The sequence below is a fragment of the Paractinoplanes deccanensis genome, from assembly GCF_016862115.1.
Classification (GTDB): domain Bacteria; phylum Actinomycetota; class Actinomycetes; order Mycobacteriales; family Micromonosporaceae; genus Actinoplanes; species Actinoplanes deccanensis.
The window spans coordinates 1-55,331 of record NZ_BOMI01000095.1 but is presented as its reverse complement, the minus strand read 5'-3'; the positions used below and the strand labels follow the sequence as shown (position 1 = coordinate 55,331).

56 protein-coding genes and 1 tRNA gene (1 of these 57 running past the window's edge) are annotated in these 55,331 nt (G+C 70.5%); 12 read left to right on the top strand and 45 right to left on the bottom strand.

Annotation, left to right across the window (positions count from 1 at the left end; genetic code table 11):
* A protein-coding gene (locus Ade02nite_RS24705) for a 4a-hydroxytetrahydrobiopterin dehydratase (protein ID WP_203768474.1) crosses the window boundary here: on the bottom strand, positions 1-309 show its 5' end (the start). Its footprint begins 339 nt before the window's first position; only the first 309 of its 648 coding nucleotides appear in the window; its start codon is at positions 307-309; its stop codon lies off the left edge, out of view.
* Between the two features lie 18 nt (positions 310-327).
* Positions 328-792 (bottom strand): Lrp/AsnC family transcriptional regulator, encoded by a 465-nt coding sequence (locus tag Ade02nite_RS24700; protein WP_239169024.1) that lies wholly within the window; start codon positions 790-792, stop codon positions 328-330.
* 98 nt (positions 793-890) lie between these two features.
* On the opposite strand from Ade02nite_RS24700, the gene Ade02nite_RS24695 reads away from it, so the two are divergent.
* Entirely contained in the window at positions 891-1,349 is a 459-nt protein-coding gene (locus tag Ade02nite_RS24695; protein WP_203768472.1) for a DUF2000 domain-containing protein, read from the top strand.
* Here Ade02nite_RS24695 and Ade02nite_RS24690 read toward each other — a convergent pair.
* The 6 genes from Ade02nite_RS24690 to Ade02nite_RS24665 form a co-directional block, all read right to left on the bottom strand.
* Positions 1,338-2,279 (bottom strand): phosphotransferase family protein, encoded by a 942-nt coding sequence (locus Ade02nite_RS24690; protein ID WP_239169023.1) that lies wholly within the window; start codon positions 2,277-2,279, stop codon positions 1,338-1,340. The genes Ade02nite_RS24695 and Ade02nite_RS24690 overlap by 12 nt on opposite strands.
* Before the next feature lie 102 nt (positions 2,280-2,381).
* Positions 2,382-2,969, bottom strand: a complete 588-nt coding sequence (locus Ade02nite_RS24685) for a GTP-binding protein (protein ID WP_203768488.1) — start codon at positions 2,967-2,969, stop codon at positions 2,382-2,384.
* Position 2,970: 1 nt separating this feature from the next.
* Complete coding sequence (locus Ade02nite_RS24680) at positions 2,971-3,348, bottom strand: DUF742 domain-containing protein (protein ID WP_203768490.1); 378 nt, start codon at positions 3,346-3,348, stop codon at positions 2,971-2,973.
* Positions 3,349-3,439: 91 nt separating this feature from the next.
* The gene (locus Ade02nite_RS24675; RefSeq protein ID WP_014447580.1) at positions 3,440-3,844 is read right to left on the bottom strand and encodes a roadblock/LC7 domain-containing protein; all 405 of its coding nucleotides are present in this window, start codon (positions 3,842-3,844) and stop codon (positions 3,440-3,442) included.
* Positions 3,841-7,566 carry a sensor histidine kinase gene (locus Ade02nite_RS24670; protein WP_203768470.1) on the bottom strand — a complete coding sequence of 1,242 codons (3,726 nt, stop codon included), beginning with the start codon at positions 7,564-7,566 and terminating at the stop codon, positions 3,841-3,843. The genes Ade02nite_RS24675 and Ade02nite_RS24670 overlap by 4 nt, the downstream gene beginning before the upstream one ends.
* Before the next feature lie 413 nt (positions 7,567-7,979).
* Entirely contained in the window at positions 7,980-9,065 is a 1,086-nt protein-coding gene (locus Ade02nite_RS24665; RefSeq protein ID WP_203768468.1) for an adenosine deaminase, read from the bottom strand.
* Positions 9,066-9,091: 26 nt separating this feature from the next.
* Here Ade02nite_RS24665 and Ade02nite_RS24660 point away from each other — a divergent pair, with 26 nt between their 5' ends.
* The gene (locus tag Ade02nite_RS24660) at positions 9,092-9,910 is read left to right on the top strand and encodes a putative RNA methyltransferase (RefSeq protein ID WP_203768466.1); all 819 of its coding nucleotides are present in this window, start codon (positions 9,092-9,094) and stop codon (positions 9,908-9,910) included.
* Here Ade02nite_RS24660 and Ade02nite_RS24655 read toward each other — a convergent pair.
* From Ade02nite_RS24655 to Ade02nite_RS24605, 11 genes are all read right to left on the bottom strand, one after another.
* Entirely contained in the window at positions 9,865-10,545 is a 681-nt protein-coding gene (locus Ade02nite_RS24655) for a DUF4272 domain-containing protein (RefSeq protein WP_203768464.1), read from the bottom strand. The two genes, Ade02nite_RS24660 and Ade02nite_RS24655, sit on opposite strands and share 46 nt — an antisense overlap.
* A gap of 6 nt (positions 10,546-10,551) precedes the next feature.
* Positions 10,552-11,829 (bottom strand): thymidine phosphorylase, encoded by a 1,278-nt coding sequence (locus Ade02nite_RS24650; RefSeq protein WP_203768462.1) that lies wholly within the window; start codon positions 11,827-11,829, stop codon positions 10,552-10,554.
* Positions 11,822-12,547, bottom strand: a complete 726-nt coding sequence (locus Ade02nite_RS24645; protein ID WP_203768460.1) for a cytidine deaminase — start codon at positions 12,545-12,547, stop codon at positions 11,822-11,824. Before Ade02nite_RS24645 ends, Ade02nite_RS24650 begins: the two co-directional genes overlap by 8 nt.
* 290 nt (positions 12,548-12,837) lie before the next feature.
* Positions 12,838-12,987, bottom strand: a complete 150-nt coding sequence (locus tag Ade02nite_RS24640; protein ID WP_203768458.1) for a hypothetical protein — start codon at positions 12,985-12,987, stop codon at positions 12,838-12,840.
* A gap of 26 nt (positions 12,988-13,013) precedes the next feature.
* On the bottom strand, positions 13,014-13,172 hold the full coding sequence (locus Ade02nite_RS24635; RefSeq protein ID WP_203768456.1) for a hypothetical protein: 159 nt from the start codon (positions 13,170-13,172) through the stop codon (positions 13,014-13,016).
* 41 nt (positions 13,173-13,213) lie between these two features.
* Complete coding sequence (locus Ade02nite_RS24630) at positions 13,214-14,482, bottom strand: ABC transporter permease (protein WP_203768454.1); 1,269 nt, start codon at positions 14,480-14,482, stop codon at positions 13,214-13,216.
* 5 nt (positions 14,483-14,487) lie between these two features.
* On the bottom strand, positions 14,488-15,750 hold the full coding sequence (locus tag Ade02nite_RS24625) for an ABC transporter permease (protein WP_203768452.1): 1,263 nt from the start codon (positions 15,748-15,750) through the stop codon (positions 14,488-14,490).
* Positions 15,747-17,231, bottom strand: coding sequence for an ABC transporter ATP-binding protein (locus Ade02nite_RS24620; RefSeq protein WP_307871230.1), 1,485 nt, complete (start codon positions 17,229-17,231; stop codon positions 15,747-15,749). Before Ade02nite_RS24620 ends, Ade02nite_RS24625 begins: the two co-directional genes overlap by 4 nt.
* Before the next feature lie 147 nt (positions 17,232-17,378).
* On the bottom strand, positions 17,379-18,473 hold the full coding sequence (locus Ade02nite_RS24615; RefSeq protein ID WP_203768450.1) for a BMP family lipoprotein: 1,095 nt from the start codon (positions 18,471-18,473) through the stop codon (positions 17,379-17,381).
* A 195-nt stretch (positions 18,474-18,668) separates the two neighbouring features.
* The gene (locus Ade02nite_RS24610) at positions 18,669-18,929 is read right to left on the bottom strand and encodes an SCO4848 family membrane protein (protein ID WP_203768448.1); all 261 of its coding nucleotides are present in this window, start codon (positions 18,927-18,929) and stop codon (positions 18,669-18,671) included.
* Between the two features lie 28 nt (positions 18,930-18,957).
* The gene (locus tag Ade02nite_RS24605; protein ID WP_203768431.1) at positions 18,958-19,956 is read right to left on the bottom strand and encodes a hypothetical protein; all 999 of its coding nucleotides are present in this window, start codon (positions 19,954-19,956) and stop codon (positions 18,958-18,960) included.
* Between the two features lie 146 nt (positions 19,957-20,102).
* On the opposite strand from Ade02nite_RS24605, the gene Ade02nite_RS24600 reads away from it, so the two are divergent.
* Positions 20,103-20,687 carry a TetR/AcrR family transcriptional regulator gene (locus Ade02nite_RS24600; protein ID WP_203768429.1) on the top strand — a complete coding sequence of 195 codons (585 nt, stop codon included), beginning with the start codon at positions 20,103-20,105 and terminating at the stop codon, positions 20,685-20,687.
* A gap of 86 nt (positions 20,688-20,773) precedes the next feature.
* Here Ade02nite_RS24600 and Ade02nite_RS24595 read toward each other — a convergent pair whose 3' ends face one another.
* Genes Ade02nite_RS24595 through trpS form a run of 4 tightly spaced genes read right to left on the bottom strand, consistent with a single transcriptional unit; the run spans position 20,774 to position 23,655 of the window.
* Positions 20,774-21,157 carry a hypothetical protein gene (locus Ade02nite_RS24595; RefSeq protein WP_203768427.1) on the bottom strand — a complete coding sequence of 128 codons (384 nt, stop codon included), beginning with the start codon at positions 21,155-21,157 and terminating at the stop codon, positions 20,774-20,776.
* Between the two features lie 7 nt (positions 21,158-21,164).
* Positions 21,165-22,076, bottom strand: a complete 912-nt coding sequence (locus tag Ade02nite_RS24590) for a YihY/virulence factor BrkB family protein (protein WP_203768425.1) — start codon at positions 22,074-22,076, stop codon at positions 21,165-21,167.
* 21 nt (positions 22,077-22,097) lie between these two features.
* Positions 22,098-22,628 carry a 2'-5' RNA ligase family protein gene (locus Ade02nite_RS24585; RefSeq protein WP_203768418.1) on the bottom strand — a complete coding sequence of 177 codons (531 nt, stop codon included), beginning with the start codon at positions 22,626-22,628 and terminating at the stop codon, positions 22,098-22,100.
* A gap of 4 nt (positions 22,629-22,632) precedes the next feature.
* A complete protein-coding gene (gene trpS, locus Ade02nite_RS24580; RefSeq protein ID WP_203768416.1) occupies positions 22,633-23,655 on the bottom strand; it encodes a tryptophan--tRNA ligase in 1,023 nt (340 codons plus the stop codon).
* Between the two features lie 150 nt (positions 23,656-23,805).
* Here trpS and galE point away from each other — a divergent pair, with 150 nt between their 5' ends.
* The 5 genes from galE to Ade02nite_RS24555 all read left to right on the top strand — a co-directional run bounded on the left by galE (position 23,806) and on the right by Ade02nite_RS24555 (position 27,988).
* The gene (gene galE / locus Ade02nite_RS24575) at positions 23,806-24,783 is read left to right on the top strand and encodes a UDP-glucose 4-epimerase GalE (RefSeq protein ID WP_203768414.1); all 978 of its coding nucleotides are present in this window, start codon (positions 23,806-23,808) and stop codon (positions 24,781-24,783) included.
* Positions 24,780-25,928: a galactokinase gene (galK, locus tag Ade02nite_RS24570; RefSeq protein ID WP_203768412.1), complete on the top strand. Its 1,149-nt coding sequence runs from the start codon at positions 24,780-24,782 to the stop codon at positions 25,926-25,928. Before galE ends, galK begins: the two co-directional genes overlap by 4 nt.
* 120 nt (positions 25,929-26,048) lie before the next feature.
* On the top strand, positions 26,049-27,182 hold the full coding sequence (locus Ade02nite_RS24565; RefSeq protein ID WP_203768410.1) for an XRE family transcriptional regulator: 1,134 nt from the start codon (positions 26,049-26,051) through the stop codon (positions 27,180-27,182).
* Positions 27,179-27,724, top strand: a complete 546-nt coding sequence (locus Ade02nite_RS24560; RefSeq protein WP_203768408.1) for a hypothetical protein — start codon at positions 27,179-27,181, stop codon at positions 27,722-27,724. The genes Ade02nite_RS24565 and Ade02nite_RS24560 overlap by 4 nt, the downstream gene beginning before the upstream one ends.
* A gap of 60 nt (positions 27,725-27,784) precedes the next feature.
* Entirely contained in the window at positions 27,785-27,988 is a 204-nt protein-coding gene (locus tag Ade02nite_RS24555) for a hypothetical protein (protein ID WP_203768406.1), read from the top strand.
* Here the strand turns inward: Ade02nite_RS24555 and Ade02nite_RS24550 are convergent.
* The 7 genes from Ade02nite_RS24550 to Ade02nite_RS24520 form a co-directional block, all read right to left on the bottom strand.
* Positions 27,985-28,998, bottom strand: coding sequence for a glycoside hydrolase family 43 protein (locus tag Ade02nite_RS24550; RefSeq protein WP_203768404.1), 1,014 nt, complete (start codon positions 28,996-28,998; stop codon positions 27,985-27,987). The genes Ade02nite_RS24555 and Ade02nite_RS24550 overlap by 4 nt on opposite strands.
* A complete protein-coding gene (locus Ade02nite_RS24545; protein ID WP_203768396.1) occupies positions 28,992-30,668 on the bottom strand; it encodes a family 43 glycosylhydrolase in 1,677 nt (558 codons plus the stop codon). The genes Ade02nite_RS24550 and Ade02nite_RS24545 overlap by 7 nt, the downstream gene beginning before the upstream one ends.
* A gap of 2 nt (positions 30,669-30,670) precedes the next feature.
* Positions 30,671-31,495: a carbohydrate ABC transporter permease gene (locus Ade02nite_RS24540; protein ID WP_203768389.1), complete on the bottom strand. Its 825-nt coding sequence runs from the start codon at positions 31,493-31,495 to the stop codon at positions 30,671-30,673.
* Complete coding sequence (locus Ade02nite_RS24535) at positions 31,492-32,421, bottom strand: carbohydrate ABC transporter permease (protein ID WP_203768387.1); 930 nt, start codon at positions 32,419-32,421, stop codon at positions 31,492-31,494. The genes Ade02nite_RS24540 and Ade02nite_RS24535 overlap by 4 nt, the downstream gene beginning before the upstream one ends.
* Positions 32,411-33,745, bottom strand: coding sequence for an ABC transporter substrate-binding protein (locus Ade02nite_RS24530; protein WP_203768386.1), 1,335 nt, complete (start codon positions 33,743-33,745; stop codon positions 32,411-32,413). The genes Ade02nite_RS24535 and Ade02nite_RS24530 overlap by 11 nt, the downstream gene beginning before the upstream one ends.
* Positions 33,745-35,193, bottom strand: a complete 1,449-nt coding sequence (gene arfA, locus Ade02nite_RS24525) for an arabinosylfuranosidase ArfA (protein ID WP_203768383.1) — start codon at positions 35,191-35,193, stop codon at positions 33,745-33,747. The genes Ade02nite_RS24530 and arfA overlap by 1 nt, the downstream gene beginning before the upstream one ends.
* A gap of 205 nt (positions 35,194-35,398) precedes the next feature.
* Complete coding sequence (locus Ade02nite_RS24520; protein WP_203768381.1) at positions 35,399-36,406, bottom strand: LacI family DNA-binding transcriptional regulator; 1,008 nt, start codon at positions 36,404-36,406, stop codon at positions 35,399-35,401.
* 124 nt (positions 36,407-36,530) lie between these two features.
* On the opposite strand from Ade02nite_RS24520, the gene Ade02nite_RS24515 reads away from it, so the two are divergent.
* Positions 36,531-37,337: an ATP-binding protein gene (locus tag Ade02nite_RS24515; protein WP_239169022.1), complete on the top strand. Its 807-nt coding sequence runs from the start codon at positions 36,531-36,533 to the stop codon at positions 37,335-37,337.
* Here the strand turns inward: Ade02nite_RS24515 and cysN are convergent.
* The 10 genes from cysN to Ade02nite_RS24465 all read right to left on the bottom strand — a co-directional run bounded on the left by cysN (position 37,331) and on the right by Ade02nite_RS24465 (position 48,012).
* Entirely contained in the window at positions 37,331-38,629 is a 1,299-nt protein-coding gene (cysN, locus tag Ade02nite_RS24510) for a sulfate adenylyltransferase subunit CysN (protein ID WP_203768372.1), read from the bottom strand. The genes Ade02nite_RS24515 and cysN overlap by 7 nt on opposite strands.
* A complete protein-coding gene (cysD, locus tag Ade02nite_RS24505; RefSeq protein WP_203768370.1) occupies positions 38,629-39,540 on the bottom strand; it encodes a sulfate adenylyltransferase subunit CysD in 912 nt (303 codons plus the stop codon). The genes cysN and cysD overlap by 1 nt, the downstream gene beginning before the upstream one ends.
* Before the next feature lie 59 nt (positions 39,541-39,599).
* Entirely contained in the window at positions 39,600-40,490 is an 891-nt protein-coding gene (locus Ade02nite_RS24500) for a 3'(2'),5'-bisphosphate nucleotidase CysQ (RefSeq protein WP_203768363.1), read from the bottom strand.
* Between the two features lie 22 nt (positions 40,491-40,512).
* A complete protein-coding gene (locus Ade02nite_RS24495) occupies positions 40,513-42,435 on the bottom strand; it encodes a sugar transferase (protein ID WP_379038432.1) in 1,923 nt (640 codons plus the stop codon).
* A gap of 140 nt (positions 42,436-42,575) precedes the next feature.
* Positions 42,576-43,160 (bottom strand): aminoacyl-tRNA hydrolase, encoded by a 585-nt coding sequence (pth, locus tag Ade02nite_RS24490; RefSeq protein ID WP_203768361.1) that lies wholly within the window; start codon positions 43,158-43,160, stop codon positions 42,576-42,578.
* 88 nt (positions 43,161-43,248) lie between these two features.
* Positions 43,249-43,875, bottom strand: coding sequence for a 50S ribosomal protein L25/general stress protein Ctc (locus tag Ade02nite_RS24485; protein WP_203768359.1), 627 nt, complete (start codon positions 43,873-43,875; stop codon positions 43,249-43,251).
* Positions 43,876-44,209: 334 nt separating this feature from the next.
* The gene (locus Ade02nite_RS24480) at positions 44,210-45,190 is read right to left on the bottom strand and encodes a ribose-phosphate diphosphokinase (RefSeq protein ID WP_203768357.1); all 981 of its coding nucleotides are present in this window, start codon (positions 45,188-45,190) and stop codon (positions 44,210-44,212) included.
* 262 nt (positions 45,191-45,452) lie between these two features.
* A complete protein-coding gene (glmU, locus tag Ade02nite_RS24475) occupies positions 45,453-46,913 on the bottom strand; it encodes a bifunctional UDP-N-acetylglucosamine diphosphorylase/glucosamine-1-phosphate N-acetyltransferase GlmU (protein WP_203768355.1) in 1,461 nt (486 codons plus the stop codon).
* A gap of 71 nt (positions 46,914-46,984) precedes the next feature.
* A tRNA-Gln gene (locus tag Ade02nite_RS24470) sits at positions 46,985-47,055 on the bottom strand.
* Between the two features lie 39 nt (positions 47,056-47,094).
* Positions 47,095-48,012, bottom strand: a complete 918-nt coding sequence (locus Ade02nite_RS24465) for a helix-turn-helix domain-containing protein (RefSeq protein ID WP_239169021.1) — start codon at positions 48,010-48,012, stop codon at positions 47,095-47,097.
* Positions 48,013-48,173: 161 nt separating this feature from the next.
* Between Ade02nite_RS24465 and Ade02nite_RS24460 the strand changes: the two genes are divergently transcribed.
* Both Ade02nite_RS24460 and Ade02nite_RS24455 read left to right on the top strand, forming a co-directional pair.
* Positions 48,174-49,124, top strand: coding sequence for an acyl-CoA desaturase (locus tag Ade02nite_RS24460; RefSeq protein ID WP_203768353.1), 951 nt, complete (start codon positions 48,174-48,176; stop codon positions 49,122-49,124).
* Between the two features lie 99 nt (positions 49,125-49,223).
* Complete coding sequence (locus Ade02nite_RS24455) at positions 49,224-49,826, top strand: TetR/AcrR family transcriptional regulator (RefSeq protein ID WP_203768480.1); 603 nt, start codon at positions 49,224-49,226, stop codon at positions 49,824-49,826.
* A 40-nt stretch (positions 49,827-49,866) separates the two neighbouring features.
* On the opposite strand, the gene Ade02nite_RS24450 is transcribed toward Ade02nite_RS24455, so the two are convergent.
* The 5 genes from Ade02nite_RS24450 to rsmA all read right to left on the bottom strand — a co-directional run bounded on the left by Ade02nite_RS24450 (position 49,867) and on the right by rsmA (position 54,623).
* Positions 49,867-50,343: a DUF4383 domain-containing protein gene (locus Ade02nite_RS24450; RefSeq protein ID WP_379038429.1), complete on the bottom strand. Its 477-nt coding sequence runs from the start codon at positions 50,341-50,343 to the stop codon at positions 49,867-49,869.
* A 65-nt stretch (positions 50,344-50,408) separates the two neighbouring features.
* A complete protein-coding gene (locus Ade02nite_RS24445) occupies positions 50,409-52,214 on the bottom strand; it encodes an ABC-F family ATP-binding cassette domain-containing protein (RefSeq protein WP_203768351.1) in 1,806 nt (601 codons plus the stop codon).
* An 8-nt stretch (positions 52,215-52,222) separates the two neighbouring features.
* Complete coding sequence (locus Ade02nite_RS24440; RefSeq protein WP_203768334.1) at positions 52,223-53,170, bottom strand: 4-(cytidine 5'-diphospho)-2-C-methyl-D-erythritol kinase; 948 nt, start codon at positions 53,168-53,170, stop codon at positions 52,223-52,225.
* Complete coding sequence (locus tag Ade02nite_RS24435; protein WP_203768327.1) at positions 53,167-53,739, bottom strand: Uma2 family endonuclease; 573 nt, start codon at positions 53,737-53,739, stop codon at positions 53,167-53,169. Before Ade02nite_RS24435 ends, Ade02nite_RS24440 begins: the two co-directional genes overlap by 4 nt.
* Positions 53,736-54,623, bottom strand: coding sequence for a 16S rRNA (adenine(1518)-N(6)/adenine(1519)-N(6))-dimethyltransferase RsmA (rsmA, locus tag Ade02nite_RS24430; protein ID WP_203768325.1), 888 nt, complete (start codon positions 54,621-54,623; stop codon positions 53,736-53,738). Before rsmA ends, Ade02nite_RS24435 begins: the two co-directional genes overlap by 4 nt.
* A 46-nt stretch (positions 54,624-54,669) precedes the next feature.
* Between rsmA and Ade02nite_RS24425 the strand changes: the two genes are divergently transcribed.
* Positions 54,670-55,089 carry a hypothetical protein gene (locus Ade02nite_RS24425; RefSeq protein WP_203768318.1) on the top strand — a complete coding sequence of 140 codons (420 nt, stop codon included), beginning with the start codon at positions 54,670-54,672 and terminating at the stop codon, positions 55,087-55,089.
* Positions 55,090-55,331 lie beyond the last annotated feature (242 nt).

Genomic DNA, 55,331 nt, shown 5'->3' with positions numbered 1-55,331 from the left:
GGAGACGCTCGCGCTCTCCATGGTCACTCCGGCGCCGGAGACGATCGACGAGACGGCTCGGGCCAGCCGGATGTCGCGCTGGGTGACACCGCGGGCGTCGTGGCTGGTCAGCCGCATGTCCACCGCGGTGTACCGCAGGGTCACGTCGGGGTGGTGGTTCATGCGTTCGGCCACTTCGCCGACGGCGTTCACGATCTTGAGGCCGGTCGCGAAGTCGCCCGTGTGGATGCGCGTCTGGAGACCACCGGGAAGGTAGACCCAGCCGTCGAGCTTCTCCTCCGCGATCTGCTGTCCGTTCAGCACTGTCATGCCCTCATGCTGCCGCTCTCAGCCGATCGGCGCGATCCGGTTGTTGCGGATGTGCTCGTAGACGATGGAGGTCCGCACGTCGGCCACCTCGGGACGCTCGGTGAGGCGGTCGATGACGAAGGCGTACAGGCTGTCGTTGTCGGGCACCGCCACGTGCACGATGAAGTCCTCGGTGCCTGTGGTCACGTAGACCCCGAGGGTGTCGGGCAGGGCGCTGACCCATTCGCGGAACGCCTCGATGTTGCGCCTCGACGGGGGACGGATCCGGACGGCGATGAGGGCCTGCACGGGCCGGCCGATCGCAGGCAGGTCGACGTCGAGGATCGCCCCGCGGATGATGCCGCGGCGGCGCAGCGCCCGGGTGCGGTCGAGCGCCGTGGTCGCCGAGACGCCGACCGCGGCGGCCACCTCGCGGTTCGTCTTCCGTGCATCCGACTGCAGTTCCCGGAGGATCGCCGTATCAAGTTCGTCCAGGTCCGCCATTACGGGCCTCTTTCCGAGATTAGTACGGATCGATTGCCGTCATACCTTATACCTGCCTAGCATTTTGCGAGAACGATTGCTGGAAGAACGGACGTGACATGATCGGATTTACCGCCGAGGAGATCGACCAGAGCGCACCGACCCGCGCCGCCCGCCTCAAGTGGGTCGTGGTGGTCGACAGCGCCCTCCCGCCGGGGCGCGCCACCAACGCCGCCATCTGCACCGCCGCGGCCACCTCGCGGGCCGTCGGTGGGCTGCTGGGCGACGACGCGGTCGACGCCGACGGCGGCACCCACCCGGGCCTCCCGTGGCTCGGCTGCACCGTGCTGGCCGCGGACACGGAGACCCTCCGCACGATCCGCCGCAAGGCCTCCGCCCGCCCGGACTTCTTCGTCGCCGACATGCCGGCGGCCGCCCAGCACACCCGCGTCTACGACGACTACCTGGCCGCGGTGAAGGAGACGGCCGCCGAGAGCATCGACTACTACGCGGTCAGCGTCGTCGGCCCGCGCAACCCACTCGACAAGATCGTGGGAAGGCTGCCGCTACTCGGGTAGGTCGAGTGCCTTCGCGATGTTCCACTCGGCCAGCTGGAGCATCCAGTCGCGGTCCGGGAAGTCGGTCTCCGCGATCCGCAACGGCCCCTCGATCAGGGCGAGCACCTGCGCGTACCGGTAGAGCTCCAGCCGGTCGGGGTCGAGCTCCACCGGCCGCAGGGCCGGATAGGCATCGCGGAACCGCATCTGGAGCCAGGCGTGCTCCCACTCCACGTCGAAGTGGGTGAGCCCCTCAATGTCGATCATCACGGGCTCGCCGCCCGGTCCGACGAGGACGTGGTCGGGTCCCAGCTCGCCGTGCACCAGCCCGTACACGCGGCGGGGTGAGATGGCGGCGTGCAGCCGTCGCACATGATCCTCGATCCGCCCGGACGCCGCCGTCAGGCGACCGTCGCGCCCGGCCACCGAACCGAGGTGCCCGAGCGCTCGGTCGAGAATCACGTCCTCGGCACGCCGCCCGCCCGGCGAAGCGGGAGACGTCCCGACCGCGGCCGGAGCGACGAGCCTGCCCCACGTCGCGCTGGTCGCCGTGTGCATGCGCCGCAGGGACTCGCCGAGCTCCGCCAACGGCGCGGCCGCGGCAGCAGGGTCGCGCTCCATCAGCGCCTCGAGCTTCTCCCCGCCCGCGTCCTCGACGATCGCCAGCCCCGCCCGCCGATCGAGAGACAACAGATGGGGCACGCGGACCCGCGCCGCCGTGAGGGCCGCATGGTTGGCGGCGAACAGCTCCAACCCCGAGGCGTCGGTGAACGGGTCGTCCGGCACGGTCTCGGCCGGCGGCCAGTAGTTCTCGGCGTCCGCCCAGGAGTAGAGGATCGCCGTGCCGCCGTCGCCGAACCGCAGTCGGTAGACGCCCTTCTTGGTGCCGCCGGTGAGCCGCTCCAGCCCCACCGGCGGCCGGCCGAGCGCTGCGGCGACCACATCGGACACCTCACCGAGCGTGAGGAACGTTCGCGCGTTCACAAGTCATCACCGATTTCGGGCACGCAGAAGCCCCGCTCCGACCCATCGGAGCGGGGCTTCAACCGATCGTCAGGCGGGCGCTACCGCGCGCGAGCGACGCATCGTCAGCACATACTCCACGAGGGAGATGAGGACGTTCTTCGTCGACTCGCGGTTGCGGGCGTCGCAGCTCACGACCGGGACGTCACTCGAGATCGCTAGCGCGTCTCGCACGTCCTGGGCATTGTGATACTGCATGCCGTCGAAGCAGTTGATCGCCACCAGGTACGGAAGGCGGCGGTGCTCGAAGAAGTCGATGGCGGCGAAGCAGTCGGCGAGCCGACGCGTGTCCACCATGACCACCGCACCGATCGCGCCCCGCACCAGCTCGTCCCACATGAACCAGAACCGCGTCTGGCCAGGCGTGCCGAACAGGTAGAGGATCAGGTCACGGTCGATGCTGATCCGGCCGAAGTCCATGGCGACGGTGGTCGTCATCTTGCCCGGCACCTGCCGGTTGTCGTCGACACCCACGCCGGCCGAGGTCATGATGGCCTCGGTGGTCAGCGGGGTGATTTCCGAGACCGACCCGACCAGCGTCGTCTTACCGACGCCGAATCCACCGGCGATGACAATCTTCGCCGATGTGACCCGTCCAGCAGAGGGACGGGGCGACATGTCAGAGCCTGCGAAGTCCACTCAGCACCCTTTCCAGCAGTTCCGTGCCTACCGCGTCGGTCTCGTCTTCCAGCGAGGTGGGCTCGTACACCGCGACAAGGCCGTCATGGGCCATGTCAGCGACGATCACACGCGCCACACCGAGCGGCAGTTGCATGCGTGCGGCGATCTCGGCGAGCGACTGAACACGGCCGCCGTCGCACATCGCCGCGATGTACTGATGCTCGCTTCCACCCTGCCCGCCGCGGATCCCGGATCGACCGCGAACGGTTGTCTCGACCAGCGCTTCCAGCGCTATCTCAAGCTTCGGCCGGGTCCGACCGCGGGTTACGGCGTACGGCCTGACCAGCGCGCCGGTCGGCTCATCGCGTTCGGGCATCGTCACCGCTCACCCCTTCCTCGAACCCTTAGAAGTGTCTCTTGTCGTCAAAGCTTTGAACAGCGGCCGGTGACGCCGGCCCGCTGCCCGTTCAGCCGAGCACCCCGGCCGCGGAACGCGGAGCCGGAGTGAGCGCCTCGCCGACGCGGTCGACGAGGAGGGCCATCTCGTAGCCGACCTGGCCCACGTCGCAGCTGCGCGCCGCGAGCACCGCGAACGAGGAGCCGTCGGAGATCGACATCAGGAAGAGGAACCCGTTGTCCATCTCGACGACCGTCTGCAGCACCGCGCCACCCTCGAAGCACCGTGCGGCGCCCTGAGTGAGGCTCACGAGGCCGGAGGCGATGGCCGCCAGCTGATCGGCGCGGTCACGCGGAAGGTCCCGCGAGGCTGCCAGGAGCAGACCGTCAGCGGAGACCGCGATCGCATGTGCGACTCCGGGAACGCGGTCGGCGAAGTTGGCCAGCAGCCAACCGAGATCCTGCGTAGATGTCATGCCTCATGCTCCTTGCCAGCCTGCGAGGACTGCTGCCCTCCCGGAGTCTCCTCCGGGTTGGTCGAATCTTTGGTGCGACCGCGCTGCACACCCCGGTGGTACGCGGACAGCAGACCGCGAACGCCCTCGGGGGTACGGCGCTGCCCAGGGTTGCCGCCCCGGTCGACACCGCCGGGGACGAGCTGCGCCATCGGCGTGCGCTTGGGGAGGCCCGCCGTGGTCGTGGTCTCGACCCGCGCCTCCGCCGCCGCCTGCGCGGCCTGCCAGCCCTCGTCGGCAGCGGTGCGCCACGGGTTGGTGGCGACGCTGCCGTTGGGGCCGCCGGCCGAGCCGGCGCCGTTGGAGGCACCGACACCAACAGTAGCGGGGTCGCGGTCGCGCGACTCGGGCGAGACCGCCTGCTGCGGCACGCCGACCGATCGCGCCGGCTCTCCGGTGGGGATGCGCTGCGAGGTCACCGGCTCGTCGATGCCGTTGCTGGACGGCTTGGCGGGCTCGGCGGGACGCGCGGTGGTGAACCAGGCCGACTCGAGCTCCCGGAAGATCGGCAGCTCCATCGTCTCGTCGGCGAACTGGCCCTGTCCGTTGTCGCGCTGCCGGGCCGCGGCCTGCGCCGCGGCGATCTGCGCGGCCGCGGTGGCCTGGGCCTCGGCGGCCTGCGCCGCCGCGAGCTCGTGCGCCGCCTTGGCGGCCGCGGCGGCCCGCTGCGACTCCTGCTGGTCGGCGCCGCCCGAGACCGGGGTCGCCGAGATCGGCGCGGCCGGCGGAGCCGACGACGGGATCGGCGCGGTCTGCGGGTTGACCGGGGGCTCGACCTGCGGCTCGCTGCGCTGCTCCGGACGGTACCGGGGAAGCTCGGCGGTCATGTCGAGGGCCGCGGCGAGGCTCTCCGGCACGTGCGGCGTGTGGCTCTGGTCACGCTCGGGCGCGACCGGGGGCCACGCCGGCGGGGCGGCCGAGACGGGCTCGTTGGCCGGTCCACCGGAGACCGGCGGGGTGGAGACCGGGGGCTCCATGCCGGGCGGCGAGGAGATCGGCTGACCACCGTAGGGCGGCGCGGACGGCACCGGGGGCGCCGACACCGGCGGCACGGGCGGGGCGGAGACCGGCGGGACGAACGGGTTGCGGCCCTGGGTCTCGGGGTTGGCCGGGAGCTGGCGCGGGATGGTGGCGCCGAAGCCGTTGGCGTCGCCGCCGCCCGGCTGGAAGCCCTCGCCGTTGCGGCGCTGCGGGAGCCCGTCGGGACCGGCGAAGCCCTGCGGCCCGTCGAAGCCCTGCGGCCCGTCGAAGCCACGCGGCCCGTCGAAGCCCTGCGGGGCACCGAAGCCCTGAGGACCGCCGAAGCCCTGCGGCTGGGCCGGCGACGTGGGCTGCCCGGCCGGGCCGGACGGCAGCGGCGGGATCGGCTCGTTGCTGCGCGGGCCGTAGAAGCCGTTGCTGCCGTTGGCACCGTTGGCACCGCCGCCGTTGAGGCCGTTGAGCGAGCCGTTGGACGCGCCGCCGCCGAAGCCGTTGGAGGACGCACCGGTCAGGTCGGACCAGGCGGGCACGGAGCGCCCGTTGGTGCCGAGCATGCCGCCGTTGTTCATCGGCGGGTTGGGGTCGAAGGGGCGGCCGGCCGGGTAGCCACCGCCGTGCCCGCTCTCGAGCGCGAGCGGCTCGGGCATGCCCGGGCGGCCCTGCTGGTCGTAGCCGGCGCCGACGGCCTGCATGCGGCCGGCGGTGGCGGGCTGCGCGCCGCCGGTCAGGACCGCGATCGGCAGGCCCACCTCGGCGACGGTGCCGCGCTCGGTGTCGGCCGGGCGGAGCTCGACCTTGACGCCGTGGCGGTTGGCCAGCCGGGCGACCACGACCAGGCCCATCATGCGGGAGACGGCCACGTCCACCGTGGGCGGGTTGGCGAGCCGCTCGTTGAGGTCGCGGAGCTGCTCGCGGCTGATGCCGATGCCGCGGTCCTCGACCGTGAGCAGCGCGCCCTCGCCGAGCCGCCGGGCCTCGACGATGACCGTCGAGTTGGGCGGGGAGAACGCCGTCGCGTTGTCGAAGAGCTCGGCGACCAGGTGGACCATGTCGTTGACGGCGTGCGCCGCCACCTCGATGTCCCGGTCGATCATGCCGAACTCGATGCGCGTGTAGTGCTCCACCTCGGACTGCGCGGCGCGGAGCACGTCGATGAGGGCGGCGGGCTCGCGCTGCACGCGGGTCGAGTCGGCGCCGGCGAGAACCAGGAGGTTTTCGTCGTTGCGCCGCATCCGGGTGGCGAGGTGGTCGAGCTGGAAGAGCTCGGCCAGCCGGTCCGGGTCCTCCTCGCCGCGCTCCAGCCGGTCGAGGTGACCGATGAGCCGGTCGACCAGGATCTGGGAACGGCGGGCGAGGTTGACGAACATCGTCGCGACGGAGGCACGCAGGGCGGCCTGCTCGGCCGCGGTGCGCACCGCCTCGAGGTGAACCGCGTTGAACGCCTCGGTCACCTGGCCGAACTCGTCACGGCTGCGCACCGGCAGCGGCTCGGCGATCTGGTCGGCGACCTGTGCCGGGGTGAGCGACGTGGAGAGCTGCGGGTCGCGCAGCCGGCTCACCGCGTGGGGCAGGCCGAACTGGGCGACCGAGAGAGCACCCTGCCGCAGCTCGCGCAGCGAGCGGGCCATCGACCGGGCGACCAGCCACGCGAACAGGATGGCGAGCAGCAGCATGCCGAGCAGGATGCTGGTCTCGATGAACACCCGCCGGTTCACGTCGTTGCGCAGGTCGGTGGCGTCCGTGACGATCTGGGCGTCCATCGTCTGCTCGATCGCGCGGAACTCCTTGCCGTAGTTCACCATCGCGGTGTCCCACTGGGCGGAGTCGAACGGGATCTGCTTGGTGTTGGCGCCCTGGAGGCTGGTCAGCTGGATGCTGTAGTTGGTCGCCGCCCGGCCCGCGTCGGTGTTGCTGATGCGGTCGAACATGTCGACCTCGGCCTGGGTGCCGACCGAGTGCAGCGTGGTGCCGGCGAGCTGGAAGCCCGTGTCGGGGATGAGGTACTCACGGCGCAGGCTGTTGGTCAGGTCGCCCTGGCCGACGATCTTCTGGCCGATGTCGCGCTGCTGGGCGATGTACTCCTTGGCGTTCGCCACGGCGGCGACGGCGCGCATGTGGTCGCCGAGCGTCGTGTCGTCGGAGAGCTGCGCCGCGACGTCCCGCACGGAGAGCAGGTCGTCGATCAGCTTGTCGTACGTCTCCTCGACGTCGGCCGTGCGCAGCTTGCTGTTCGCGACCTGGCTGCGCTTGGACGGCAGGTCCTCGAGGTTGCGGTCGAGCCGCAGCAGCAGCGTGCCGACCTTGTCGGGCACGTCGTCGAGGGCCGCCTTCTGCTGCGAGTACGGCACCTTGGCCTGGTCGACCTGCGCGTTCTCGGCGGTGTACGCCTTGAGGGCGTTGGCCTTGACCTGCTGGCCCATGCCGGCGGTGTTGAGGATGATGCCGTAAGCGCGTTCGTTCTGCAGGTGGTCGACGAGACCACCGGCCGCTTGCGACAGCACCGATAGATTGCGAGCGCGCTCCGCGTTGCTTGCTTCCTCGATGTGGTCGACCAAGCCACTGACGCCGACGATGATCGTCGCCAGGGTGGGGACCAACATGATCAAGCCAAGCTTCGACCAGATCGGCAGATCTCGTAGCCGATCGGCCGGCCGACGGAGACGCGACATGACGCCGGTCGCCGTCTCGGGGCGCTTGCTCACGTCACCGTCCTCCTGATTCGGGCCCGGCATTCGGCTCGCCGGGCGCCGCACACGGCCGACTGCCGCGTCGGGCCCCCGAGATTCCATCACGACGAGTGTCAAAGAGAAAGAGCCATCGAACACGGACCGGTTGTGTGACGCAATGTCTGCGCGCGGAAACCGGACTGTCTCACTGGCTGTATAGGGGTGCGTTTCTCAGTGTCACTCGTGCCGATCGACGCAGCGCGGGGGTGACGCTCGCCGATCGCGCCCGATCGTAGTGGATCGCGGCAGGAGGAACGATGTCGCGGTCCGACCCGATCGGCAAGGTGAGATGCCCGAATTCGCAGTGTTTGTAGGGACCATTCTGACCGAACGGATGAGGGACACCGCCGAACCGGCAGGGTTGCCTGCCGAAGGGCGACTTGTCGGACTCAGCCGATCAACTTGGCGTATCCCGGCTTGATCACGTCATTGATGATCGCCAGCCGCTCGTCGTACGGGATGAAGGCCGACTTCATCGCGTTGATCGTCAGCCACTGGAGCTCCGCCCAGCCCCACCCGAAGGCCTCCGAGAGCAGCGCCATCTCGCGCGACATCGACGTGCCGCTCATCAGCCGGTTGTCGGTGTTGACAGTCACCCGGAACCGCAGATCGTGCAGCAGGCCGATCGGGTGCTCGGCGATCGACGGGGCCGCGCCGGTCTGCACGTTGGACGACGGGCACAGCTCCAGCGGAATCCGCTTGTCGCGAACATAGGCCGCGAGCCGGCCGAGCACCGTCTCGCCGCTCTCCGGCGTACCCGTGATGTCATCGACCAATCGCACACCGTGACCGAGACGGTCCGCGCCGCACCACTGGATCGCCTGCCAGATCGACGGAAGGCCGAAGGCCTCGCCGGCGTGAATGGTGAAATGGAAGTTCTCGCGCTGGAGGTATTCGAAGGCATCCAAATGACGGGTGGGGGGAAAACCGGCCTCCGCGCCGGCGATGTCGAAGCCCACCACGCCGCTGTCCCGGTAGCGCACCGCCAGCTCGGCGATCTCCTGCGAGCGGGCCGCGTGGCGCATCGCGGTCAGCAGCACGCCGACCCGGATCGGGGTGCCCTGCGCCGCCGCCTCGGCCATGCCCGCGGTGAAGCCCGCGTGCACCGCGTCGACCACCTGGTCGAGGGTGAGGCCGCGCTCGAGGTGCTGCTCGGGGGCGTAGCGCACCTCGGCGTAGACGACACCGTCGGCGGCCAGGTCGAGCGCGCACTCCCGCGCGACCCGGAAGAGCCCCTCCTCGGTCTGCATCACCGCGACGGTGTGGGCGAACGTCTCCAGGTAGCGTTCCAGCGAGCCCGAGTCGGCGGCCGCGACGAACCACTCACCCAGCGCGGCGGGGTCGGTAGCGGGCAGCTCGTGGCCCACCGCGTCGGCCAGCTCGACGATGGTCGCGGGGCGCAGCCCGCCGTCGAGGTGGTCGTGGAGCAGCGCCTTCGGCGCCGGGACGATGTCGGAGTATGCGATGGCGGCCATCAGACGAGCCTAGAGGCAGGAGACGGATGATCGACGGAGCATTGCCGTACCTGCGGTGCCCGGTGTGCCGCCAGGGGCTGGAGCGCGACGAGAGGCGGCTGCGCTGCCCCCTCGGGCACAGCTTCGACATGGCCAGGCAGGGGTACGCGGACCTGACCGCCGGCCGCATGCCGCACGTCGGCGACACCGCCGAGATGGTGGCGGACCGCGAGACGTTCCTCGCCGCCGGGCACTACGACTTCATCGCGGACGCGCTCGAGGTGCCCGGCGGGCTCGTGGTCGACGCGGGCACGGGCACGGGTTTCTACCTGGCGAGGGCGCTGGAGCGGAGCCCGGGCGCCGTCGGGCTCGGCCTGGACGTGTCCAAGCCGGCGCTGCGCCGGGCCGCGCGCGCCCACCCCCGCGCCGCCGCCGTGCTGGCCGACCTGTGGCGCCCGCTGCCGATCGCCGACGGCGCCGCGGCCGCGATCCTCAACGTCTTCGCGCCGCGCAACGGGGCCGAGTACCGCCGCATCCTGCGCCCGGGCGGGGTGCTGATCGTCGTCACCCCGGCCGCCGACCACCTGGCCGAGCTGATGCGCGGGCTGATCCAGGTCGACCCGGCCAAGGCGGAACGGGTGGACGAGGCGCTCGGCGAGCACTTCGCCGTGAAGTCGAGAGCCGAGCAGCGGCGCATCCTGCGGTTGGGGGCGGCCGACGCCCGTACCCTCATCGGCATGACTCCCGCGGCCCGTCACGTGCCGCCGGAGCGGCTGCCCACCGAGGAGGTCACCGTCACCGCGGCCGTCGAGATCACCACCTACACCGAGAGGTCGACCTCTTCCCACTCGGCCGGCTTGTCGTGATAGGGGCCGTGGAAGATCACGGCCCATTCCAGCGCCCAGCGCCGCTGGCCGATCGCGTTGCCGTCGATCTCGCCCGGCAGCGGCAGGCCCGACTGCTCGGCCTCCTGAAAGGCCCAGTCGAGGCAGTAGTAGAGGTCGAGCAGCACCGCCGCCTCCACCGGGTCGCGCGGTGACATCAGCGAGCGGGAACGCCAGCTGTTGAAGGTCTCGCCGCCCGGCAGGTCGGGCATCTCGGCCATCAGCCGGGCCTCCGGCGGCGCGGTGGGGTCGAGATGCCGGGCCAGGCCGAGCAGCCAGGCGAGGGCGAACACGGCGTCGTGGTGGAGCACGAACGACCGGTGGTCGCCCTTCGCCCCGATCACGAACTGCCACTCCGGCGGTGTGACGAAGTCGACCAGGTGCGACCCGAGCAGCCAGCTCATCGCGGCCTCGGTCGGCATGCCGAAGCAGCGGGCGACCACCACGTGCAGCACCGCCGTGCGCGCCTCGATCTCGGCGGTCGGGCGCAGCTCGATGGTGTCGCCCGGCTCCCAGACGAGCGGGAAGCCGGGCGGCGGCAGCGGCAGGCCGAGACGCTCCAGTTCGTCGAGGCTGGCCTCGCGAACGGCGCGCGGATCGGGTACGGCCTTCGTCATGGTGCGTCAGGCTATGCGGTCGAGCACCAGCTTTGTAGGGGTGGGGCGCTCCGCGCCGATCGTCACGGCCGCGGCCGCCTCGGCACGGGCCGCCGGGATGCGCGCAGGGTCGTCGGCCCGCAACTCCATGAGCACATCGCCGGCCCGTACGGCATCGCCGGGCTTGACCTTGAGCACGATGCCCGCGCCGAAGCTGACCGGGTCCTCCTTGCGGGCCCGGCCGGCGCCGAGACGCCACGCCGCGATGCCCACCCCGAAGGCGTCCACACCGGTCACCACGCCGTCGGTGGTGGCGCGCAGCACCTCGGTCTCGCGCGCGACCGGCAGCGGGGCGTCCGGGTCGCCGCCCTGAGCGCGGATCATCGCCCGCCACGTGTCCATGGCCGCGCCCGACTCGAGCACCTTGGCCGGGTCGGCGTCGACGCCCGCGGCCGCCAGCATCTCGCGGGCCAGGGCCAGGGTCAGCTCCACCACGTCCGCGGGGCCGCCGCCGGCGAGCACCTCCACCGACTCGGTCACCTCGACCGCGTTGCCGACGGCCAGGCCGAGCGGGGTGCTCATGTCGGTGAGCAGCGCGACCGTGGTGACCCCGCTGTCCTTGCCGAGCCGCACCATGGTGCTCGCGAGCTCGCGGGCGGTCGTCAGGTCCTTCATGAAGGCGCCCGAGCCGACCTTGACGTCGAGCACCAGCGCGCCGGTCCCCTCGGCGATCTTCTTGCTCATGATCGAGCTGGCGATCAGCGGGATGGCCTCGACCGTGCCGGTGACGTCGCGCAGCGCGTACAGCTTGCGGTCGGCCGGGGCCAGGCCCTCGCCGGCCGCGCAGATGACGGCGCCGATGTCCTGGAGCTGCCGCTTGAACTCGTCGTTACCGAGCTGGGCCCGCCAGCCGGGGATCGACTCCAGCTTGTCGAGGGTGCCGCCGGTGTGGCCCAGGCCGCGCCCGGACAGCTGCGGCACGGCCACGCCGCACGCGGCGACCAGCGGCGTGAGCGGCAGCGTGATCTTGTCGCCGACGCCGCCGGTGGAGTGCTTGTCGGCGGTCGGCCGGGTGATCGAGGAGAGGTCGAGCCGCTCCCCGCTGGCGATCATCGCGGCGGTCCAGCGGGCGATCTCGGCGGGCGTCATGCCGCGCAGCAGGATCGCCATGGCGAGCGCCGACATCTGCTCGTCGGCCACCACACCCTTGGTGTACGCGTCGACGACCCAGTCGATCTGCGCGTCGCTGAGCACGTGCCCGTCGCGCTTGGCGCGGATGACGTCGACGGCGGCGAACTCACTCATCGATGGAACCCTCCGTCCACTTCGAGGGGATGCCCTCCGGAGGCTCGCCCTCACCGGCCCAGGCCAGCCCGCCCGCGGCGTCCACCACCACGATGCGCGGCGTGCGCACCTGCCCCCAGCCCACCGCCTCGGCGGTCGTGGCGAAGTTCGGGCCCTCCTCGAGAACGCCCTTGTCGGCGTCGCCCTCGGCCGAGCTGCCGCCCGAGCGCTCCCAGTAGGCGGTCCAGACCGTCGCGCCGCCGGACAGGTCCGGGTGCACGAAGACGGTGCCCCGGCCGCGCCACTTCGCCAGCTCGGCGGGCACCTCGGGCCCGGTGGTGGCGCCGTTGACCCGTTCCAGGTCCTCCAGCCCGAACGCGTGCGGCAGCAGCTCGGTCATCCGGATCGGGCCGGTGTGCCACTCGACCAGCAGTTCCGCGCCGCCGTGCTCCCAGAGCAGCTGACGGCAGCGCCCGCACGGCATCAGCGGGTTGCCGGTGGCATCCACGCACGAGAACGCCACGAGCCGTCCCCCGCCGGTCGCATGCAGCTGGCTGACCAGACCGCACTCGGCGCAGAGCCCCACGCCGTACGAAGCGTTCTCCACGTTGCAGCCGACGACCACCCGGCCGTCGTCCACGAGCGCCGCCGCCCCGACCGGAAAGTCGGAGTACGGCGCGTAGGCGTGCCGCATGGCCTCGGTAGCGGCGGCACGCAGCCCAACCCAGTCGATCTCCATGCCGCCGATTCTGCCTGACGCCCCCGTCCGGACCACCCGTCCCAGCCCGGATCGGCTATTCGGTCACCTTCGGATGCCGCGTCCCGGCGTACGTCAGACAGACCTTTCGGGCCGCGACATCGACGAGATACCAGACCCGGCCGCCCGCAGGACTCGCCACATCTCGAGGGCGTTCGCCGGCACTTGGGCGCGCAGGTCGATCCATCCTTCGGCCGCCTCGCTGGTCCCGAAGACAAGGTCGTACTCGTCCGGTCCTGGCGGCGGCGCTACTCGTTCGCCTCTCTTCGGCGTCATGCGCTCGGCGGTTCCGGCACCGGCCCGAAATCGTCGGCACCGCGCGTCAGCGCGGAAAGTATCGTCGGGTCCGCGTACACCTCGGCGGTGTGCCGCCATTCGGTGAGTAGTTGGGTGACCGGCGCCGGCGTGTCGAGATCTTCCACGGCCCGCAGGGTATCGACGAACTCCGTCAGAAGGTGTGCCTGTCACCCGCCGGGAGGAACCGCGTCCAGGGAAACACCTCGGGCAGCAGGTCGAGCACGGCGTGCGCGGAAGCAGCGATGAGCGGCTGAAGAGTCGCCTTCGGTTTGTTGATGAGCTCGGAGAAGGAGGTCTCGGAGACCGGCATACCTTCAAAGTAGTTTGAAGGTATGCCGGCCGTTCACCGCTTCAGCTCTTCACATAGGGAACGCCGTCCGCGGCCGGGGCACGGACGCGGCCGACCAGGCCGGCCACCGCGATGATGGTGGCGATGTACGGCAGCATGTTGAGGAACTGGTTGGGCACCGGGCTGCCGACCGCGCTCAGGTAGTTCGCCAGCTTCTGGGCGAAGCCGAAGAACAGGGCCGCGCCGAGGGCGCCGAACGGGGTCCAGCGGCCGAAGATCAGGGCGGCCAGCGCGATGAAGCCCGCGCCCGCCGTCATGTTCTTGTTGAAGGCGCTGGTGGAGACCAGCGTGAAGTACGCGCCGCCGATGCCCGCGACCACGCCGCCCAGCAGGACGTTCATGTAGCGCAGGCCGCGCACCCGGATGCCCACCGTGTCCGCCGCGGTGGGGTGCTCGCCGACCGCCCGGGTGCGCAGGCCCCAGCGGGTGCGGCGCAGCGCGAAGTGGATGACGAAGACCAGGATCAGCGCGAGCCACACCAGCAGGTTGGTGTCGAACAGCACCGGGCCCACCACGGGAATGTCGGCCAGGCCGGGGATGCGCCACTCGGGCAGGCGCGGCGGCGAGTTGTACTTCAGCGCGTCGGGCTGCATCAGCCGCTCGTAGAGGAAGCCGGTGACGCCGAGCGCGAACAGGTTGAGCACGATGCCCACCACGACCTGGTCGACCAGGAAGCGGATGGCGAGCCAGGCCAGCATCGCCGCGATGATGACACCACCGACGACGGCGCTGACCAGGCCGGCCCAGACGCTGGTGGCCAGGGTGCCGACCAGGGCCGCGCCGAACGCGCCCATCAGGAACTGGCCCTCGATCGCCACGTTCACCACGCCGGAGCGCTCGCAGAGCACGCCGGCGAGCGCGCCGAGGATCAGCGGCAGCGCCAGCTCGAGCGAGCCGCTGGCCGTGTCGACCAGGGGCAGGAACTTGCCGGCGACCTGCCAGCAGAGGAACGACAGGACGAAGGTCACGATGCCCAGGCCGAGCAGCCACGTCTGCCAGCGCTTGGCCACGCCAGCCAGCAGCGCGCCGCCGGCCGCGATCGTCACGATGCCGAAGAGGATCGCGCCGAACTGGCCGTTGATCGACAGGGCGGCGCCCTCGGCGTCCTCGCTGAGGGTGAACCGGGCGGTCTTCGACTCGGCGAGCGAGCCGAAGACGACGGCCGCGATCAGGCCGATGATCACCAGGGCGGCGCCGAGGCGGCGCTGCCTGTTCCAGAAGCTCTTGGGGGCGGTGATCTCGGTCAGGTCTTCCACTGTCGCGGTCGACATGTGGCTCACCAGCCCTTCGCCATCGTGGCGCCGAGCCGTGCGGAACGGGCGGCGCGGAGCTGGAAGATCGCCTTCACCAGGGCGGGCGCGGCGATGAAGATGACGATGAGCGCCTGGAGCACGGTGACGAGCTCGAGCGAGACCCCCGCGTCGACCTGCATCAGGTTGCCGCCGGCGCGCAGCGCGCCGTAGAGGATCGCGGCGAGCAGCGTGCCCCACGGCTTGTTGCGGCCGAGCAGCGCGACCAGCAGGCCGTCGAAGCCGATGTTGCCGGCCACCTGGGCGGTCAGCTTGTCGGCGGTGCCGAGCACCTGCACCGCGCCGCCGAGGCCGGCCAGACCTCCGGCGATGACCATCAGGAGGGTGTACGTCTTGGCGACGCTCATGCCGGCCGTCTTGGCCGCCGGCGGGTTCACGCCGACCGCGCGCAGCTCGAAGCCGAACGGGGACTTGTTGAGCAGCCAGGCGACGACCGCCGTGGCGACGACGGCGAGCACGATGCCGAGGTGCACGCGCAGCGGCGACGGCAGGGCCGGCAGCTGGGCGGAGGACTCGATGGTCTTGCTGATCGCGTCGGTGCGCTCGGGGTCGCGTACCCCGTTCTGGAGGATCAGCCAGCTCAGGAAGAGCGTGGCGATGTAGTTGAGCATGATCGTGGTGATCACCTCGTGGGCGCCGGTGCGGGCCTTGAGCAGGCCGGGCAGGAAGCCCCACAGCGCGCCGCCGAGGAAGCCGGCGATGAGCGCCACCAGCAGGTGCAGGCCGACCGGCAGGCCGACCGCGAAGCCGACCACGCCGCCGGTGATGCAGCCGATGACCGCCTGGCCCTGACCGCCGATGTTGAACAGGCCGCCGCGGAAGGCGATCGCCACGGACAGGCCGGTGAAGACCAGCGGCGCCGCGTACGTGAGCGTCTCGGAGATCGGCCCGAACGCGGCCTGCCAGGTGCCCGTCCCGTCGAACCACGCCTGCACGGCCGCGGGATCGAAGATCGCACCCTTGAACAGGTCGCCGTACGCCTGGCTGATCAGGTCCCAGCTCGCGTTCAGCGCGTCGCTGGGCCGGGAGGTGAAGTAGGAGAAGTAGGAGAGCACCTGCGAGTCGGAGACCACGATCAGCACGGCGCCGATCACCAGCGCCAGGAAGATCGACAGGATGGTGACCGTGACGGTGTTCGCCGACCAGAGGTTCTGCAGGAAGAGCGAGAAGAACGACTCCCGCTTCTCTTCCTCCTCCTTCTTGGCAGGAGGTGCCGTTTCGGTCGTCACTGGTCGTCCTCTGCTTCCTGGGTGCCCGTGATGCCGGCCATCAGCAGGCCGATCTCCTCGCGCGGGGTGTCCGGCGAGACGACGGCGAGGACGCGGCCGCGGTACATCACCGCGATCCGGTCGGCCAGGCCGACCACCTCGTCGAGCTCGCTCGAGACCACGAGCACGGCGGTGCCGTTGTCCCGCTCGTGAATGATCTGTTTGTGGATGAACTCGATGGAGCCGACGTCCACGCCCCGGGTCGGCTGGGAGGCGATGAAGAGCCGCAGCGGCCGGGACATCTCCCGCGCCACGACGACCTTCTGCTGGTTGCCGCCCGAGAGGGTGCCGACCGCGGACTGCGGTGACGAGACCCGGATGTCGAACTGCTCGACGCGCTCGGCGGCGTTGACCGCGATCGCCTTGGGGTTGAGCCGGAACGCGCTGCCGTACGGCTCCCGGTCGTACATGTCGAGCACCAGATTTTCGGCGACGGAGAAGTCCTTGACCACGCCGTCGAGGCTGCGGTCCTCGGGGACGTAGCCGACGCCGGAGCGCAGCACCTGCTTGGTGCTCCTGCCGATCAGCGAGTCGTCCTCGAGCTCGATCGTGCCGGCCCGCACCGGGCGCAGGCCCATGATCGCCTCGACCAGCTCGGTCTGCCCGTTGCCCTGCACGCCCGCGATGCCGAGCACCTCGCCGGCCCGCACGGTCAGGTCGACGGCGTCGACGGCCCGCACGCCGCGGTCGTCCTCGACGATCAGGCCCGAGATCTTGAGGACCTCGCGGCCGGGCTCGGCCGGGCCCTTGGCCACCTCGAGGCTGACGTCGCGGCCGACCATCAGGGCGGCCAGCTCGTCCTCGGAGGTGTCAGGGGTGGCGGTCCCCACCGTGCGGCCGCGCCGGATGACGGTGATCCGGTCGGCGATCGCCTTGACCTCACGCAGCTTGTGGGTGATGAAGACGATCGACTTGCCGCTCTCGGCGAGCGAGCGCATGACCGCCAGCAACTCGTCGGTCTCCTGCGGGGTGAGCACCGCGGTGGGCTCGTCGAGGATGAGCAGGTCGACGTCGCGGGTCAGCGCCTTGACGATCTCGACGCGCTGCTGGGCGCCGACCGGCAGGTTCTCGATCAGGGCGTCGGGGTCGACCGGCAGGCCGTACTTCTTGGAGGTCTCGAGCACGTCGCGGCGGTTGCGCCGCCGGTCGAGGAAGCCGAGCGGGCCGCCGCGCACCTCCTCGGCGCCGAGCGCGATGTTCTCGGCCACGGTGAAGACCGGCACCAGCATGAAGTGCTGGTGGACCATGCCGATGCCGGCGGCGATGGCGTCGCGGGGGCTGCGGAACACCTTCTTCTCGCCGTCGACGAGGATCTCGCCCTCGTCCGGCTGGAGCAGGCCGTACAGCTGGTTCATCAGCGTCGACTTGCCGGCGCCGTTCTCGCCCAGCAGGGCGTGCACCTCACCCGGCTCGACGGTGATGTCGATGTGGTCGTTGGCCACCAGGTCGCCGAAGCGCTTGGTGATGCCGCGCAGTTCGAGTCTCAGCGGAATCTCCTGACGCTCGGCTGGATCTACACAGGTGAAACCGCCGCGCGGTCGCGAGAAGAACTCACGACCGGCGGCGGCGAAATGTTACCTAGCGCAACGTCACTTCGGCGCGTTGGTCGACTCGACCTTGACCTTGCCCGAGACGATGTCCGCCTTCAGCGTGTCGACCTCGGTCTTGAGGGTGGCGTCGATCTTGCTGTCGAAGTTGTTGTACGGGGCCAGCGAGACGCCGTTGTTCTCCAGCGTGCCCAGGTAGCCCGGGGTGGCCGCGAGCGGCTGACCGGTGGCGCCGGCGACGACCGCCTTCTCGACCGCGTCGGTGATGTTCTTGACCACGGTGGTCAGGAAGACGTCGCAGTACTGCGCGGCGCTCTTGCAGCCGTCCTGGTCGACCCAGACGATCGAGACCTTGCCGCCGGAGCCCTGCGCGACCTCGGCCGCGCCGAGGCCGGTGCCGCCGGCGACCGGCAGGATCACGTCGGCGCCCTGGGCGACGAGCGTGTTGGCCAGCGCCTTGCCCTTGGCCGGGCTGGCGAAGTCGTCGGTGAAGCTGCCCGCCTGCTTGGCCTTGTCCCAGCCCAGCACCTGGACGTTCGCGTTCTTCTGCTTGTTGTAGTAGGCGACGCCGTCGACGAAGCCGTCCATGAAGATGGCGACGGTCGGCAGCTTCATGCCGCCGAAGGTGGCGACCTTCTTGCTCTTCGAGTAGCCCGCGGCGAGGTAGCCGGCGAGGAACGCGGCCTCGTCGGTGGCGAACTGCATCGGGTAGACGTTGCTCTGGCCGGCAACGACACCGTCGACGATGCCGAACTGGGCGCTCGCGTTCTCCGAAGCGATCTTCTTGGTCGCGTCGATCATCAGACCGCCGACGGCGAGCGTGAAGTTGCACTTCTGCGTGACGAAGGTGCGCAGGTTGGGCTCGTAGTCGGCCTCGGCGGAGGACGCCACGTACTTCGGGTCGACGTTGCTGGCCTGGGTCTTGGCAGCCTGGAGGCCGGCCCACGCCGAGGCGTTGAACGACTTGTCGTCGATGCCGCCGGTGTCGGTGACCATGCAGGCCTTGTATGCGGCGGCAGCGCTCGATCCGCTGCCGGCGGGGGAGTCGTCAGGGGCGTCACCACAGGCCGCGGCAGCGAGCGTCAGCCCACCTGCCGCGAGAATCGCAACGATCCGGTTCCCACGTACTGGGCGCAAGACGCCCTCCTTCCAACGCACACCGGCACCTGCCGGTGAGTCTTCACCGCGGGAGCGTAGCCGCAGGCCAGAACGGCGGAGGCAGTTTGGTCCGGACTGTTGGCGCACCGTTATCTGCCCGCAATCGCAGGGCACACTGGTAGTCGCTTGTATCCGATACTGCGGCAAATTCCCGGGCCGCACGGTAACAAGCCCTTAATCTTTCGGCGCACCCGCTGCGACAGAAGACATCTTGCGGGAAGTCCGCCATGCCCGAATTCCGAGCACGCCGACCGCGGTGCCGATCGCCAGCGACGTGACGATCAACACCGCGTGCACGATCAGGAACGAGGTGGGCCGCCCGTCCGCGAACGAGCGGTCGTCCTGCCAGATCGCGAGCCCGAACCGGGGCCAGATCACCCAGGTCCACACCCCGACCGCCGTCAGGAAGACCGCCCACCCTCGCGAGATCACCATCCGCCCACTATCGCAGCGGCGCGGTCGCTCACCCCGCGGGGACCGGCGCCGGTGAGGCCGCCGTCTCCCCCACGGCCGCGACCTTGGCCGAGGCGAGCCCCTTCCGGCCGATCAGGACCAACAACAGACCCCCGATGCCGTACGCCGTGAGCACGGCGACCGGGAGGCCCGCACCCCCGCCGTCGAAGTACGCGGCCGACCGGAGCAGCGACCCGCCCGCGCCGATCGGCAGCCACTGCCCCACCGCACCCCACGGCTGCGGCAACAACTCGGGCGCGGCCGCGACCCCGGAGATCGCGTTGCCGACCAGGAAGAAGATCAGCGCTCCGAGCCCGACCCCCGCCTCGCCGAGCAGGGCGGCCAGCCCGGCGACCGCCGCCGCCATGCCGAACGCGAACAGACCCAGCGCCCCCGCGACGGCGAGGTAGTCCCCCGGAACGATGCCCAGCCAGAGCTGCTGCACGGCGGCCGCACCGAGCCCCGCGAACACTCCGTAGGCCACCAGCGCGGTGACCCGGGCAGCACGGCGATCGAGCAGCAGGAAGACGAGGAAACCCGCGGCCAGGCTGGTGATGGCCAGCGGCAGGAAGGCGGCCGCGAACCCGGCCCCACGCGGGTCATCGGCATCGAGCGGCACAACATCCTTGACCACGACACCGCCCGCGCCGGCCGGCTGGGTGGGCAGGGCTGTCGCGGCCTGGCTGAGCAGGGTGGCGACGGTGGGCGAGCCGCCCGAGGCGATGTGCACCTCGGGGCCGGCCGCGGTGACGAGGATCGCGCCGTACACATCGCGGTCCTTGATGGCCGCGTCGGCCGCGGCCGCGTCCGGGACTGTCGTGATGTCGAAGGCGCCCGGGCGCGCCGCCTGGAGCTGGGCGGCCAGCGCGGGCGGGCCGGCCACGGCGATCGGCAGGTCGCGCGGCTCCAGGTTGGCCGCGGGCGCCGAGAAGAGCGGGATGAGCAGGGCCTGGACGGCGACCACCGCGACCGCGATGAGCACGCCGAGGGTGATGGCGTTGCGTCGCATCTCGAACTCCAACAGTGAGGGCGAGTAAAACGAACGCTCGTTCTCGTCAACAGCAATAAAACGAATGCTCGTTCTATTTACGAGTACAGCGTGCGCCCCGCCACTGGCCCGCGTCAAGAACGAGCGTTCGTTTTATGCTGTGGGACGTGCCACGCGTATCGGAAGAGCACCTCAACGCCCGCCGCGAGCAGATCCTCGACGCGGCCCGGGCCTGCTTCGTCGCCAAGGGCCTGCACAGCACGTCGATGCAGGACCTGATCAAAGAGGCCGGGCTCTCGGTCGGCGCGGTCTACCGCTACTTCAAGTCCAAGGACGAGATCATCGCCGCGATCGCCGAGACCGTGACCGGCGGCATCATGCAGCACATCGAGACCGTGGCCGCCCAGCGGCTGCCGCTCGCCGAGTCGATGGACGCCGTGCTGGTGGCCATCGAGATCCAGATGGGCCCCGGCGGCCACCTGCCGATCGCGCTCCAGGTGTGGGCGGAGGCGGCGATCGACCCGGCCATCGCCGCGATCGCCAAGGACCGCTACGTCAAGCTGCGCGGGGCGCTCCAGCTCCTGGTCGAGAACGCGGTGGACAGCGGCGAGCTGCCCGAGGACACCGACGTGGCGGCGGTGACGAGCGCCTATTACTCCCTCGTCCCGGGCTTCGCCCTCCAGCGCATGCTGACCGGCACCCCGGACAAGGACAGCTACATGCGCGGCCTCCGCCTGCTGATCAACCGCTAGGCTCCGAAACCCGCGAGGCGGCCGCGGAAGGAGGGCGGCGGCCGAGCCGCGGTAGGCCGGCGCGGACGGCGGGCGCGGAAGGCCGATCAGACCGTCAGGCGGGCCGCTATGCGGGACCAGCCCTCGCGCACCTCGGCCTCGGTCGGTGGGCGGCCGGGACGCACGCGCCGGGTCTCGTACTCGGCATCCTCCTCGTCGCCGGCCGGGGTGTCGGCGGCGGCCCGGGCCAGGGCGATCTCGTCGCGGATGGCCTCGGCGTCGGGGCGGGGCAGCAGCGGCTCCACCACCGCCATCAGGTCCTCGTCGGCCACGACCGCCTGGGCGAGGGCGAGCGCGTGCGCGCGCTCGTAGGGCCCGCACACGACGGGTTCCCACTCCTCCTCGTCGCCGAGTGCGCCGATGGTGATGACCCAGGGAAGGTCGGCCACCGGCGAGCCGGCGGGCAGGTCCAGCGTCACGAGAGTGCCCACGGGCACATCATTCCGGGCGGCTGTGCCGAATCCAGGTATTTTGCCCCACGGGGGCATTTTTATCGTCAGCTGACAGGTCGACGACGCGACCGTGCGGGCTGGTGGCCGCCCAGGCCGCGCCGAAGAGCAGCAGCTGGTTGAAAACGTACAGGTAGACCAGCACGCCGACGGCCGAGCCGACGAGGCCGTACGCCGGGTTGCGCTGCACCAGGCCGACGAAGGACTTGCCCACCGTGTTGAGCAATGTCACACCGATCCCGACTTGCAACACCGGCGGGGCTATCCGCCGCACGGTCATCCGCAGCCTCGGCACGGCGGCCAGCAGCGCCGCCGCGAGGAGCATGTTGACCGCCACGGTCAGCACCCAGCTCACCGCGTTCTGGACGAAGCCGTCGGCCATCCAGGCGAGCAGCTTCTCGAGGCCGTAGACGGCGAGCTGGCTGAGCGCCAGCAGCGCCAGCACGCCGAGCAGCACCAGCAGATCGAGCGCCTGGCGTACGCCGATGTAGCCGGGTTGCTCGTTCAGGCGCCAGATCAGCCGCTGCGACGAGCGGATCGCCTCGACCCAGGCGATGCCCGTGAAGGTCAGGCCGACGATGCCCACGATGCCGACCGTCTTGCCGCTGGCGAGGATGGCCGGCACGTCGAGGAACGGCAGGTTCTGCCGGAGGAAGTCCTGGACGACCTCGAACAGCTCCTTGTTGTTCTCCAGCAGGATCCCGAAGATCGAGTAGCCGATCAGCAGGAGCGCGAAGACCGCGAAGAAGCCGTAGTACGCGATGGCCGCGGCCAGCCGTCCGCCCTGCGCCTCCCAGAAGCGCAGCAGGGCCCGGCTGAGGTGATCGAAGTACCTCGAGCGCCGGCGCAGCCGCAGGATCTGCATCTCCGCGGTGTCGTACGCCCGATCGATCGGATTCACGGGCAGACCGTAACCGAAAACCTAAGCGCCGAGTGGATAGTCACGGCGACGCCGCCACGGCCCCTCGCCTCCGTGCGAGAACAGGGTGAACGAGGGCACCGGGAACTTGCACGAGAAACCGGCGAGGTCCTCGAACGCCGCGTCCAGCGCCTCCGGCGGCACGTCCTGCGCCACCGTCACATGCGGGTGGTACGGGAACCGCGCGTCGCGGTGCACGTCGTCGCAGGCGGCGATCGCCTCGGCCAGCAACTCGCACTCGCTGATGCCCACCGCCAGCGTCACGAAGACCACCTCGGTGATCGGCCGGAACGTGCCCGTGCCGCGCAGGTGGATGGTGAACGGCGGCTGAGCGGCGGCCACCTTCTCCAGGTGGCGCTCGATCGACGGCAGCGCCTCGGTCGCCACTTCGGTCGGCCCCAGCAGCGTCACGTGCGCGGGGGTGTACGCCGCCTGAGGGTCGCCCGCTTCGGCGCGGCGCCGGGTGAGGTGCTCCCCCCAGGGCTGGGGGATGTCGATCGCTACGCCGATCCGAGTGGAGAGGGGGTCCGGCACCGCGTCAGGCTCCGCGCGCCGGGGCGAGGAAACCGACGTTCTGGTACGCCTCGGCGAGCGTGACGGACGCGACGGCGCGCGCCTTCTCGGCGCCGATGGCGAGCACCTTGTCGAGGTGGCCCGGGTCGTCGAGGTAGGCGCGGGTGCGCTCCTGGATCGGCTTGACGAAGTCGACCACGATCTCGGCCAGGTCCTTCTTGAGGTCGCCGTAGCCGCGCCCCTCGTACTGCTCCAGCAGCTCGTCTATGGTCCGCGCGGTCAGCGCGGCGTAGATCGTGAGCAGGTTGCTGACGCCGGGCTTGTTCTCCTCGTCGAAGAGGATCTCGCGGCCGGTGTCGGTCACCGCCGACTTGATCTTCTTGGCCGAGCGGGCCGGGTCTTCGAGCAGCTCGATGATGCCGTTCGGCGAGGAGGCCGACTTCGACATCTTGGCCGTCGGGTCCTGGAGGTCGGTGATCTTGGCAGTGTCCTTGACGATGTAGGCCGAGGGCACGGTGAACGTCTTGCCGTAGCGGGTGTTGAAGCGCTGCGCCAGATCGCGGGTGAGCTCGAGGTGCTGCCGCTGGTCCTCGCCGACCGGCACCTGGTCGGCCTGGTAGAGCACGATGTCGGCGGCCTGGAGGATCGGATAGGTGAACAGGCCCACCGTGGTGCTGTCGGCGGCCTTGGCCGACTTGTCCTTGAACTGCACCATGCGGCCGGCCTCGCCGAAGCCGGTGATGCAGCTCAGCACCCAGCCGAGCTGGGCGTGCTCGGGCACGTGCGACTGGACGAAGAGCGTGCAGCGCTCGGGGTCGAGGCCGACGGCGAGGAGCTGGGCGACCGAGAGGCGGGTCCGGTTGCGCAGCGCGACCGGGTCGTGCCCCATCGTGATCGCGTGCAGGTCGACCACGCAGTAGAACGCGTCGTGCGTCTCCTGCATCGCCACCCAGTTGCGCACGGCGCCGAGGTAGTTGCCGAGATGGAACGAGTCGGCGGTCGGCTGAATGCCGGAAAGCACGCGGGGACGGCGGGCGACATCGGACATGGCCCCATTGTGTCAGCCCCCAAGGTCGAGACGCGAACGCCCCGCAGGCCCCTCGGCGACGCTCCGGCCGATGTTCGAACCTGTTGACTTTTGAGCGAAGATGGTGGAACGTACGCTTGACGAAAAGCTCCAGCTAAGGGGAACCGCACCGTGAAACTGCTCGTCACCGGGGGCGCCGGCTACGTCGGCAGCGTCACCAGCCGCCTGTTGCTCGACGCCGGCCACGAGGTCGTGGTCCTGGACAGTCTGGTCCGGGGCTTCCGCGAGGCCGTCGCGCCGGACGCCACCTTTGTCCAGGCGGACATCGAGGACGCCGCGCGGGTGCTGACCCCCGAGGCCGGCTTCGACGCGGTGCTCCACTTCGCCGGGCTGATCCAGGCCGGCGAGTCGATGACCAAGCCGGAGCTGTACTGGCACGACAACGTGGTGAAGTCGCTGGCGCTGCTCGGCGCCATCCGCGCCGCCCGGGTGCCGCGGGTCATCTTCTCCTCCACCGCCGCCGTCTACGGCAACCCGGTCGAGCTGCCGATCACCGAGGACGCGGCCAAGGCGCCCACCAACACGTACGGCGCCACCAAGCTCGCGTTCGACTACGCGCTGACGTCCGAGACCTTCGCGCACAACCTCGCCGCCGTGTCGCTGCGCTACTTCAATGTCGCGGGAGCTTACATCCACGACGGTCACGAGATCGGCGAGCGGCACGACCCCGAGACCCACCTGATCCCCATCGCGCTCCAGGTGGCCGCCGGCAAGCGCGAGAAGCTCCAGCTCTTCGGCGACGACTACCCCACCGCCGACGGCACGTGCGTGCGCGACTACATCCACGTCGAGGACCTCGCCCGCGCCCACCTGCTCGCGCTCGACGCGGCCACCCCCGGCGAGCACCGCATCTACAACCTGGGCAACGGCAACGGCTTCTCCAACCGCGAGGTCGTCGAGGCGGCCCGCGAGGTCACCGGCGCCGAGCTGCCCGTCGAGATCGCCGCCCGCCGCGAGGGCGACCCGGCCACCCTGGTCGCCTCGTCCGCCCGCGCCCGCGAGGAGCTGGGCTGGGTGCCCCGCAAGAACACGCTCCAGGACATGATCGGCGACGCCTGGACCTTCTACCGCAAGCACGTGGCAGCATGACCGTCGCAGTCGACGCCGTGGAGGCGTTCCGCAAGCAGTACGGTGCCGAGCCCGCCGGCCTGTGGGCCGCGCCCGGCCGGGTCAACCTGATCGGCGAGCACACCGACTACAACGAGGGTTTCGTGCTGCCCTTCGCCCTGCCGCAGCGCACGGTCGCCGCGGTCAGCCCGGCGCCGGCCGGCGAGTGGACCGTCTGCTCGACGTTCACCGACGAGGCGGTCAGCTTCGGGCGCACCGAGCCCGGCGAGGTGACCGGCTGGGCCGCCTACGTGGCCGGGATCGTCTGGGCCCTCGCCGACGCCGGTCACGAGGTGCCCGGGGCCCGCATCGCGCTCGCCTCCGAGGTGCCGCTCGGCTCGGGCCTGTCGTCGTCGGCCGCCCTGGAGTCGGCGGTGCTCACCGCGCTGATCGACATGGGCGGGCTGGACGTGCCGCTCGACCGCCGCCCGGCGATCGCCCAGCGCGCCGAGAACGTGTACGTGGGGGCGCCCACCGGCATCCTCGACCAGTCGGCGTCGATCCGCTGCGAGGAGGGCAAGGCCCTGTTCCTCGACTGCCGGTCGTACGAGGTCGAGCAGATCCCGTTCGACCTGGCCGCCGAGGGCCTCGCCATCCTGGTGATCAACAGCAACGCCCCGCACCAGCACGTCGACGGCGAGTACGGCGCCCGCCGCAAGTCGTGCGAGGAGGCCGCCGCGATCCTCGGCGTCCGCGCGCTCCGCGACGTCACGGTCGATGAGCTCGACGAGGCCCTGTCCCGCCTCGACGACGACGTGATGCGCCGCCGCGTGCGCCACATCGTCACCGAGGACCAGCGGGTGCTCGACACGGTCGCGCTGCTGCGCGCGGGCCGCGTCCGCGAGATCGGCGCGGTGCTGACCGCCGGCCACGCCTCGATGCGCGACGACTTCGAGATCACCGTCGCCCAGGTGGACGTCGCGGTCGAGGCCGCGATCGCCGCCGGCGCGCTCGGCGCCCGCATGACCGGCGGCGGCTTCGGCGGCTGCGTCCTGGCCCTCATCGAGGCCGGCAGCGCCGCCACCACCACCCAGGCCGTCGAAAAGGCGTACGCCGAACGGGGTTTCACCGCCCCGACATGCTGGACCGTCACCGCCGGCCCGGGCGCGACGGCGATCACCAGATAGCTCATCGAACGTATGTTCGATATGCCGCCTTGCTGCCCTCGTTCGTAAATTGTCACTTGAGCCATCCCACGCTAGGCGGTATCGTTGCGATTTTCGCAAGGTCCGCCTAGCGTTTTTGGCATGCCCGTCAGCCCTGAAGTCCTCCGCGATCGCATCCGCTCGGCCATGGCCGCCGACGCCATGACACAACAAGCCCTGGCGCGGGCCATCGGACTGGATCCCACAGCTTTGTCCAAGGCGCTCAACGGCGCGCGCAACTTCAAGTCGCTCGAGATCGCGCTCATTGCCGAACAGCTCGGTGTTTCCGTTCAGCACCTGCTGTCGGAGTCACCGACGCCGGCCATCGCGATGGCTGCCAGGGCGCAGCCCGATGTCAGCCCGGCCCTGCAAGCGGCGCTCAGCCGCACCTCGTCGCTCCTCGAGCTCAACAATCTCCTCACCGATCTCGGCTTTCGATGGCGGGCGACTCGGATCGAGCCCGGTCCGCCCGGCGCCGCATACGAAGAAGGCATCGCTCTCGCCGAGCGGATGCGCACGGAGATCCGAATCGGATCGGACGATCTCCCTTACCAATTGTCCGACTTAGCCGAGCTGCTGGAGAAACAACTCGGCGTCGACATCGGCTTCGAACCGCTGCCGGCTGGCCTCGACGGCTTGAGCGTCGCATCGAACGGATTCGCCGCAGCGCTCGTCAGTAGCGGCATCTCCGCGACCCGTCAGCGGTTCACGCTCGCGCACGAACTCGGCCATCTGATGGCCGGGGACTCACAGGACCTCCGCGTCGACGAGAACGTGTTCGGTCGCAAGTCCGCAACCGAGACGAGGGCGAATGCCTTCGCTGCCGCGTTCCTCATGCCCGCCGACGCCGTTCGCGCGGCCGTCCCGCACGGCGTCACAGAGGAGTTGGTCGCGGATCTTCTGGGCCGGTTCGGAGTGAGTTTGGATGCGTTGGCGTTCCGACTGCACAACGTCGGAGTCGTGGACGCCGTCGGACGGGATCGCATCCGCTCGATGTCCTCCAACCGCATAGCGTTGCGAAGCGGTCGCGCCGCCGACCTCCAGGCCCGAAACGACCGCCGAGTGCCAGGAAATCTCCTCGCGCGGGCCATCGAGGCATACGTTCAGGGACAGATCAGCGTGCGGCCGCTCGCCACCCTGCTCGACGTGGAACCCGACGCGTTGCTGGCCGAGTTGCGGCCCCCAAACAAGGTGTCAGCAGACAGCCCCGGGGACGCGTCGGAGTACGAGCTGTGAATGCCCGGATCGGCGACGTCTACTTCGACACCTGCACCCTGTCGACTTTCGCGGCCGTCGATCGCCTCGACCTGCTCGAGAAGCGGTACGGCTATCGAGCGCGATGGACCGAGACAGTGCGATGGGAGATCTCCCGAGGACTGGGCACCGCGCCGTACTTGAGGCGCATTCTCGACCTGGATTGGCTCGGCGAGCCGGTCGAGATCTCCGGCACGCCGGCCGCTCTGACCGCGATCAACAACATCAGGCGTGGTCTCGGAGCCATGCCGGGAAACGAAACGCAGCACCTCGGCGAAGCCGAGATCATCTACCATCTCGAGACCAGTGCCGTCGGAGCGTTCCTGGTCACCGACGATGGTGCGGCTCTCGACTTCGCTCGGAGACGCGGCGTCCGCGCTTTCGACACCCGGACGATCGTCGAGGAATGCTACGTATATTCCGAGGTCGGTTGCCCTGAGGCCTTCCACCTCCTCCGTCAGATGGCCGCGGAGGACCGCAAGGTCCGGGTGCCATCCACCCACCTCGAGGTGTGCCCCACCTGACCCGAGTGCCGTCGAGCACGGTCGAGTTAAGGCCCGGCTCCCTATGGGTATGCGGGCGACATGACCACTCCACGCGAAACTGAGCAGGACGAGCCCAACGAGTTCGGCTTCGCCGGTGACGGCACCGCGCCGCAGCCCGAGCGGGAGCCCGCCGAGGGCTACGGCGAGAGCATCGCCGTGCCGGCCGGCGACCTGACCGGCTCGATCGTCGAGGCGATCGAAGAGGTCGCCGAGGGCCGGCACCACCACAAGGACGAGTCCTAGGGCACCGGCTGGGGCTGCGCCGTCGGTCCCTTGACCACGGGACGGCCCGCCACCCACTCCACCCGGTCGAGCCAGAGCTGCCGGCCGGGTGCGACGCTGCCCACCGCCCCGTCGGGCCACGCGTGGTAGAGCATCCAGGTCGCGCCGTCCGGCAGGGTCACCAGGAAGCCGTGCCCGGGCCCGGCCGCGGCGGCCGACGAGCGCAGGATCGGGTTCTCCGCCGCCTTGCGGCACGGCCCGAGCGGCCCGTCGCAGGTCGCGTAGCCCAGGGCGTAGGCGTCGGCGTCGAAGGCGTTGGCCGAATAGAAGAGATACAGCTTGCCGTCGTGGCGCACCATCTGCGGCGCCTCGATGACGTGCGCCTCCCACTCCGCGTCGTTGCGGAGCAGCCGCGTGGGCTCGCCGTCGAGCGAACGGCCGTCGGCGCTCAGCCGCGCGCCGTACAGGTAGGTCGGCTGCCCGATCGCGTTGCCGTCGTTCTTCCAGTAGAGCCAGCGGCCGCCGGACTCGTCGAGGTACGGGCCGGCGTCGATCGAGCCGCCCTCGCCGGCCTGGCACACCAGCGGCTCGTCCGCCTCGTCGGTGAACGGGCCGCCGGGCGCCCGCGCCACCGCGACCCCCACGCACTGCCGCCCGGTCGCGGTCGACCGCGCCGTGTAGTACAGCAGGTAGGTGCCGCCCGGCCCCTCGATCACCTCGGGCGCCCACGTGTTGCCGCGCTCCGCCCACGTGCCGACCTGGGGCAGCGCGTCGCCGGCCGGGGTCCAGTGCACGAGATCCGGCGAGGTCAGGATCGGCACGTTCGCCGCGGGACCATTCGTTCCGTACGCATACCAGGTGCCGTCGACGAGAAGCGCTCCCGGATCGGGGAAGTTCTCCGCGTACACCGGGTTCGTGAAGGCGTCCACTTTGTCCTCGGAGGTCGGGGCGGAACCGGCCGTGGCGTCGCAGCCACCGAGCAGCGCGAGCAGCGCCGCCACGGCCAGAGACGGGAGGAGTCTTCTCACCACCGGTAGAAGCGCAGGTAGTCGAACGAGGCGGTGACCGGCGGCTCCGCACCACCGTGCGCGATCAGCCCGATCCGCGGCGCGCTGTCCGCCGGCAGCGTCCACACGCCGCCCCACGTCCAGTGCCGCCCGTCGCGGCTGACCCCGGCGCGGTACTCGTGCTCGCCGTCGGCGGGGTCGACCCGGTGCGCCAGCCGCAGCCACGTCGTCTCCAGCCCCGGCGTCCCGGCGATCGTGCCGCCGTAGGACAGCTGCCCCGCGTACGGCATCTCCTTGCCGAACTCGACCTGGCGCGTGTTCCAGATCGCCACCGCGCTGAGCCGGGCGAAGAGGTCGTCCGAGGCGTACGCGATGATCCCGCCCTGCTGGTAGTTGCGCACCGTGTCCTCGCCGAGCGGCAGGGTCAGCTTGGTCTCGGCGATCCACGATCCCGGCGGCGGGTCGCGCAGCAGCACGCCGGCGTTGTTGCCGGTGCCGGTGAGGTCGGCGCCCTGCACCGGCCAGCGCAGCGATCCCCCGGCGGTGGTCACGGCCGGGTCGGGCCGGACGAAGTCCCAGCCGGCGCCGAGCGTGCCGAACTCGTCGGAGTACGCCGTCAGCAGGCGGCCGGGCCTCGGCGTGACGGCGGTGCCGCTCGGCCCGTCGGAGGCCCAGGCGCCCCGGTTGACCGTCGGCCAGCCGCCGATCCAGTCGAGCCGGTCGAGCAGCATCGGCCGCTCGTTGATGCCGAAGGGCTCGTCGAGGTACGGGTCGGCGCGGTCGATCGCGTGGTAGACGAACCAGTCCTGGCCGCGCCGGTCGGTGATCAGTCCGTTGTGGCCGGTGCCGACCCAGCGGTTGCCGTTCGGCGCGATCACCGGGGTGCCGCCGGCCCGCGAGACGTCGAGGCGCAGGCCGTCGCGGTCGGTGAACGGGCCGAGCGGGCTGCGGGAGCGGCCCACCGAGACGGAGTATCCGGTGGTCGGCCCGGCGCAGCAGTTGGCCGACGAGGCGAACAGGTAGTACCAGCCGTTGCGGCGCACCACGTACGCGCCCTCGAACTTGTTGTCGATCGCGACGCGCGTGGGTGTGCCGGTGATGCGCAGGCCGTCGGCGGTGAGCTCGCTGACCCAGATGCCGCCGAAGTAGCTGCCGTAGTAGAGGTACTTGCGGCCGTCGGGGGTGGTGAGCTGGGCCGGGTCGAAGGTCCACCACCAGCCGCCGCCGGGCGCCGCGCGGGGCGGCACCGCCGGCTCCGCGGTGAAGGTCCACGGCCCGGTCGGCCTGGGCGCGGTGGCGACGCCGATGGCCGAGGCGCCGGGGGAAGTCTCCGTCACGGTCACGTACATGACCCAGCGATCGCCGATCTTGCGAACGTCCGGCGCCCACAGGGCGGCGCCCGGCGCCGCGTATGACGGCAGCCCGGTGAAGGCGTCACCGACATAGGTCCACTTCGCGAGGTCGGCCGAGCGTGCCATCGGGATGCGGTGCGGGGTGCGCTCGCCCTCGCGCAGCGGGTCCGTCGTCCCGTAGGCGTAGTAGAGGCCGTCGTCGCCGCGGACGATCACCGGGTCGGCGAAGGTGTCGGCGAAGGAGGCCGAGATGGGGTTGTCCGGGGCCGGGGCCGGCTTCCCGGCCGCCACCATCGAAGGCAGGAGCAGCAGCGCCGCCGCAGCGGCCATGAGGCGTCGCATGGTCATCCTTTCAGGCCGGAGCGGGAGACACCCTCGATCACGTAGCGCTGCGCCACCATGAACAGCAGCAGCACCGGGATGCTGGCGACCAGCGCGCCCGCCATGATCACCGGGTAGTTGATCGTGTAGGCGCCCTGGAGGATCGCGAGGCCCGGCGGCAGGGTGAAGACCTCCGGGCTGAACAGCACGTAGATCGGCCAGATGAAGTCGTTCCAGTTGGTCAGGAAGCTGATCACGGCGAGCGTGGCCAGCGCCGGCTTCGACAGCGGCAGCACCACCCGGGTGAAGATCTGCCACGAGTTGGCGCCCTCGATCAGCGCCGCCTCCTCCAGCTCGCGCGGCAGGCTCAGGAAGAACTGCCGCAGGAAGAAGACGCCGAACGCGCCGGCCGCCCCGGGCACGATCAGCGCCCAGAGCGTGTCGAGCCAGCCCAGCCGGTCGACGATGAGGAAGTTCGGGATGATCAGCACGAAGCTCGGGATGAAGAGCGTCGCGATGATCATGCCGAAGATCAGCCGCTTGCCGCGGAACTCGAGCCGGGCCAGGGCGTACGCGGCCATCGACGCCACCGCGAGCACGAGCACCGCCTGCCCGGTCGCGGCGAGCACGCTGTTGAGGAACCAGCGCAGCACCGGCGTCTGGTCGTTGCCCATCAGCGTGTCGAAGGCGCTCGTGGTGGGCTCCTGCGGAAACACCGTCGGGGGCACCCGGGTCGCCTCGCCTGGCGTCTTGAAGGCGGTGAGCAGCATCCACACCAGCGGCGCGATGAAGATCAGGCTGAGTCCGATGAGGACCGTGTACCAGGCGACGGGGCGTACGCGTCTCATGCGTCCTTCTCCCGGAACAGGCGGAACACGAAAGCGCTGATGATCAGCAGGCAGACCGTCAGCAGGTAGCTCATCGCCGCGGCGCTGCCCATCTTGTAGTCGCGCAGGCCGACCTGGGCGATGTACATGATCGCCGTACGGGTCTCGGTGCCCGGCGCGCCCTGCGTGATCAGGTAGGACTGGCCGAACATGTTGGCGGACAACAGGATCGTGTTGACCACCACGAAGAGCAGCACCGGGCGCAGGCCGGGCAGCGTCACGTGCCGGAACTCGGCCCACTTGCCGCCGCCGTCGATGCGCGCGGCCTCGTACAACTCCCGGGGGATGTCCTGCAGGCCCGCCAGGTAGATCACGGCGTTGAAGCCGAGCGTCCACCAGACCGTGACGCCGACCAGCGAGATCCATGCCCAGGGCAGCGCCGTCGTCCATGGCGCGCTGCCCGGCAGGATCGCGTTGACCAGGCCGAGGTTCGGGTCGAGCAGAAAGCGCCAGAGCACGCCGATCACGGCGACGCCGAGGACGTACGGGGCGAAGTAGACCGCCCGGAAGAAGGTGCGGCCCGGGAAGCTGCGGTTGAGCATCAGCGCGATGAGCAGCGGCACGGCCAGCAGCAGCGGCACGCTGAGCACCGTGAAGATCCCGGTCGCCGACATGCTCTCCCAGAAGAAGTCGAAGACCGCCGAGCTCGAGTCGAACAGCGCCTGATAGTTGTCCAGCCCCACGAACGGCTTGCCGGGCAGCAGGTAGTCCCAGTCGTGCAGGCTGATCCAGAGCCCGTAGACCGCGGGCGCCAGCACGAACGTCGCGAAGACCGCGAAATACGGCAGGACATAGAGGTACGGGGTGAGCGCGCCGGTGCGCCGGGGCCGGCCCGCGGCGCGCTGCTTCGTACCCGCCTGCTCTCGGACAGCCAGGTCAGCCGCCATACTTCTTCGCGTTCTGCTCGAGGATCTGGTTGGCCTTGGCGGCGCCGTCGGCCAGCGCCTTCGCCGGCTCCTTGCGCCCGAGGACCGCCTCGTTGATCGAGGTCACCACGGTGGCCATCGCGTCGGCGATGCCCGGCTTCGGTGGCAGGAAGTGCAGGTCGTCGATCTGCGAGCCGATCGCGGACTGCTCCGGCAGCGCCTTGAACTCGGCGCTGTTCCTGATCTCGGCGCGAGCCGGCACCTGGCCGCCCTTGGCCCACTCGATCGAGTGCTGGCTGATCCAGTTGATGAAGACCTTGCCGGCGGTCAGCTTGTTGTCGTCCTTGGCCTTCTGCTTGAACTGCACGAACTGGTGCGAGCCGGCCCACGCCGCCTTCTGCGTGCCGATCTGCGGCAGCGGCGCCACACCCCACTCCAGGTTCTTGTCCTCCTTGAGCGTGTTGATGGTCCAGATGCCGTTCCAGTTGAACGCGTTCTTGCCGTTGCGCAGGGCCACGATGTCGGCGTCCTGGGCGACGTTCTTGGGGCTCCACCCGTTCTTGACGTGGTCGGTCATCCAGGTCAGCGCCTGCACGCCCGGGTCCTCGGCGAACAGCGCCTTGCTCGCCTGATCGTCGAAGAGCTGCCCGCCGAACTGCCACAGCAGCGACTGGAACTGCATGCTGCCGGTGAACTCGAACGGGGTGACCCAGTCGCCCTGGATGCCCTTGGACTTCATCTGCTCCAGCGCGGCGAGGTACTCCTCGTTGTTCGTCGGCGGCTTCTCCGGGTCGAGGCCGCCCTTCGCCATGACGGTCTTGTTGTAGAAGAAGCCGAGCGGGTGCACGTCGAGCGGGATCGCGTAGCGGGTGTTGTTGTAGACGCCCGCGTTCCAGACCGGCGGCGAGAAGTCCTCGGCCTTGAAGTTGAGCGCCTTGGACAGGTCCTCCAGCGGCAGGATCACGCCGCGAGCGGCGTTGGTGGCCACGTGGTCGACGTGCATGATGCCGACGTCCGGCCCGTTGCCGGTGGCGACCGCGGCCGGCGTCTTCTGGTAGTAGTCGGCCCACTGGTAGGTGTTCATCGACACCTTGATGGTGGGGTGCTCGGTGTTGAACTGGTCGACCAGCTTCTTCATGAACGGGCCGTCGCCGCCGGTGAAGCCGTTCCAGAAGGCCAGCGCCACGTTCGGGCCGGTGTACTCGGTCGGCGCCGGCGCCGCGTTCTGGCCGCCACCGGTGACCTTCTCGTTCGGTCCGCTGTCGCCGCACGCGCCGAGAAGCACGGCTCCGCCGGCGCCGGCGCCGAGGGCGAGCAGGCCCCGCCGGGAAAATTGAAGATTCACTATGACTCCTCGGGAGTGAGGCACAGGGCGTGCCAGGAGACGGGCGGAAGGAGGATCTGGCTCCCCGGCGCGGCCGCCGGGGAGGTCTCGCCGGTGAGCGTGTGGTGCCGCGCCAGGCGGTGCCGTGGGAAGGCGCGCAGGTCGAGGTCGAGCGGCACCGGCTCGGTGCCCCGGTTGACCACGAAGACGGTGAGGTCGCCGGTCTGCTCGTCGTGGGTGGCGACGGCGTCGACGGCGGGCACCTCGCCGTACCGGCCGGTGGTCATCGCCGGTGCGGTGAGCGCCGGCCGCAGCACGGTGCCGCGGGCGAGCCGGGCGGTGTGCGCGAACGGGTGGAAGATGGTCTGCCGCCAGGCCCGGCCGCCGGGCTCGGTGCGGATCGGCGCGATCACGTTGACCAGCTGGGCCTGGCAGCCGATCGCGAGCCGGTCGGCGTGCCGCAGCATGCTGATCAGCAGGTTGCCGACCACCATCGCGTCGGTCTCGTCGTAGTCGTCCTCGATCAGCGCCGGCAGCTCCTCGATGTCCCGGTCCTCGGGCTCGGTGAAGCGCGACTGGTACCAGACGTTCCACTCGTCGAGCGACAGCTTGATCCGCTTGCTGCGGCGCAGCTTGGCGCGGACGTGGTCGGCGGTCGCCACCACGTCGTCGATAAAGCCGTCGAGGTCGACGGCGGAGGCCCGGAAGCTGGCCTCGTCGTGCTTCTCGGGGTCGTAGTAGGTGTGCAGCGAGATGTAGTCGACCTGGTCGTAGGCCTCCTCGAGAACCGTCGCCTCCCAGGCGCCGAAGGTGGGCATGCCCGAGTTGGAGCTGCCGCAGGCGACCAGCTCGATGCTCGGGTCCACGCGCCGCATCGCGTGCCCGGCGCGGGCGGCGAGCCGCCCGTACTCCCGGGCGGTGAGGCTGCCGATCTGCCAGGGGCCGTCCATCTCGTTGCCGAGACACCACAGCCGTACGTCGTGCGGCCGCGCCACGCCGTGCTTGCGGCGCAGGTCGGCGGCGGCGGTGCCGTCCGGGAGGTTGCAGTACTCGACGAGCTCGGCGGCGGCCTCCACGCCCCGGGTGCCGAGGTTGACAGCCATCATCGGCTCGGCGCCGGCCAGAGCGGCCCAGCGCATGAACTCGTTGAGCCCGAAGGCGTTGCTCTCCAGCGCCCGCCAGGCCAGGTCGAGCCGGCGGGGCCGGTCGCCGCGCGGGCCGACGCCGTCCTCCCAGCGGTATCCGGAGACGAAGTTGCCGCCGGGGTAGCGCACCGTGCTGACGCCGAGCTCGCGGACCAGCTCGAGCACGTCGCCGCGCAGCCCGTCGTCGTCGGCGGCCGGGTGGCCGGGTTCGAAGATGCCGGTGTAGACGCAGCGGCCCATGTGCTCCACGAAGGAGCCGAAGAGCCGGCGGTCGACCGGGGCGATCACGAAGGCGGGATCGAGAGTGAGGTGCGCCACTGCCATGCCACGTTTTTACAACGTTGCATTCATCGTTGTAAAGAGAGCGATGTAAACGTCCGGAAATTCGCCTGTAACGTTTTGCGCGGTCGCGCGCCGGGGAACGCGACGAGGCTGCGCCGACGGGCTCTCCCGGGGATGGATCAGGCTGCGCCGGGGCGCTCACCCCGGGATGGATCAGGCTGCGCCGGGGCGCTCACCCCGGGATGGATCAGGCTGCGCCGGCGGTGCTCTCCCGGACCACCAGGCGGTGATCCACGCGCAGCTCGCGGGGAGCCCCGACCGCGGCCGGCCCGTCGCCGAGCCGCTCGGCGAGCAGGTCGACGGCGAGCTGGGCGATCCGCGCGGCGTCCGGCGAGATCGTGCTCAGCGTCGGGGTGGAGAAGCGCCCGTCCTCGATGTCGTCGAAGCCGATCACCGCGACGTCGCCGGGCACCGACAGGCCGCGCTCCAGCAGGGTGCGCAGGGCACCCAGGGCGAGCAGGTCGTTGAAGCAGAAGACCGCGTCCGGCGGCTCACCCTCGTCGAGCAGCCGGGCCATCGCGGCGGCGCCGTCGGCCCGGTGGAAGCTCGCCACCGGCATCTCCAGCGTCTCGAGCCCCGCCTCGGCCAGCACCGACCGGTAGCCGGCGAGCCGCTGGTGCGCGGTCACCGCCGAGGGCGCGGTCTGCACCCCGATGGCGGCGATCCGGCGCCGGCCCAGCGAGCGCAGGTGGCGGGTCGCGTCGGCGGCCGCGGCGGTGTTGTCTATCGCGACGTGGTCGGCCGGTCCGTGCCACACCCGCTCGCCGAGCAGCACCATCGGCGTCCCGCTCTGGTGGGCGAGCTCCTCGCCGGCCAGCGCGAGCGGGCTGAAGATGAGCCCGTCGATGGCGTGCCGGCGCAACCCGGCCACGAGGTTGCGCTCGCGCTCGGCCTGCCCGTCGGTCTGGTCGATGAGGACGGTCCACGAGCGCTGCTCGGCGGCCTGCACGATCAGCCCGGCGACCTCGGCGAAGTAGGGCGACTGGAGCTCCGGGACGGCCAGCGCGATCACGCCGGAACGGCCGCTGCGCAGCTGGCGAGCGGCCATGTTGGGCACGTAGCCGAGCGCCTCGATGGCGGCCTGCACACGGGCGCGCGTCGCGGGGGCCACGTGCACATAACCGTTGACGACATTGGAGACCGTCTTGATCGAGACACCGGCCCGCGCGGCGACATCCTTGAGGCCCGGCGGCACGGAACTGGACTATACAACGTTGCAGTACTTAAGTCCGATCACCCGGCGGAGCTAAGGGCCGCCTCATCGATCTGCGTTCGCGGTTACCGTGACGGGCATGTCCATGAGCGCAGCGTGTCTGCCCATGCAAGCGTCCGTCCGCATCGAGAGCGACGCCGAGGCTTCCGTCGCCCTCCTCACCGTGTGCGGCGCCTGGGACCGGCCGCTGTGGCAGACGGTCTCGGAGACCCTGCGCAAGTGCCTGGCCGAGCATCCGGAGGCGCTCATCGTGGACCTGTCCGGGCTGGACGACCCGCACGCCAGCTCGGCGCCGACCTGGATGGCGGCGCGGGGCACCGCGGCGACGATGGACCCGCCCGTGCAGCTGGCCCTGTGCATCCCGCCGAACCTGCCGCTGGCCGACAAGATGCAGCGCCTCGGCGCGCCACGCTTCCTGCCCGTCTATGCCAAGGTGCGGCAGGCGCGGGTCGCCATCGCCAGCCGCCTGCCGCTGACCGAGCGGCTGATGGTGACGCTGCAATCCGACGCCGAGGCGCCCAGCGTCGCCCGCAACCTGGTCAGCGACGCCTGCCTGGCGTGGGACCTGCCGCACCTGCTGCACCCGAGCCGCATCGTGATGAGCGAGCTGGTCACCAACGCGGTCGAGCACGCGGGCAGCGAGATGACGGTGGTGGTGAGCCTGCGCGGCCCCGGCGTGCACCTCTGCGTCGCCGACCTGTCGGCCGAGCCGCCGCGCCTGCTCAAGCCGAGCCGGGTGCGCCGGGGCCGGCCGCTCGACGAGCGCGGCCTCGGCATGCGGCTGGTGCAGGGCACCGCTGCCGCGTGGGGATCGCTGCCCACCAGCACCGGCAAGGTGGTGTGGGCGACGTTGCAGCCGCCCCGGGCCGGCAAGGCCCGGGCCAGCCGCAACAACATGCCCAGGGGCTACTGAGCCTCGATGATCATCCCGGCGCCGACCGTGCGGTTGGTGCTCTCGTCGATCAGGATGAAGCCGCCCGTGGTGCGGTTGCGCCGGTACTCGTCGGCGAGCAGCGGCACGGTGGTGCGCAGCCGCACCCGGCCGATCTCGTTGAGCTTCAGCTCGCCGGCGCTCTCGTCGCGGTGCAGCGTGTTGACGTCGAGCCGGTACTGCAGCCCGCGCACGACGGTCCGCGCCGAGCGGGTGGTGTGCTTGATGGCGTACTTGCCGCCGACGCGCAGCGGCGCCGACTCGTCCATCCAGCAGACCATCGCCTCAATGTCCTGGGCGACCGCCGGCGCGTTGTGCGGACGGCAGATCATGTCGCCGCGCGAGATGTCGATCTCGTCGGCCAGCCGGACCGTGACCGACATGGGCGGGAACGCCTCGTCGACCGGGCCGTCGGCGGTGTCGATCGCCGCGATCTTGCTGGTCAGCCCGGACGGCAGCACCATCACGTCGTCGCCCGGCTTGAGCACGCCCGAGGCGACCTGGCCGGCGTAGCCGCGGTAGTCGGTGACCGTGGTCGACTGCGGGCGGATCACGTACTGCACCGGGAAGCGCACGTCGACCAGGTTGCGGTCGCTGGCGATGTGCACGTGCTCCAGGTGGTGCAGCAGCGACGGCCCGTCGTACCACGGGCTGTTCTCCGACCGCGAGGCGATGTTGTCGCCGTTGAGCGCCGACACCGGGATGATCGTCAGGTCGGTGATCTCGAGCTTGGCCGCGAACGAGGTGAACTCGTCGGCGATCCGGTCGTAGACCGCCTTGTCCCAGTCGACCAGGTCCATCTTGTTGATGCAGAGCACCAGGTGCGGCACGCGCAGCAGGCTGGTGAGGAAGGCGTGCCGGCGCGACTGCTCGACCAGGCCCTTGCGCGCGTCCACAAGGATCAGCGCCAGGTCGGCGGTGGAGGCGCCGGTGACCATGTTCCGCGTGTACTGGATGTGGCCCGGGGTGTCGGCGATGATGAACTTGCGCCGCGGGGTGGCGAAGTAGCGGTACGCCACGTCGATGGTGATGCCCTGCTCGCGCTCGGCGCGCAGGCCGTCGGTGAGCAGCGCCAGGTTGGTGTACTCGTCGCCGCGGGACGCGCTGGCCGCCTCGACGGCCTCCAACTGGTCCGCGAAGATCGTCTTGGTGTCGTACAGCAACCGGCCGATGAGGGTGGACTTGCCGTCGTCGACGCTGCCGGCGGTGGCGAACCGCAGCAGGTCCATGCCGCGCGCGGCGGCGGCGTCAGGCTCGAGAACTGCCTGGCTCATCAGAAGTAACCCTCTCGCTTGCGGTCTTCCATCGCGGCCTCGCTGACCTTGTCGTCGCCGCGGGTCGCGCCACGCTCGGTGATGCGGGTCGCGGCGACCTCGTCGATCACCTTGTCGACCGTGTCGGCCTCGGAGAGCACGGCGGCGGTCTGCGAGGCGTCGCCCACGGTGCGGTAGCGGACCCGGCGCACCTCGGAGGTCTCGCCGTCCTTGAGCCGGATGAACTCGTTGACCGCGTAGAACATGCCGCCGCGCTCGACGACCTCGCGGTCGTGGGCGTAGTAGATGCTCGGCAGCGGGATCTGCTCCTTGGCGATGTAGTGCCAGACGTCGAGCTCGGTCCAGTTGGACAGCGGGAACACCCGGATCGACTCGCCGGGGTGGTGCCGGCCGTTGTAGAGCGCCCAGAGCTCGGGGCGCTGGTTCTTCGGGTCCCACTGGCCGAACTCGTCGCGGAAGCTGAACATGCGCTCCTTGGCGCGCGCCTTCTCCTCGTCGCGCCGGGCGCCGCCGAAGAGGGCGTCGAAGCGGTACTTCTCGACGGCGGCGAGCAGCACCGGCGTCTGGATCCGGTTGCGCGTGCCGTCGGGCAGCTCGCGCACCAGGCCCGTGTCGATCGCCTCCTGCACGCTCGCGACGACCAGGTTGAGGCCGAGGGTGGCCACCCGGGTGTCGCGGTAGTCGAGGACCTCGGGGAAGTTGTGCCCGGTGTCGACGTGCATCACCGGGAACGGGATGCGCGCCGGGGCGAACGCCTTCTCCGCGAGGCGCAGCATGACGATCGAGTCCTTGCCCCCGGAGAACAGCAGGACGGGACGCTCGAACTCGGCCATGACCTCACGCATGACGAAGATGCTCTCGGCTTCGAGAGCATCCAGATGCGAGACGCGGTACGGCTTTGTCTGGCTCATCGGTGGGTTCCAGACCTTTCCGGCATTGTGGCGCTGTTTGTGTTACCTACGGGGAACCGTCATTTTGACGGAAGGTGACGCTGCAACGCTGCAAGTAACCGAGGAGCGAGATCCTTACGGCACACCACCAGGTCAGGCAGCTTGGGGTCTGCCTCGTTGTATTTCAGCGCAGAACCGTCGATTCGGCTAGCGTGCAGGCCGGTGGCCAGCGCCACAGCGACCGGCGCGGCCGAATCCCACTCGTACTGCCCGCCCGCGTGCACGTAGGCGTCGGCCTCGCCGCTGATCACCGCGGCGATCTTGACGCCGGCCGATCCCATCGGCATCAGCTCGGCGCCGAGCTCCTCGGCGAGCGCGGTCACGAAGGCCGGCGGCCGGGTGCGGCTCGCGGCGATCCGGATCGGCCCCCCGTTCGCCGACTCCAGCGGCAGCGGCGGATAGGCCGGCGGGTGGTCGGTGGCGATCGTGCGGTGCTGCGCGGGCATCGCGACGGCGCCGGCCGCCAGGCACGACGGACTGCCGCAGTCGGCGGTCCAGAGCGCCACGTGCACGGCCCAGTCGGCGCGGCCCTCCTCGGAGAACTCGCGGGTGCCGTCGAGCGGGTCGACGATCCACACCCGGTTGGCGCCGAGGCGCTCCGGGCGCACGCTGCCGTGCTCGCCCTCGCGCCACGCCGTGCGCGCGTGGTCGTCCTCCTCCGACAGCACCGCGTCCGCCGGGCGCCAGCGCGCGAGCTCGGCCAGCATCAGGTCGTGCGCCGCCTTGTCGCCGGCGGCCTTGAGGGCCGGGCCGTCGGCGTGCCCCATGTCGGCCCTGACCTGAAGCAGGGCCTGGCCCGCCCGGTCCGCCAGCCAGCGGGCGAAGGCGGCGTCGGTGACCGGCGCGGTGCCGGTCTCGGTGTTTTCCCGTTGCGAGTTCACGCGTGCCGACGTCTCTGTCCGCTCGCCCATCAACCAGCTCTCCTATTGAGTGTCAGTACGCGCCCGATGACCGCACCACTGCCGTCATCGTGCGCAACAGGATCACCAGGTCCAAACTGAGGGACCAGTTCTCCACATAGCGCAGGTCCAGCCGGACCGCTTCCTCCCACGGTAGATCGGAGCGTCCCGAAACCTGCCACAGGCCCGTCATGCCCGGCTTGACGGCCAGCCGGCGCCGCACGTCGTCGGCGTACGCCGCGACCTCGGACGGCAGCGGCGGACGCGGCCCGACCAGCGACATCTGCCCCAGCAGCACGTTGAGCAGCTGCGGCAGCTCGTCCAGGGAGAACCGGCGCAGATATCGCCCGACCGGGGTCACCCGCGGATCATCACGGATCTTGAAGAGCACACCGTCGTGCTCGTTGAGATGCCGGAGCTCCGCCAGGCGGGCCTCGGCATCGACATACATGCTGCGGAACTTGAAGATGCGGAAGTGACTGCCGTCACGGCCGACCCGCACCTGACGAAAGAGTACCGGCCCGCGGGACGTGACCCGCACACACAGTGCGACGCCGAGCAGCAGCGGGCCGAGGAGCACCAGCAGCGCCAGCGCGCCGAGCCGGTCGACCACCTCCTTGACCAGCCGCGAGCCGCCGTGCAGCCGCGGGTGCTCGACGTGCAGCATGGGCAGCCCGTCGAACGGCCGGATGGTGGTGCGGGCGCCGGCCACGTCGACCAGCGCGCTGGCCACCACCAGGTCGACCTCGTCGCGCTCCAGCCGCCACGCCAGCCGGCGCAGCTGGGCGCCGTCGAGCTCGGGGCAGCTCAGCACCACCACGGTGTCCGCGTCGGCCTGTTCCACCGCGCTCGCCACATCGTCGAACGTGCCGTAGACGACCAGCCCGTTCATCCCGGCGCCGTCGTGCCCGCGCGGGATGCAGGCGCCGACCACCTCGAGCCCGTGGTACCGCTCCCGCCGCAGCTGGCGGGCCATTCCGATGATCGACAGCTCGTGCCCGACCAGGATCACCCGGCGCAGGCTCTCGCCCCGGGCGCGCGCCATGTGCAGCCGCTTGCGCAGCGCGAAGCGCAGCACCGCCGAGGTCGCGATCGCCGTCGGCAGCGCGGCGAGGACATAGCTACGAGCAAGATCCAATTCGAGCGCGTACGAGACGAGCGCCGCGCCCGCGATCAGCCCGACGCCGCCGCGGAGCACGCGCTGGTATTCGTCGGTGCCCACGAACAGGTAGCGGCGCTCGTACGCCCGCGAGACCGCCAGCACGGCGAGCAGCAGCACGGGCAGCAGCGCCGAGAGAACGACGTAGCCGCGGTTGTAGGTGGTCACCTCGTCGCCGAAGCGCAGGCCGAACGCGGTGGCGCCGGCCGCCGTGCCGGCCAGCAGGTCACAGAGCACGAGCGCCCGCACGTAGCTGCGCTCCCACCGCTGCCGCCGCGACATGGCCGCGTGCCGGCCACGCATCCGCACGAACGGCCGCACCACCGGCCGGACCGCCGAGGACCGGTTGCGCCGCTGCGACCAGTGCCGCTCGATCGCCTGATTGCGCCCGGGATCGGCCCGCTCCTGAACGGCCCGCGGCGGCGCGTTGTCCGGCTTGCCGACCCTGACCGGCGGCGCCTCCGCGCCGACCCCACCGGCCGGCCCGCCCGGGCCGGTCCTGCCCGCCGAAGCGTCGCACCGATCCGCGGCGCCCCGGTTCAGCTGATTCATAGCGCTTTTTGCCGGTGCATTGATGGGCCAGTCGCCGGTGCGCGCGCCCGCGCCCGACGGGGGCGGGCTCAGCGGCACCACCGGCGCCGGGATCTTCGAGGCCGCGGCGCGGGGCCGGGCGCGCGGGCCCTGGTTCGCCGGCGGGTGGTTGGCCTGGCCGTACCCCTCCGGCGGCGTGACCTCCGGCAACAGCACGGTCGGCTCGGTCAGCACCGACTCCTGCTGCTCGGACAGGTCCTGCCGCATCCCGAACCTCCCCCGTCCGCCGGTCAAACCGCACCGAACCGGTGCGTACGTGTGACCAACGGTCGGACAGTCGAGAGCGTCACGGGATCGAGAGACGGACAAAACCGCCCAAATGATCTATCCGTTCGAGCCTCGCGAGATCAACCGCCGTGGTATTTGTTCTGCGCCCACTCGACACCCTCGAGCACGATCGCCTCCACCACGTCGGCCGCCCGGTCGACGAGAAAGTCCAGCTCCTTGCGCTCCACGCCGGAGAAGTCGGAGAGCACGTAGTCGGCCGGATCCTGCCGCCCGGGCGGACGGCCGATGCCGAACCGGACTCGCGCGTACTCCTTGCTCGACAGCGACTTCGACATCGAACGCAAACCGTTGTGGCCACCCTCACCACCGCCACGCTTGGCCCGTACCTGACCGAAAGGCACATCAAGCTCATCGTGCACGGCGATCACGTTCGACACCGGCACTTTGAAGAACTGGGCCAGCGACACCACCGGCGCGCCGGAGAGGTTCATGTAGGTCAGCGGCTTCACCAGCACCAGCTTCGGCCCGCCGAACCCCAGACGGCCCTCCGCCATCTCGGCATGCGCGCGCTTGGACCGGCCGAACTTCGCGCCCACCCGCGACGCCAGCAGATCGGCCACCATGAAGCCCACGTTGTGCCGGTTGCCCGCGTACTCCTTGCCCGGGTTGCCCAGGCCGACCACCAGCCACGCGTCGTCGCTCACTGATTTCCCCCAGATATGCGCATCGGGGAAAGTGCCCACCGGCACTTTCCCCGACCACTGCTTTCGGTCCGACTGGGCCCGACGTTCGTTACTCCGCGGCGGGAGCCTCTTCGCCCTCGGCGGCCTCGCCACCCTCGGCGGCCTCGCCACCCTCGAGCTGCTCGGCGGTCTGCGCCTGCGAGACGATCGCCAGCACGAAGTCGGGCTCGACGGCCAGCTCGACACCGTTCGGCAGCGGCACGTCGCCGGCGGTCACCTGCGAGCCCGCCTCGAGGCCCTCGATCGACACGTCGAAGCCGGTCGGCAGGTGCATCGCCTCGGCGGTGACGGCGAGGGTGTTGGACTCGTGCACGACGAGCGTGTTGCGGGCGGCCTCACCGGTCAGGTTCACCGGGACGTCGACCTGCACCTTCTCGCCACGCTTCACGATGATCAGGTCCACGTGCTCGTACGTGTCCTTGATCGGGTCACGCTGGATCGCCTTCGGCAGGGCGAGCGTCGCGCCCGAGGCCCCCGCGATGTCGATCGTGAAAACCTGGTTGAGGCCGCCGTGCCGGATCGCGGCCGCGAACTCACGGGCCGGCAGCGCGATGTGCTGCGGCTTCTCGCCGTGGCCGTAAAGCACGGCGGGCACCAAACCGGCCCGGCGCGTGCGGCGGGCACCACCCTTGCCGAACTCGGTGCGGGGCTCGGCGCTGATCTTTACCTCGGACACGGGGAAACTCCTGAAACTCTTCGATCGGGCTGCGTCTAAGTCGGCGGGCTGCGGCAGTGTGGTGATCGGCCACCGGGAGGTGCTGGAGGCCGTCGTCGGCGCTGCCGGGCAAGGGGGCGCGCTGGGCACAGGCCCGGAGCACCGCGTCGATCACGGTGTCCCCGAAATGGCTGCGAACCTCAGCAGACCGCGGGGCACCCTCGCCGTGGCAACCGCACTATCTTACCTGGCGCATGAGCGCACCCCTCAGCGGGTCCGGCCCGCTCAGGCGCTCCGCGCAAACTTCACCCGAGAGAGGTTTCAGCACCGGCCCTCCGGCCCGGCAGCCCTCGCCTCAGCTCAGGCCACCGAACAGCGTGGTCACCGAGCCGTCGTCGAAGACCTCGCGGATCGCCCGGGCCAGCAGCGGGGCGATCGACAACACAGTGATCTTGTCGAGTCGCTTCTCCGGCGGCAGCGGCAACGTGTTCGTCACCACCAGCTCGCTGATCCGGCTGTTCTTCAGCCGCTCGGTCGCCGGGTCGGACAGCAGCGCGTGCGTCGAGGCCACGATCACATCGGCGGCGCCCTCGTCCCAGAGGATGTCCGCCGCCTTGGTGATCGTGCCACCCGTGTCGATCATGTCGTCGACGATCAGGCACACCCGGCCCTCGACCTCGCCGACCACCCGGTTGGCCACCACCTGGTTGGGCTTGAGCGGGTCGCGCGTCTTGTGGATGAACGCCAGCGGGCAACCACCCAGCCGGTCGGTCCACCGCTCCGCCACCCGCACCCGGCCCGAGTCGGGCGCCACCACGGTCATCGGGCGGCCCGCGTACTTCTTCTGCACGTGCTCGGCCAGGATGTCCATCGCGAACAGGTGATCCACCGGCCCGTCGAAGAAGCCCTGGATCTGCGCGGTGTGCAGGTCGACGGTGAGGATGCGGTTGGCACCCGCCGTCTTCAACAGGTCGGCCACCAGCCGCGCCGAGATCGGCTCGCGCCCGCGGTGCTTCTTGTCCTGCCGCGAATACGGGTAGAACGGCAGCACCACGGTGATCCGCTTGGCCGACCCCCGCTTCAGCGCGTCGATCATGATCAGGGTCTCCATGACCCAGCGGTTCACGCCCTCGGTCACCGACTGCACGACGAAGGCGTCCGAGCCGCGAACCGAGTCCTTGAACCGGACGAAGATCTCACCGTTGGCGAACTCGTACGAGTCCGCCGGAGTCGGCGCGACGCCGAGCACCTGGCCGATCTCGTCCGCCAGCTCCGGGAAACCCCGTCCGGAGAAAAGCATCAAACTCTTACGGTTCTCCGCGACGATGCTGCCCATCGGCTCGCTACTCCCGTTGGATCGAGGGGGTGGGGATGTGATCGAGTGAAGTATCCCCCGAGGCCACCGAACCGCCACGTTACGCGGGCGCCGGGTGGGATGCCTCACCCCCGGGGGATCAGTCCAGCTCAGAACGGGTCCACCGGACGGCACCGCACCACCGAGCGCACCCACCCCATCACGATCGGGCGCGCCGGGCGTTCACCTGTCGGATACCCGCCACACACCGGGTTACCCCCGGCGCCGCCAAACTCGCCCGGGGCTACTCGGCCTCGGAGATCTCACCCTCCGGAGCCTTCGCCGCCTCGAACCGCTCCGCGGCCTCCGCCGACACCGTGCCGGCCCGGCGGCGCGCCACCCAGCCCTCCACGTTGCGCTGCGGCGCCCGCGTCACCCCGAGACTGCCCGCCGGCACCGTCTTCTGGATCGCGCTGCCCGCCGCCACGTACGCTCCCGGCTCGATCTCCACCGGAGCGATCAGCACCGTGTCCGAGCCGACGAACGCGGCCTCACCCACCGTCGTGTGGTTCTTGTTGACACCGTCGTAGTTCGCGAAGATCGTGCCCGCGCCGATGTTCGACTTCGCGCCGATCGTCGCATCACCCACGTACGACAGGTGCGGAACCTTCGCCCCGTCACCCAGCTCCGCGTTCTTCGTCTCGACGAACCCGCCCACCTTGGCCTTGCGGCCCAGCTTCGTCCCCGGCCGCAGGAACGAGAACGGCCCCACGGTCGCCTCGTCACCGATCCGCGCCCCGATCGAATGCGTCCGCAGCACCACCGCGCCCGCACCCACCGTCGTGTCGATCAGCGTCGTGTCCGGCCCCACGATCGCGCCGGCGGCCACCGTGGTGTCCCCCAGCAGCTGCGAGTTCTGGTCGATCTCGGCGTCCCGCTCGATCGTCACCGTCACGTCGATCCACGTCGTCGCCGGATCCAGGATCGACACACCCGAGCGCATCCACGCCTCGTTCACCCGGTCACGCAGCAGCGCCCGCAGCTTCGCCAGCTCCGCCCGGTCGTTGCAGCCCAGCGTCTCCTGAGCGTCCGGTGCCACGAACACGCCCACCGGGTCCCCCGCCGACGCGAGCAGCCCGAACACGTCGGTCAGGTACTCCTCGCCCTGGTCGTTGTCGGTGGAGAGCTTCGACAGCGCCTCCCGCAGCGACGACACGTCGAACGCGTAGATCCCCGCGTTGATCTCACGGATCGCCCGCACCTGCGGCGACGCGTCCCGCTCCTCCACGATCCGCTCGAGATTGCCCGCCGCGTCCCGCACGATGCGCCCCAGCCCGGTCGGATCGGGCACCTCGGCGGCCAGCACGGTCGCGCCGCGCCCGCCGGCCTCGTGCGCCTCGATCAGGCTCGACACCGTCTCGGGCCGCAGCAGCGGCACATCGCCGTTGAGCACCACCACGGTCCCGCCGGCATCCGGAACGGCCTCGAGCGCGATCCGCACCGCGTGCCCCGTGCCGTTCTGCTCCGCCTGCAACACCGGCACGGCACTCGGAGCGACCTCGGCCAGGTGCGCCTTGACCTGGTCGGCCTTGTGCCCGACCACGACGATCACCTGCTCCGCCCCCGCCGGCTCAGCGGCGGCCAGCACGTGACCCACCAGGGTGCGCCCGAGCAGCGGATGCAGCACCTTCGGCGTGGCGGACTTCATCCGCTTGCCTTCACCGGCAGCAAGAACGACGACGGTACGACGAGGGGCCTGGCTCACGCGGTACTCCATTGCTCGCAGTAGAGACATTTACGCAGAGAGGCGGCGCCAACACAGCCGCGGACAGACTGCTCCCGGAAGAGGATTCGAACCCCTATAAACGGCACCAAAAGCCGCGGTCCTACCATTAGACGATCCGGGACCTATTTCGGACATATCCCCTGAGGGATCCGTCCACCGGTCACATCTTAGCGGCACGCCACCGATCACCACTCGCCGCGATCCCGCGCATGACTCCCTCCACCTCCCAGTAGAGCCGGGACGACTTGGGCACATAGACGATCAGGCAACCCCGGTAAGAATCCCCGACGTTCCGCCGAACCGTGGACGGATTGTGCGTCTTCTCGGTGGCCCGCCGGAAGTGCTCGGCCGGAACACCGACAACACCGGCCCACCACCTGGTGGCCGCCGGAATGTCCGCGGACTCGTGGATGCTCAGCCGATAGGTGAGCTCCGCACGGTCGACGCCCAGCATCTCCACATACCGGAGGAACAACAGGATCAGGGCCGGGTCACTGTTGATGAACATCAACCCCGGCGTGCTCTTGGTCCACGGCTTCTCCTTAGCGCCCTCACACCAGTAAGCCACCGCACCGATCAGGATCACCTCGCGGTCGGACAGCTCACCGACCCACCCGGCGAGACGCTCTGCGCAAGCCGCGCGGTCCGCATCGCGCCTCCGGCGATGCGGTTCCCAACGGGCCTGGCGCATCTGCTCCATGTGCCGGCGGCGGCGCTCCTCCGCCTCCTCGGGCGTCTTGTCGAGCGGCTCGCCCTTCGTCCACAGGTAGGCCGTCGACTTGGATATCCCCAATCGCTGGGCGATCTGTGGCACGGACTGCCCCATGCGCCTAAGCTCCAGGGCGCTCTGTCGCACGTCGTCCTTCGCCGTCGGCCGCCGCGTCCACGCCGGCGCCTCGATGCCGCGCAGCCACTCGCTCAGCGTGCCGTTGCTGACTCCGAAGCGCCTCATCAGCTGCGAGCGCGACAGGCCAGGATCGACCCGCAGCCGCCGCGCCTCCTCGCGCCGCGACTCCCGGTCGCCATCGCCACTCGCACCCACATTCGCATTGACATTCCAACGTTCCCCCATGCTCATGCCACGACGTTAGAACATATGTTCGATGAGCGGTAAGTCCCTCGATGTGCCAACTCGATGTGAGACGCCCTTGGAGTGCGGTGTGACGCCCGTTACGGTGACCTAAGTTACGGTGACGTAGCCGTAACTACTTGATCTCTCCCCCGGCGCAGCGAGGTGTCATGACGTCCACGGTCGAGACCGGTTCCAAGCCCGCACCCAAGCCCCTCACGGACGGCCCGCAGTCGCGCGGCATCCTCGTCGCCCTCTACGGCTTCGTTATCGTCCCGTTTCTCGCCGTGCTCGCCGCCGTGCCGGTGGCGTGGGGCGGCTGGCTCTCCTGGGCCGATGTGGCGATCGGCGCGGTCTTCTACCTGGTCTCCGGCCTGGGCATCACCGTCGGTTTCCACCGCTATTTCACGCACGGCTCGTTCAAGGCGAAGCGCTGGCTGCGGGTCACCCTCGCGCTGGCCGGATCGCTGGCGATCGAGGGCAACGTCATCCAGTGGGTGGCCGATCACCGGCGGCACCACATGTTCAGCGACCAGGAGGGCGATCCGCATTCGCCGTGGCGCTACGGCACGGGTTACTGGGCACTGACCAAGGGCTTGTTCTTCGCGCACATGGGCTGGATGTTCAGCCGCGAGTTGTCGAACCGGGCGCGGTTCGCGCCGGATCTGCTGGCCGACCGGGACATCAACCGGATCGACCGGGCCTTTCCCGCGATCGTGCTCTTCTCGACGTTGGGGCCGGCGCTGATCGGCGGGCTGGTGACCTGGTCGTGGCAGGGCGCGCTGACCGCGTTCTTCTGGGCCGGGGTGGTGCGCATCGGCCTGTTGCACCACATCACCTGGTCGATCAATTCGGTGTGTCACGTGTACGGGGAGCGCCCGTTCGAGGTGCGCAACGGCGACCGGGCGTCGAACTTCTGGCCGCTGGCGATCGTGTCGCTCGGGGAGAGCTGGCACAACCTGCACCACGCCGATCCGACGTGCGCGCGGCACGGCGTCCTGCGGGGCCAGATCGACATCTCGGCCCGGGTGATCTGGTTGCTGGAGCGGACGGGTGCGGCGTTCGGGGTGAAGTGGCCCGATCCGGACCGTCTGGCGGCGAAGATGGCGGGGACGAGGTAATCGGGGCAGACCTGGCAGGATGACCGGGTGACCGATGCAGACGACAGCGCCGAGCGTGCCCGTGCCCGCAGGCAGCGTCCGGCGGGCACGCGGGTGCGCATGTCGGCGGCCCAGCGCCGGGAGCAGCTGATCGCGATCGGCCGGCAGCTTTTCGCGGAGCGTGGTTTCGACGCGACCAGCGTGGAGGAGGTCGCCGCGCGGGCCAAGGTCTCCAAGCCGGTGGTGTACGAGCACTTCGGCGGCAAGGAGGGCCTCTACGCGGTGGTCGTCGACCGTGAGGTCCGTGCGCTGCTCGACCGGATCGCGGCGGCGCTGACCGCGGGTCATCCGCGGGAGTTGCTGGAGCAGGCTGCGCTGGCGCTGCTGGATTACATCGAGGAGGAGCCGCACGGCTTCAAGGTGCTGGTGCGCGAGTCGCCGGTGTTGTCGCCGGCGGGCAATTTCTCCAGTGTCATGAACGACGTGGCGCACCAGGTGGAGCACATTCTGGGCGGCGAGTTCAAGAGCCGCGGCCTCGATCCGAAGTTCGCGGAGCTCTATTCGCAGGCGCTGGTGGGCATGGTGGCGCTGGTGGGCCAGTGGTGGCGTGAGGCGCGCAAGCCCAAGAAGGAGATGGTGGCGGCGCACCTGGTCAACCTGGCCTGGAACGGTCTGTCGCACCTGGAGCCGAAGCCGGGCCTGATCACCCGCAAGGTCAAGTGAAAAGGGCCGCCGGACGGGCGGCCCTTCGCAACGACGATGGTCAGGCGGTGCGGCCCTCGCGCACCTGCCGGGGAGCGCCGGCCTTGCTGGGCGCGGCGACCTTGCTGTAGAGGCCGGCGGTGATGAGCACGAGGCCGACGAGGTAGGTGACGACGACCGTCGACATCGTGAAGCCGAAGAAGTTGGCGTCGGTGCGGTTGGTGGCGAGCTCGTAGCTGCCGATGACCAGCAGGGTCCAGCCCACGTACTTGTCGGCCTCGACGTCGAGGTTGCGGCCGATGACGCTCGCGCCGAGCACGATCGCGCCGAGGATCAGGCTGAGGATCGACCAGAGCAGGTTGGAGCCCTGGCCGAGCACGCGTTCGCCGTTGTCGCCGGTGAAGCTCTCGCCGGAGGTCTGGATGAACCCGACGATCGCGAACACCACGAGGTAGGCGCCAGCCAGGAGGCCGAGCGCGCGGTACAGCGGCCGCAGCGGGTGGTTTACCGGGGTGTGCGCCATGGTGTCCGTCTCCAAGGTCAGGTGTTGTACACGCCGATTCTCGCGTATCCCGGTCAAGCGGCGCAGGCACACCCCCCGGATCAGTTTCCGGGCACTTGCTCCGCGAGCTCGAGCCAGGCCTCCTCGACCGCGGCGCGTTCCTCCTGCACCGCTTTGAGCTGTGCGTCCAATTCTAGGATCTTGTCGTAGTCGCTGCCGTGCTCGGCGAGGCTCTCGTTGATCTTCAGCTCGCGCTCCTCGAGCTTGGCCAGCTGCCGTTCGAGCTTCGCGAGGTCCTTGCGGGCCTGGCGCAGCTCGGCCGCCGAGAGGCCACTCGCGCTTTCCGCGCTTTTCGGCTGTACGCCGGGAGCGGCGCCCACGGAGGGTGCGTGCTGGGACGCGGCGCGCGCCAGGTATTCGTCGACGCCGCCCGGCAGGTGCACGAGACGGCCGTCGCCGAACATCCCGTACGCCGTGTCGGTGACCCGTTCGACCAGGTAGCGGTCGTGGCTCGCCACGATCATCGTGCCCGGCCAGGAGTCGAGCAGGTCCTCCAGGGCCGCGAGGGTGTCGGTGTCGAGGTCGTTGGTGGGCTCGTCGAGCAGCAGCACGTTGGGCTCGGTGGCGAGCAGGCGCAGCAGTTGCAGGCGCCGCCGCTCGCCGCCGGAGAGGTCGCTGACCGGCGTCCAGATGCGCTTGTCGGTGAAGCCGAACACCTCGGCGAGCTGTCCCGCCGAGAGTTCCCGGTCGCCGAGCTTGACCCGCTTGGCGACCTCTTCGACCGCCTCGAGCAGGCGCAGCTCGCCGGGCAGCTCCTTGAGCTCCTGGGACAGGAACGCGGGCCGCACCGTCGAGCCGGTGACCAGGCGCCCGCCGTCGGGCGTGGTGACCCCGGCGAGCAGGCGCAGCAACGTGGTCTTGCCGGCGCCGTTGGCGCCGAGGATCGCGATGCGGTCGCCGGGGCCGACCTGCCAGGTCAGACCCGAGAAGATCGTCTTGGGGCCGGCGGCGAGGGAGACGTCCTCGAGGTCGTAGACCTGCTTGCCGAGCCGGCTGGTGGCGAGCCGCTGGAGGCTCACCTTGTCGCGCACCGGCGGCACGTCGGCGATCAGCGCGTTCGCGGCGTCGATCCGGAACTGCGGCTTGGAGGTGCGCGCCGGCGGGCCGCGCCGCAGCCACGCGATCTCCTTGCGGAGCAGGTTCTGCCGGCGGGCCTCGATGACGGCGGCGACCCGCTGCCGTTCGGCGCGCGCGAGGGTCCAGGCCGCGTAGCCGCCCTCGTACGTGTGCACCTGCTCGTCGACGACCTCCCAGGTCGCCGTGCAGACCGCGTCGAGGAACCACCGGTCGTGGGTGACGACCACGAGCGCGCCGCGGCGGGTGAGCAGATGGCGGGCGAGCCAGTCGACGCCGGCCACGTCGAGGTGGTTGGTGGGCTCGTCGAGGATCAGCAGGTCGCTCTCGCGCACCAGCAGCGCGGCCAGCGCGACCCGGCGGCGCTCGCCACCGGACATCGGCCCGACCGGCGTCTCGAGGCCCAGGTAGCCCATGCCGAGGCCGTCGAGGATGGCCCGGACCCCGGCGTCGCCGGCCCACTCGTGCTCGGCGCCCATGCCCTCGCTGAGCCAGGCCGTGCCGAGCACGACGTCGCGCACGGTCGCCTCGGCGGCCAGCGCCAGCGTCTGCGGGAGGGTGGCGACGCGCAGGTCGCGCCGGTGGGTGACCCGGCCGGAGTCGGGCTCCTCGCCCTTGGCGAGCAGCCGCAGCAGGGTGGACTTGCCGGCGCCGTTGAGGCCGACGATGCCGACGCGGGCGTCGTCGTCGAGGCCGAGAGAGACGTCGGTGAGCAGTTGACCGGCGGCGCCGTAGCCCTTGGAGACCCGGTCGAGGTTGATGATGTTCGCCACGATGCGGACTAGGTTACCCGCGCGCCCGGCATCGGCCCCCGCGCGGTGACCGCCTCACGGCACACCCCGGCGGCGTTGAGCGCGGCCGCGACCTGACCGGCGTGCGCCGCGTCGCGGGCCAGGAAGACGCAGGTGGGCCCGGAGCCGGAGACGATGCCGGCGAGCGCGCCGGCCTCGTCGCCCGCGGCGAGCACCCCGGCCAGCTCGGGCCGCAGCGCGAGCGCGGCCGGCTGGAGGTCGTTGCCGAGGGCGGCGCCGAGCACCGCCGGGTCGCGCTGGCGCAGGGCGGTCATCAGCTCGTCGGGGTCGCCCAGCGCCTTGGGCGGGAACGAGCTGTCGCGCAGCTCGTCGAGCTTGCGGTAGACGGCCGGGGTGGACAGGCCGCCGTCGGCGATGGCGACCACCCAGTGCCAGGTGGTGGGGCGAGCCAGGATCGGGCTGACCGCCTCGCCGTGCCCGGTGCCCAGGGCCGTGCCGCCGTGCAGCAGGAACGGGATGTCGGAGCCGAGCGTGGCACCGACGTCGGCCAGCTCGTCACGGGACAGCCCGGTGCCCCACAGCAGGTCACAGGCGATCAGCGTGGCGGCGGCGTCGGCGCTGCCCCCGGCCAGCCCGCCCGCGAGCGGAATGCTCTTGCGCAGGTGCAGCCGCGCGTGGGCCGGCATGCGGGTGCGCTGCGCGAGCGCCCGGGCCGCCCGCATGATCAGGTTGCTGTCGTCGAGCTCGAGCGTGCCGGTGCCCTCGCCCTCCATGGTGAGCGTGAGCGTGTCGCCGGCCCGCGCGGTCAGCTCGTCGAACAGGCTGATCGCGTGATAGACGGTGTTGAGCTCGTGGAAGCCGTCCGCCCGCAGCGGCCCCACCCCGAGATGAAGGTTGATCTTCGCGGGGACCCGCACCCGCACCGGCCCGTGATGCCGGCGAGGCTCGTCATCGTCCGGTCCCCATGCTTCGGTCACGGAGTGATGTCCCGGATCGGCAGCTTGATGTCGAAGGGCGCGCTCAGCACAAGCTCCTCAGCGGAATCGGCGGCCAACTCGTAGGTTCCGTTCACCAGGTCGTAGGCGAAGACGTGGACCGGCTCCTGCTCGATGCGCCAGTAATGCGGTATGCCAGCTCGGGCGTAGAGCACCGGCTTCTCCAAGCGATCGCGGCGCTTGGTGCTGGGCGAGACGACCTCGGCCACGAGCACCACTTGGTCCGGCTGGAACAGGTGGCGATTGGGCACCGGTCTGCGAAGAAGCATCACATCCGGCTCCAGCGAGTCGGCGAAACTCATCGCCACGCCGACATCGGTGGCCGAAGCCAACTCGGCGGGCGCATGCTGGCGAAGCCACAGCCAGAGCAGATTGCCCGTCTCCTGATGGTGGTAAGCAGGCTTGGGAACCACGACGGCGACTCCGTTGTCAAGCTCGACGCGAGGTGCTTCGTCAGGAAGGTCGAGGATCTCCTCAACGGTGTAGTTGCCCAGCCGTTGCCGCACGGGGTTCGGCGCCCAGGCAAGTTCGCCGCTCGTCTCCGCCGTCATGAATCCACCTCCTCTTGCTGACTGCCGGTCGGGCTGAGCTTACCGCCGGGGGGCGACACTTTTGCCGCCGCCGCGATCGCCGCGAACTGCTCGACGGTCAGCGCTTCGCCGCGCGCCTGCGGGCTGATCCCGGCCGCGACCAGCAGCTTCTCGGCACGGTCCGGCCCACCGGCCCATCCGGCCAGGGCGGCCCGGAGGGTCTTGCGGCGCTGCGCGAAAGCCGCGTCCACGACCGCGAAAACCTCCGATCGATCGACGTCACCCGGAGGGGTGCGCTTGGTGAACGCGACCAGCCCCGAGTCCACATTGGGCACCGGCCAGAACACCGCGGGCGGCACCTTCCCGGCCGCGCGCGCCTCCGCGTACCAGGCCAGCTTCACCGACGGCACCCCGTACACCTTGGAACCGGGGCCCGCCACCAGCCGGTCCGCGACCTCCTTCTGCACCATGACCAGGCCGCCGCGCAGGGACGGCAGCTCGGCGAGCAGGTGCAGCACCACCGGGACGGCCACGTTGTAGGGCAGGTTGGCGACCAGCATCGTGGGCGCCGGGTCGAAGTCGGCGGCGCGCACATGCAGCGCGTCGGCGTTGTGCACGGTCAGGTGCTCGTCCGGGACGGTCCCCGGCAGCGCCTCCGCCAGACGAGGGTCGATCTCGACGGCGTGCACGTGCCGCACCGCCCCGACCAGGCCGAGGGTGAGCGAGCCCAGCCCCGGCCCCACCTCCAGCGCCACGTCGCCCGGCTCCAGCCCCGCCGCGGCCACGATGCGCCGGATCGTGTTGGGGTCGTGCAGGAAGTTCTGGCCGAGCTTCTTGGTCGGCGCCACGCCGAGACGGGCGGCCAGTTCCCGGATCTCCGCCGGGCCGAGAAGTGCGTCAGCCATGAGTCGAGAGCCTACGGGGGCGGCGGGCGCGGGGTACAAACGAGCCATGAGCCAGTTGCTGGTGTTGCAGGCGGTGGTGGAGGCCACCCCCGAGGCGGTCGCCGCCGTGCTGCTCGACGTGCGCCCCGGCGGCCGCTCCCCGATGGCGCTCGACGGCACGATCGAGGAAACGGACGTCGGCGACGAGTTCGAGGTCCTCCACGACGGCGACAAGGTCAAGGTGGCGATCGACCGCGGGGCCCGCTCGGTCACCATCGAGGGCGCGTGGTGGTACCGCGGGGTGACCTCGGTCGAGCCCGACCCGCTGGGCAGCCGCGTCCGCTTCCGCATGTTCAACATCGCGGAGGGGCACGGCTGGGCGGTCCGCTTCGTCTCCCGCGGCCCGATCAACGCCGCACCCCGCGAGTTCGCCGAGACCATCCACCGCCTCGGCACCGAGCTCGGCGTCCCCGCCCACGTCGTCTGAGCCCCGCCACAGCCCCACCACAAAGCCCCCGCACCACAAAGCTCGCCGCACCACGCAGCCCGCCCGACCGCACGGCCCGCCCCCACGCAGCCCGGCGCACCGCAGAGCCCGCCGCACCACGCAGCCCGCCGCACCAAGCCCCACCGCGCAGCCCGCCCCACCACAGAGCCCGCCGCCACCACAGAGCCCGCCCCACCACGCAGCCAGCCGCGCCAGAGCCCGCCCCACCACAGAGCCCGCCC

What these genes read in the sequence shown, in the direction of transcription:
- Ade02nite_RS24700 (WP_239169024.1), bottom strand. Translation starts at nt 792, where the DNA reads ATGGCGGACCTGGACGAACTTGATACGGCGATCCTCCGGGAACTGCAG.
- Ade02nite_RS24695 (WP_203768472.1), top strand. Translation starts at nt 891, where the DNA reads ATGATCGGATTTACCGCCGAGGAGATCGACCAGAGCGCACCGACCCGC.
- Ade02nite_RS24685 (WP_203768488.1), bottom strand. Translation starts at nt 2,969, where the DNA reads ATGTCGCCCCGTCCCTCTGCTGGACGGGTCACATCGGCGAAGATTGTC.
- Ade02nite_RS24680 (WP_203768490.1), bottom strand. Translation starts at nt 3,348, where the DNA reads ATGCCCGAACGCGATGAGCCGACCGGCGCGCTGGTCAGGCCGTACGCC.
- Ade02nite_RS24675 (WP_014447580.1), bottom strand. Translation starts at nt 3,844, where the DNA reads ATGACATCTACGCAGGATCTCGGTTGGCTGCTGGCCAACTTCGCCGAC.
- Ade02nite_RS24665 (WP_203768468.1), bottom strand. Translation starts at nt 9,065, where the DNA reads ATGGCCGCCATCGCATACTCCGACATCGTCCCGGCGCCGAAGGCGCTG.
- Ade02nite_RS24660 (WP_203768466.1), top strand. Translation starts at nt 9,092, where the DNA reads ATGATCGACGGAGCATTGCCGTACCTGCGGTGCCCGGTGTGCCGCCAG.
- Ade02nite_RS24655 (WP_203768464.1), bottom strand. Translation starts at nt 10,545, where the DNA reads ATGACGAAGGCCGTACCCGATCCGCGCGCCGTTCGCGAGGCCAGCCTC.
- Ade02nite_RS24650 (WP_203768462.1), bottom strand. Translation starts at nt 11,829, where the DNA reads ATGAGTGAGTTCGCCGCCGTCGACGTCATCCGCGCCAAGCGCGACGGG.
- Ade02nite_RS24645 (WP_203768460.1), bottom strand. Translation starts at nt 12,547, where the DNA reads ATGGAGATCGACTGGGTTGGGCTGCGTGCCGCCGCTACCGAGGCCATG.
- Ade02nite_RS24635 (WP_203768456.1), bottom strand. Translation starts at nt 13,172, where the DNA reads ATGCCGGTCTCCGAGACCTCCTTCTCCGAGCTCATCAACAAACCGAAG.
- Ade02nite_RS24630 (WP_203768454.1), bottom strand. Translation starts at nt 14,482, where the DNA reads ATGTCGACCGCGACAGTGGAAGACCTGACCGAGATCACCGCCCCCAAG.
- Ade02nite_RS24610 (WP_203768448.1), bottom strand. Translation starts at nt 18,929, where the DNA reads ATGGTGATCTCGCGAGGGTGGGCGGTCTTCCTGACGGCGGTCGGGGTG.
- Ade02nite_RS24605 (WP_203768431.1), bottom strand. Translation starts at nt 19,956, where the DNA reads ATGCGACGCAACGCCATCACCCTCGGCGTGCTCATCGCGGTCGCGGTG.
- trpS (WP_203768416.1), bottom strand. Translation starts at nt 23,655, where the DNA reads ATGTCCGATGTCGCCCGCCGTCCCCGCGTGCTTTCCGGCATTCAGCCG.
- galK (WP_203768412.1), top strand. Translation starts at nt 24,780, where the DNA reads ATGACCGTCGCAGTCGACGCCGTGGAGGCGTTCCGCAAGCAGTACGGT.
- Ade02nite_RS24565 (WP_203768410.1), top strand. Translation starts at nt 26,049, where the DNA reads ATGCCCGTCAGCCCTGAAGTCCTCCGCGATCGCATCCGCTCGGCCATG.
- Ade02nite_RS24555 (WP_203768406.1), top strand. Translation starts at nt 27,785, where the DNA reads ATGACCACTCCACGCGAAACTGAGCAGGACGAGCCCAACGAGTTCGGC.
- Ade02nite_RS24545 (WP_203768396.1), bottom strand. Translation starts at nt 30,668, where the DNA reads ATGCGACGCCTCATGGCCGCTGCGGCGGCGCTGCTGCTCCTGCCTTCG.
- Ade02nite_RS24540 (WP_203768389.1), bottom strand. Translation starts at nt 31,495, where the DNA reads ATGAGACGCGTACGCCCCGTCGCCTGGTACACGGTCCTCATCGGACTC.
- Ade02nite_RS24535 (WP_203768387.1), bottom strand. Translation starts at nt 32,421, where the DNA reads ATGGCGGCTGACCTGGCTGTCCGAGAGCAGGCGGGTACGAAGCAGCGC.
- arfA (WP_203768383.1), bottom strand. Translation starts at nt 35,193, where the DNA reads ATGGCAGTGGCGCACCTCACTCTCGATCCCGCCTTCGTGATCGCCCCG.
- Ade02nite_RS24515 (WP_239169022.1), top strand. Translation starts at nt 36,531, where the DNA reads ATGCAAGCGTCCGTCCGCATCGAGAGCGACGCCGAGGCTTCCGTCGCC.
- cysN (WP_203768372.1), bottom strand. Translation starts at nt 38,629, where the DNA reads ATGAGCCAGGCAGTTCTCGAGCCTGACGCCGCCGCCGCGCGCGGCATG.
- cysD (WP_203768370.1), bottom strand. Translation starts at nt 39,540, where the DNA reads ATGAGCCAGACAAAGCCGTACCGCGTCTCGCATCTGGATGCTCTCGAA.
- Ade02nite_RS24500 (WP_203768363.1), bottom strand. Translation starts at nt 40,490, where the DNA reads ATGGGCGAGCGGACAGAGACGTCGGCACGCGTGAACTCGCAACGGGAA.
- Ade02nite_RS24495 (WP_379038432.1), bottom strand. Translation starts at nt 42,435, where the DNA reads ATGCGGCAGGACCTGTCCGAGCAGCAGGAGTCGGTGCTGACCGAGCCG.
- Ade02nite_RS24480 (WP_203768357.1), bottom strand. Translation starts at nt 45,190, where the DNA reads ATGGGCAGCATCGTCGCGGAGAACCGTAAGAGTTTGATGCTTTTCTCC.
- Ade02nite_RS24465 (WP_239169021.1), bottom strand. Translation starts at nt 48,012, where the DNA reads ATGAGCATGGGGGAACGTTGGAATGTCAATGCGAATGTGGGTGCGAGT.
- Ade02nite_RS24460 (WP_203768353.1), top strand. Translation starts at nt 48,174, where the DNA reads ATGACGTCCACGGTCGAGACCGGTTCCAAGCCCGCACCCAAGCCCCTC.
- Ade02nite_RS24455 (WP_203768480.1), top strand. Translation starts at nt 49,224, where the DNA reads ATGTCGGCGGCCCAGCGCCGGGAGCAGCTGATCGCGATCGGCCGGCAG.
- Ade02nite_RS24435 (WP_203768327.1), bottom strand. Translation starts at nt 53,739, where the DNA reads ATGACGGCGGAGACGAGCGGCGAACTTGCCTGGGCGCCGAACCCCGTG.
- rsmA (WP_203768325.1), bottom strand. Translation starts at nt 54,623, where the DNA reads ATGGCTGACGCACTTCTCGGCCCGGCGGAGATCCGGGAACTGGCCGCC.
- Ade02nite_RS24425 (WP_203768318.1), top strand. Translation starts at nt 54,670, where the DNA reads ATGAGCCAGTTGCTGGTGTTGCAGGCGGTGGTGGAGGCCACCCCCGAG.